The organism is Streptomyces sp. ADI95-17 (genome assembly GCF_003846175.1).
Taxonomy (GTDB): Bacteria; Actinomycetota; Actinomycetes; order Streptomycetales; family Streptomycetaceae; genus Streptomyces; species Streptomyces sanglieri.
Map to the genome: position 1 here is coordinate 301,345 of NZ_ML123047.1, position 55,318 is coordinate 356,662.

Here is a 55,318-nt window from a genome sequence, read left to right on the forward strand (position 1 = left end):
TCGCATCGTCGTCCTGGAAGACCAGCTGGAAGAGGCGCAGCGCATCAACGCCGAGTACCGCCGCGCCGCCGAATCGGCAGAGCCGCCGACCGCGGACTGAGGCGGTGCCCGCCGGACACCGGCGGGCACCGCGCACAGGTGCAGGCGATTCCTCTGGTGACGGAGCGTGCGGACACGCCCTTCGGCGTAGGCGAGGACCGGGTGGCGAAAGGTGTGGCGTGCGGGGCCGGCGGAACCGGGTAACGTCTTTGTCATGTTCTTCCAGACGCCGATTTACGAGTGAGAGCGTGACGGGCCCCTGCTGACGTCCCCGACGTCGCCGTGCCCGTCCCCCACCGGTGAATCCGTAGATCACTTCACATCATTCCGGAGGAACTCATGACCGTGAGCAAGAACATCAACAACCCCGTGGGCATGGGTGGCGGCCAGCGCAAGAGGCTGTCCCGCGCCGAACGGCAGAACAATGGTCCGCACCGCAATCTCGACCGCAAGGGTGCCGCTGACCGGAAGGCGGAGCTGGTGCGCAAGATGCGCGAGAAGGCAGACGCAGGGCAGGCGGGCGACGACACCGCACAGAGCTGACGCACCGCCGCCGCAGGGCGGCGGCACCGCACGAGGCAGGGCCTGGACCGCGACGCGCGGTCCAGGCCCTGCTGCCGTACCGGGCGCGGCCGGTCCCGCTCGGCTCTCGGTCGGCCACTCGGGGGTGGGCGTGCCACTACGTCCAGTCAGGACGGTGAACAGCGAACAGCAAAGACCCGAACGAAACCCCTCGATGCCACGAAGCAGCCACAGGCACTATCGCTGCCACCGCGCAGCCAGCGGCTTCCCGCCTCACTCCCGGCTCCCGCCGTGCCCCATCCATGCCCCCCGGAGCGGACACCAGCGGTCATGCGCGGCACCCGCCGACCTGGGTCTTCTTCTTCGTTGTCCGTTCTCCGAGCGACGCCTCAGCCGCGCTTCTGACGCAGGTGGCGGGAGGCGGCAAGGCAGGACGACAGCCACGTCGCCTCCGCGCGATCGATGATCAGGTCGCCCACGGTGACCACCCCGTCCATCACGCTGCCGACCCGTACCGAGTGGTCGCCGACGCGGAACATCTGCCAGTCGGCATCGCTGTGCCAGAGCCGGGCGGTCTTCTCTCCCCGGCTCTGGGCGAAGACGAGTTCTTCCCCGTGCTCGTTGAGGAAGTAGCCGACGTAGTCCTTGCCCGTGATCCCGCCACCGCACAGGCGGGCCAGCAGCTGTTCGATCGCAGGACGCTCGTCACCGGTCATGCCGTGGGCTCCTCGGTCCGGTCAGCAGGGTTCTGCTGCGCTGACGCGAGAGCCAGCATCCGGGCTGCTGACTCCAGCAGGGTTTCGTATGTGATCACTTCAATGCGTGACGTGTGTGCGTTGTAGGTGCGCAGTGTCTCCGCGATCTCCTGGGAGGTGATGCCCCCACTCACGTACTTCGGGTGCCCGATCACAACGGTCGCCGAGGCTCTACGGGTATCGACGCCATGATGCGCGAGGATGGCCTTGCGGTTCTCGTCCATGGTGCGGAGGTAGTTCTGCGCCTGAGACACCGCGTGGTGGGCCGCGGCACCCAACATGAGGTGGCCGCTGCGGCGAATCACCAGGTCCTTGATGTTGGCACGCTTGAGTTCCACCACGTGGAGGGACCCGTCACCGCGCAGCAGCGGGATGTCCAGAATCGTGTCCGCGGTGTACTGCCGACGTGCCAGCTCTGCCACATAAGCACCGCCGAAGATCCACTCCTGATTCTTCAGACGGGCGTGGAGGGCGTTCTCGGAGCTCGTCCCGTCCTCCACCACGACCCGGAGAGCGTCGAGACCCGCTCTCCGGGCCTTCAGCTCCAGCAACTGAGCGAGCAACCCCGCGTCGGCGTCCGCCAGGAAGTCGCCCACCATCCGGGCGGCCTCGGCCGAGGCCGGTCGCGGCAGGCTTCTCAGGACCAGCTCCATGTGCCCGTACTGCTGGAGCCGCCTCCTCTCCCGAGTGGGCAGCCGGATCCCGCCCTCACCAGTGCCGAGGCCCAAGTGGTCCACGGACAGGGCTATCCCGCGAAAGAGGTCCCGCGCGTCGGCCACCGTCGCTTCAGGGTTGTCCTTGGAGAGGACGTCCAGAACGGCCACCACTCGATCGGCGCCCATGGCCACCATCCTGCGCATGCCTTCCTCGCTGCGATGCCGCGCCTCGTCGTCGTAATAGTTCTCCAGGATTTCGAGGAACAGTTCGCCGCCGGCGTAGGCGGCGAAACGCTGGAAGCGCTGTGCGAGAGCGAAGTCCCCCAGCAGGAGCGATTCTTGGGCGACGTCCTCCAGGGCGTTCACCAACGGCCTGCCCTTGCCGTACCCCGTCCCGCCGAAGGCAGGGCCCATGATGCGCAGCACCACATCGATACGCTCCAGCACGCTCGGGTGCTCGGTGAGCTCACGTGCCCCGCCGACCATCTGCCAGAGCGTGAAGCCGGAACGGAATGTCGCCATGCGGTGACCCTAGAAGGAGGCACTGACAACGACGCCGGGCGCAGTACCTCGTTCGCGTTGAAACGCCGACGTCCGGAAGGCGGAACGGTCACGGCGGGAACAGCCGGTACAGCCGGCACCGTTGGATCAATCGCGGCGTGCTCGCCGCGTATTCGGATCTGGACGTAGTTCTGCAGGAGGACTGTTTTTCATGACTGAACGACCCTTGACGCTCATGGCAGTGCACGCCCACCCCGACGACGAGGCAACCGGAACGGGTGGGGTCCTCGCGCGGTACGCGGCGGAAGGCATCCGCACGGTTCTCGTGACGTGTACCGACGGCGGTTGCGGTGACGGACCGGGGGGCGTCAAGCCGGGTGATCCCGGCCACGATCCGGCGGCCGTCGCCATGATGCGCCGTCAGGAACTCCGGGCGAGCTGCGACGTCCTGAAGATCAGCGATCTGGAGATGCTGGACTACGCCGACTCCGGGATGGTGGGCTGGCCCAGCAACGACGCCCCCGGATCCTTCTGGCAGACCCCCGTGGAGGAAGGCGCCGCCCGGCTTGCGGAACTCATGCGGCGCTACCGGCCCGATGTGGTCGTCACCTACGACGAGAACGGCTTCTACGGCCACCCCGACCACATCCAGGCCCACCGCATCACGATGGCTGCGCTGGAAATGACCGCCCTGACGCCGAAGGTGTACTGGACGACAATGCCCCGCTCGATGATGCAGCGGTTCGGCGAGACCATGCGCGAGTTCCAGGAGGACATGCCGGAGCCGGATCCTGCCGAGGCCGCCGCGATAGCCGAGATCGGCCTCCCCGATGACGAGATCACCACGTGGGTGGACACCACCGCGTTCAGCGGTCAGAAGTTCGATGCGCTGGCCGCGCACGCCAGTCAGGGCGAGAACATCTTCTTTCTCAGGATGGGCAAGGAAAGGTTCGGCGAGTTGATGGGCATGGAGACTTTCGTACGGGTCAAGGACGCCACCGGCGCCGCCGTACCCGAGAACGATCTCTTCGCCGGACTGCGCTGATCAGCCTGTCCGGCCGGGGCAAGGAAAGCTCGTCGGAACGGCGCCGTGCCACAACGTGTCCGTAGCGTCGGTTAACAGCGGTCGCTCAGGTTCGGAGGTCATTGGCCCGCTCCTCGTTCCGTTCGTTCCGTTCGTTCCGTCCGAGCAGGCCCGCCTCGTCCCGGGGATGCACAGCACGGTCACCAGTACACCGGTGCACCGGATTGTTCTGCGACGGCCTCCAGGCGCGCCCGTGTCTGGAGGTGGCGTTCGTCGGCTTCTTCTCCACCGCCGCACGGCAGGTGCTGCCGTAGCTGCGGCGGTCGGCGTCCGCGCGGAGCGCTGCACGCAGGGGTCTGTGGCATTGATCACAACGAAAGCGCAGGCAGTGAATACAACTGCACCCTTTCGCCTTTTCTGTCGCTCGCGGTTCTGTGGTATCGGCCGGGGCAGGTGAAGAAATCGTGGTGGTGGACCGTTGGCCCGGCCATACGATCCCCTCAAGTCGCATCTGCGTGCCCCCTCCCGCTGCGACCCCTTCTTCTTTCTTTCGGACACCGAAGGGCTCTTGTGAAGATTCGCCCGATCCTTGCCACAGCTGTTGCCGCCGCAGTGACCATGCCTGCTCTCCTGCTGTCGGTCTCCCCCGCGTTCGCCGACGACAAGCCGGCAGCACAGACGCAGGACAAGACGCAGGACAAGCCGTCCATCGCGGAGTTGGAAAAGGCCGCTGCCGCCGCCAAGGCGGCGTACGACGACGCCGTAAAGGCCGAGAGTGCCGCCAAGGCGGCTCTGGAAGCCGCCCAGTCCGACACCAGTCCTCTGGCCGTCGCCGCCAAGACCGCCAAGACCGCGGCGGCGGAGGCCGCCGCCGCGAAGGGGGACGCCGACCAGGCGGTCATCGACGCCCAGGCCGCGGTCGACACACTCCCGGAGACCGCCACCGAGGAGGAGAAGGCCGCTGCCGCGACCGAGCTCACCGAAGCGAAGACTGCCGCCGAGACCGCCAAGGAGACCAAGGCCGCCGCCGATGCCGCGGCCGTGGAAGCCGTCGACGCGTGGGACGACGAGCTGGTCGCCGCGGCCCGGAAGCTGGGCCAGGCGCAGAAGGCCACCAAGGAGGCCCTCGCCGACAAGACCGCCGCCGACGAGGCGCTGGCCAAGGCGAAGGAGGAGGGTGGCGAGGACGGCGAGGACTGCGTCCCCGAGGCCAGGCTCACCACGGTCGTCACGGGTCTGCCGTCCACCGTCGTCGCCGGCACGAAGGTCGACTTCAAGCTCCGGGTGACCAACGGCACCGACAAGACGATGGACAAGGTGCTTCCGTTCGCCTACGTCCACGCGACCGACCGGAGCGGGCTCAAGAGCACCGATGACCTGGTGCACCTGCAGTGGTCCTCCGCCTCGTCCTCGAAGTGGAAGACCGTCGACAACAAGCACTACATGGACGCCATCAGCCCGCTGAAGGCCGGTGCCCACGCCGACATCAAGATGCGCCTCAAGGTCGACGCCTCGGCCCCCGCGGGCAACGGTGTCACCTTCGTCGCCGGCGACTACTTCAACGACAACGGCACCTGCGGCGGAAACCCGGACCTCGAAGGTTACGAGTTCCTGATCGCCGCCGCGGGCAGCAGGCCCGGCAAGGTCGATGACGCCAAGCCCAGCACCACCAAGCCGAACACCTCGGACGTCAAGACACAGAGCAGCGCGTCCCGTCCGGTGAGCGGCAGCCTCGCCGCCACGGGCTCGTCCTCCGCGATGCCGCAGCTTGCCCTCGCGAGCGGCGCGGCCATGGCGATCGGCGGGGGCGCGGTGTTCCTCGTACGCCGTCGCAAGGCCGGTACCCGCGCCTGATGCATGAGGTGGGGTGCCGACCGGGCACCCCACCCCACGCGGCGGCCGTCCAACGACCCGGCACCGGGTCAGATGTCACTCACCCGCTGAAGTGCCGGGTAATTCCCGGGCTCGGAGCGCAAGTTCGCGATCGGCCGGGAAGCCGGCGCGGCTTCCCGGCTGCCGTCAGGTCAGATCGTCGGCGTGTCGTCGACGATCTCCTTGTGCGGCTCGACAATGAACTTCCAGCCCTCGCTGGGCTCCAGGAACCGCACCCGGGTCGGGTAGATGTCCAGGGCCCGGCGGTCGCGGTTCTGGCTGTTCGAGTTCTTCCGCGCCCGGGCCGGCTCCTCGTACAGGTCGACCTTGACGTCCGGCACCTCGACGACTTCCTCGCTCCAGCGCTGCACGACACCCGCGCCGAACGCGTCCCGCGCGGCGGAGTAGAGCGACTCCAGGGACTCCTTGTTCCCGCTGGGCACGAAGAGGGCGAGGTTCAGGAGGACGCCGGCGCTCTGGAGAACCTCGATCTCCTCCCCCGCCTTGTCGGCGATCCAGATCCCACCCTCTTCAGCATTGTCCGGGAGGACGTGGATCTCCTCACCGAAAACCGTCCTCGCGGCGAAGGATCCCCCCTCGAAATTCTTGCCCGGCTCCGTGAGGAAAGCCAGGGCGTAGCAGTCGAGAGGAAGGTCGCCCGTCCCTGCCGAGACAAAGACGGCGTCCTGGGGACCCAAGCCTGAAATCTCCTCGGCCGTAAGACGTCGAGCCGTAACCTTCTCGGTATTCACGCCATTCCCCTTTTAATCGCGGCGTCCTGTGAATTCATTAAGACTCTACCACGAAAATGATCAACCACTTCCCATTGCGCAAGGCTTCGCATCCACGGTGACACCGGCCCGCCCTGCGAGCAATTCCCCCTGGAAGGGAAGCGGTCAACTCGCCCCGCATCTCCGGGGAAACGCAGCGCTCATAGAGAAATGCGATGGCACCTGGGAGGTGCCATCTTATTTCTTCACTGTTTATGCGAGGAACGCGCGAGGACCGTACGAGGAACGCGCGAGGAACGTGCGAGCCAGTGACGCCGCAATCGGGCTGCGCATTCGAGGCGCCCCTGTCCACACCAAGACAAAACACCGGACTGCACGCACCGAGCGACAAAGCGACAACTCGCGCCGAAGTCAAAATCAGGTGGGCTTTCCGATTTCAGCGACATATCGGCGACCGCGAATCGCCTCGCGTCGACCACGCGCCGCCCGCCCGCCGGGGAATGATCGACGGCTCTTTTCATGGTACCGCCGTACCAACACCATGGTACGGTCGTATTACGAAGAACGGATCTTCCAGGAGGTGCCACCGTGCCCGACCACCCGACCCGTGCACGCCGCGACGTCGGCCGCTACGTCAACGACACGTTGCGCGACCGGTACTTCGCCGCCTGCGACGTGCTCTACGCGATGGGCGCGCCCGCCCGCTCCGAGACGGACGTGGAGACGAGCTTCGGCACCACGCACGTCTACCGGTACGGCCCCACCGACCCGGCCGCCGAGTCCCGCACTCCGGTGGTCCTGATCCACGGCGCGGGCTACTGCTCGGCGATGTGGTACCCCAACACCCCCGATCTCAGCGCCGAACGGCCCGTCTACGCGCTCGACACCCCCGGCGACGCCGGGCGCAGCGTCCACCGCGAGCCCATGTGGCAGCCCGAGCGCGCCGCGCAGTGGATGGACGAGGCCCTCGACGCGCTCGGCCTCGACCGGGTCCACCTCGTCGGCTCGTCCTACGGCGGCTGGCTGGTGCTCAACCAGGCGCACCGACGGCCCGGACGGCTCGCCTCCGTCACCGCCCTCGACCCGGGCGGCCTGGAGAAGGTGGGCCTGCGCTTCTTCGCCTGGGTCTTCGTGAGCCTCTTCGCCAGCTTCGCTCCCAAGGCGCTGCGTCCACGCCTCGCCTCCTGGCTGGAGCAGCCGGTCATCGCCGTTCCCGAGCTGCGGAAGTGGGTCCAGATAGGCGCCCGGGCCTTCCGGATTCGCCGTCCCGCACCTCTGCCGCTGGCCGAGGACGCGCTGCGCTCCATCCGGACCCCGCTCTACCTCATCATGGGCAAGCGCAGTCTCCTGGTGCACCCGCAGCGGCAGTTGGAGCGCGTTCCGCGCCTGATTCCCGGCGCCCGCGCCGAGATCATCGCCGCCACCGGCCACGGACCGCAGATCGACCACCCCGACGTCGTCAACGCCCGGATGCTGGGCTTCATGAAGGACGTCGACTCTGCCGAGCCGGCCGCCGTCGACAGCGCGGTCGACGCGTAGGACCTGCGGCCGGAAACACTGGCCCCGGCGTGACGGCTACGCACGGGCGAACGCCGCTAAGGGGTTGGGGCGATGGGCGGCGGAGGCGGCGGGCCCGGTGGCGGGGGTGGGAACCGTGGCCGGGCCGGGGCAACTCCCGTGGCGGGCGGTGGTGGTGGCGGTGGCGCCCCCCACCGAGGACGGCTGGGCTGCCGGGGCCGGGGGCGGCGGCCCCGGTGGTGGAGGCGGCTCCACCGCCGGCAGCAGCGGCCCGCCTGCGCGCAGCCGGGCAATGGTCAGCTCGGCGCGGCGGCGGGCGGTCGGGGCATCGTCGCGTTCGTAGACGAGCCGGATGCCGAACTCGACGAGGCTCTCCGTGGCGAGCAGCTGGTAGCCGAGCGCGTGGGCGATCTCCTCGATCCGGTGCCGATTCGAGGCAGTGGCTCGGTCGGGAAGCAGCTTGACGCGGGCGCGGCCGTCGAAGCTCGCGCGTATCTCGTCGTCCTTCACCTGACTCCGTTCCCGGGAAAAGTCGGATCCGCCCTGCCGCTCCGCGCCACGATCGTCGCACGCGCCCGTCAGTCGCCCGCCTCGGCGCCGGTGGAGGAGGACAGGCTTGCGCGGGCCGCGGTCATGAAGGCGGCCTTGCGCTCCTCCAAGTGTTCGTTGACCTCGGTGTCGCCGATCTCGCGCCATACCGCTTGGTTGAGTGCGCGAGCATACGCATGGACAGAGGAGTGCAGGTCCGGATGACAGAGCAGCACGAGGTGTCGTTCGGCGACCCAGAGTTTGGTCATGGTGGCGCCGGCGGACCCATTCCAGCCGTCGTCGTCATCGCCCCATGCATCAGGGCGGTTGTAGGCCGCTCGTTCGGCCTCCTGGGCGCATGCGATGAATTCCTTGATCGCATGCAGCTGTTCGGCCCGGCGCGCCTCGCCGGTGGCCGTCCTCAGCCGTCGTTCCTCGGCCCGCTCCGCGGAGCGCTGGGTGACGCGCTGGGAGAGGGCCGTCAGCCCGCCACCGAGCGCGACACCCGTAAGCGAGAGGACCGAAGTCCACACGTCCACGGCCACGCTGTCCCCCTAAGACAAGTCCTTGCGCATCGGCATGCACATGATCTCGTACCGTCGCGGGGCACGAGCCCGAACGGCGCCCGCAATTGCGTGCCGGTCAGGGCGGTCGGCAGCAGCCGTCCGCAGGCCACTTCCCCGGCTCGGAGCGCGAGTCCGCGACTAGAATCCACGCGTGCCCGACGAACTGTCCCCCGAGACCGTCCGCCGCGCGGTCGCTCGTGGCCGTGGAGCCACATTCGATGTGCCCGAAGGTGAGGCATCTGCCACCGCGGAAAGGCTCAACGAGCAGCTCGCCGGGCGGGACATCCGGGTGTTCGTCTCCGGACCCACGACCTGCACGGCGCTGCAACTGGTCGATGCGCACGAAGCCCGACGCGCCCGCCCCGAACTGGAAACCCTCGTCGCCGACTTCCGCGGCCTGGCACACACCCTCACCCAGAGGTCCGAGCTGGGCACGCTCGACGAGAACGTCTGGTGGGCTGCTCCGCACGGCGAGCACTGCCGCTTCGAGAACCTCGAAACCGGCGTGGTCGTCGAGGCCCACACCCATGTCCCCGACTCGGTCGACCCGTACTTCCTCCTGCGCTTCGCCCAGACCACGGGACGCTACCCCGCCGTCCTCGACGCCTGCGTCCACGGTTTCCACGACATGAGCCGCCTGCTGGAGTTGGCGGGGTCCGATGAATGAACGCAGTGCGGTTCGGTAACGGGCAGTTCTGCCGGTACTTCTGATTCGTCGCCGTGGCGGGGCGTTTACCGTACGGGGAAGCCGAAGGAGTATCCCTGCTGCCTCAGCCAGGGAAGGATCTCGCGCAGGGCGGCCAAGGTCTGGGAGCGGTCTCCGCCCGCGTCGTGGAAGAGGACGGTCGGGCCGTCGGAGATCTCGCGCTTGACGGTGGCGACCATGACGTCCGCGCCGGGGCGCTCGAAGTCCTTGGTGTCGACGTTCCAGCCCAGCGGCCGCATTCCCCGGGACGCGGCGAGGTGCCGGCTGTACGGGGTGAAGGCGCCGCCCGGGGCCCGGTAGTACTGCGGGCGGACGCCGCCGGAAGCCTTGGTGATCATGCGTTCGGCGTCCAGGATCTGCTGGGACTGGTAGGCCTCGGACTTCTTGTCCATGGCGGTGTCGTGCGAGACCGTGTGGTTGCACAGCCGGTGCCCGCCCGCCACGACCGCCTTGACCAGGTCCGGGTACGCCTGGGCCTGCGTGCCCACCATGCAGAACGTGGCCTTTACGCCGTTGTCCTTCAGCAGTTGCAGCACCTGGGGCGTCCAGGTCGGGTCCGGTCCGTCGTCGATGGTGATGTTGACGCCCCGGGCGCCGCGGTCCGAGGCGTGCGCGATGTCTTCCGCCACCTTGGTCACGGCCCGGTCCTGGTGCCGGGCGTCCGGCGCCGAGACACGGGCTTCCGGCTGCCGCCCTCCGGCGGTGTCGGCCTGCGCGGTCCAGACCGAGGTGGCCGCGGCCATCGCCGTCACACCGAGCGCCGCCGCAACGAGCCGGCTGTGCCAACCCCTTCCCCTGTGCTTCGCCATGTCCGCCCGCCCCTTTGTCGTCTCCGCCGTTGCCCTGCGCCCATCTAGACATATGAACGGGCCGATGGGATCCCTCGGTTACCGATCGCGGACAAATCTGCAGGGGCTCGGCGACAAAGGCAGGGGGTCGGCGACAAACGCAGGGGTTCAGCGGCCGGTCCGGGCGGCTCGGCTCGGCTCGGCTCGGCTCGGCTGAGACCGTCTCGGCCCAGACCGTCTCGGCTCAGACCGTCTCGGGTTGTGTCTCCGGGGCTCGTGCTGGTGAGGTGGCCGACTCCCAGCGGGCGGTGGTCCTTACGTAGCCGTAGATCACCGAGGCCATCGCCAGCACGAGCAGTGGTCCGGCCACCCACGGAAGCCTGGCCATCTCCAGCGGCAGGTAGCGGTAGGACAGCAGGAGCGCGGCGAAGACGGCTGTGCCGTAGGCGACCAGCCGGAGCCCCGACCGGTCCCAGCCGCGGTCGAACGAACGCAGGGCTGCCTCGATCGTGAGGGTGAACACCACGCCCGCGAGGAGATCCGCGCCGTAGTGGTAGCCGAATCCCAGCGTTGCGGTGAGTGTGGCGATCAGCCAGAACGTTCCCGCGTACCGCAGGAACCTCGGGCCCTTGCGGGAATGGATGAAGATCGCGGTGGCCCATGCCGTGTGCAGGCTGGGCATGCAGTTCCGCGGGGTGATCCCGTCGAACGGCATGGGGTGCGGGGCATCGACCGGCGGCGGCGTCACCGGCCACAGGTCGCCAACCGACCAAGGCGCGCTGGACGACGTGTCCGACCACCACAGGGTGACGGACGACCAGTGCTCGGTGCCGGTGCCATAGGCGTAGAGCGGCCCGACCACCGGGAAGATCATGTAGATGGCCGGCCCGAGGAGGCCGATCACCAGGAAGGTGCGCACCAGGTGGTGGACCGGGAAGCGGCGCTCGACGGCCACGTTGCGCAGTTGGTACAGGGCGACGAGGACCGCGGCCACCGCGAGCTGGCCGTAGACGATGTCGAGAAAGTTGAAGCCGATCGGGCCGGTGGCCGTGACGAGCCTGCCCACCAGCCACGACGGGTTGCCCAGTGCGTGATCGGCGACCGCCACGTACTGGTCGAGCACCGTCGGGCGGGTCTTGGAGGTGATGAGCAGCCAGGTGTCACCGGTCTTGCGGCCGGCCACCAGCAGCAGGCCCAGCCCGACACCCTTCAGCAGCAGGGCGCGTTCCGGGCCGGTGCGGCGGGTGACGGCGATGACCGCGACGCCCAGGAGCACCCACAGCGCGCCGTTGCCGAAGGGGTGCCCGTCGGTCACCTCGATGCCGGCCGCCCATCGGACCACCAGGAAGGCGAGGTCGATACCGATCGCGGCGGCGACCGCGATGAACCGTTGCCGCCAGGTGAGCACCAGCATCATCAGCGCCATGCCGGAGTACAGCAGGAAGCCCGACTTGGGGGCGACCACCACCTCTTTCGCCTGGCTGGCCATCGGCCCCGGCAGGCCGTAGTGACGCGCGGCGATCTCCAGCGCGACGAGGAAGCCGAGGGTCACGACACCCGCCAAGGCCCAGAGCCACGCCCGTGGTCGGCGCCACACGGGGAGCGGAGGTCCGGAATCCATTCGCGAAAGGTCCTGCGGTATTCGATTTCTCAATTTTCGGCCGATTTTCTAGATTTTGGTCAGATGTAAAGGCTGGTTCCGCTCGCCACCTTCCGATCGGGCCGCTTTCTCCCTCACGAAGAACAGTCCGCCCGACAAGGGAAGACGAAAAGATTACAGTCCGGGTTCGGCCGCGATCCCGGCCGCCCATTCACCTGCCACCAGCGGGCGGAGTCATTCGGTGACGGTGAAGGGGGTGTCCGCGCGCTTGTCGCTGTCCAGCCCTCTGACCTCCACCGACTTCTGCTGGTCGTCGGCATAGGTCGCGGGGACCTTGATCTCCGCGACGAAGCCTCCCTCGGACGAGGCCGTGACGTCCCGGAGGTCCCAGTCCGCGCTGTAGCTGCCGTGGAAGGTGACGCGTACGCGCTCGCCCGACGCGAAGCCCGAGCCGGTGAGGGTGATCACCGAGCCGACGGCCCCGCTGTCCGGGTTCGCCTCGATCCGGGGATTCGCCGACACCTCGGGGGCCGGGTTCTGGGCGGGGAGGGACTGGACCGGCTGCGCCGCGGGCGGGGACCCGGGCTTGGACCGGGACGGCGCGGTGGCGGACGGCTGGGTGGAGGCGGCCGGGCCCGGCTGCGCGGCGGGCCTGCCGTTGTCGCCCACGGCCACGGCGGTGATGACGGCGGCCACGATGGTGGCCACCGCGGTGACCATCGCCCCGATCACGGCGCCCCTGTTCATCCCGCCGCTCGGGGTGGAGGGCGGCGGACCGGGCGCGGGCGTCGGGCCGGGCGGAGGAACGGGACCGGGCGGAGGAACGAGACCGGGCGGAGTCGTGGGAGCGGGCGGGGGCGGCACCGAAGGACGGGGCGCGTGGGCCGGGGGCGGGGGAACAGCGCCGGGCGAAGGGCCCGCACCGCCGGGTTCGGACACCGTGCAACCTCCAGAGGCAGTGGTCTGATCAAGAATGACCAGCCTATCGGAGGTGACTATTCGTCATTTGTCTTTTGTTCGGGGCTTCTTGCCAATTCCCGATCGCGGCGGCTTTCGGTTGGAGCGACTTCTTCCAGCCCCTTCCGCTCCGGCTCAGGGTGTTTCCCGCCCGGCCGGGGCGAAGGCCGCGCAGAGTGGTCCGTATGACGACACCCGCAGAGCTGCTCCGCTCCTTCGCCCGCACCCGCGCATCGCTCGACGGCGAGGAGGTCACGTACTGGTGGTCCGGGGACGTGTACTCCTGGGCGCCCGACGAGCCCTATCAGCGCGTCTTCGGCTTCGAAGGGCTCAACGTCGCCCGCCTGGTCCAGGACGTCGAAGCCGGGCCCGACGCCTACCAGTTGCTCACCCGCGAGGCCGCCTTCTACCTGGACCCGGCCACCCGCGAGATCCTGGAGACCTGGCAGGACCTGCCGGTGGTGCACGTCTGGAACGACCCGGCGAACCAGAAGTGGCGCCCCTTCCCGATCCCGACGACCGAGCTCGGCGGACAGGTCTGCTTCAGCCTGGAGATCCCGCTCGCCTACCCCTCGCCGCTGCCGGTGGCGCAGTACCCGGCCCACTCGGCGGGTGACACGTACAAGGCCCTGGAGCTCTTCCAGTTCTTCGCCGACCGGGCCGACCTGACCGGTCCGGCCCCCAGTGTCCCGGCGACCATGTCGTGGTCGCGGATGTCACCGTGGCTGCCGTGGATGGCCCGCGGGCAGCGGCCCGGTGGCCTCACCTTCCACTGCCGGGGCCGCAAGCTCGGCTCGTACGCCGAGGTCCCCGAGCGGACCCGTGCCTACATCGCCGGCCACCATCCGGAGTTCGCCCGGGCCCCGGAGAAGTGGAGCGAGCCGAACGAGACCAGCTGGACGTACTTCCGCAAGCTCAATCCGCCGGAGTAGGCGGTGGGGCGTCGGCCGGCTCCGGGTAGTCGGCCCCCGAGATAATACGGCGGTATCATGAAGGCGTCCGGTCAGGCGCGCAGGCCGGCAGGCAAGCAGGCCGGCAGACGAACAGCCGGGCAGCGCAGGCAGTGCGGGCACGACCGACGGGTGGAGACACGAGAGCATGCCGAAACGCGTGGACCACGAAGAACGGCGGGGGCAGATCGCCGAGGCGCTCGTCCGGGTCGCCGGGCGGCGCGGGCTGCACGCGGTCGGCATGCGGGACGTGGCGGCCGAGGCCGGCGTATCGCTGCGGCTGGTGCAGTACTACTTCGGGACCAAGGAGAAGCTGCTGCTCTACGGGCTCCGCCATCTGACCGACCGGTTCACCGCACGCGTGGGCGCCCGCCTGCGGGCCACCGGCGAGAACCCGGGGCCGCGCGCGACCGCCGAGGCGCTGATTCTGACCTCCCTCCCGACCGACGAGGAGAGCCGGACCTTTCACCTCCTCTACAGCTCGTACGCGATCCTCTCCGTGACCGACGAGGTGTTGGCGGCCCAGCCGTTCATCGACAGCCCGGACGCCGCCGAGGACGCCCTGGCCGGACTGTTGCGGCAGGCGCAGAAGGACGGTCTCGCCGATCCCGGCGTGGACGCGCGCACCGAGGCCATCAGCCTGCTCGCCATGGCGGCCGGCATGGGCACCAGCGTTCTGGTGGGCCAGCGGCCGGCGGAATCGGCCGCGGAGGTGCTGCGCCACCATCTGGACCGCATCTTCACGCCCCCGCAGGCGTAACCCCCCACCGACACCCGCCCACCGGGGCCTGACCACCAGGGCCTGACCACCGTCCCCCGCCCACCGGCACCCGTCGATCGGCACCCCTCGACCGGCACCCACCGGCACCCGGCCTCCGGGCGTTCCGGCGGGCTGTTCACACTGGTGGGGTTTCGGAGTGCAGTACGAGTGGACCGGGGGAACGGGTGGAGAACTGGGCGCGGCGGCACCGCGGGTTGTTGTGGGGGGTGGTCTGCGCGCTGGCCGTGCTGGTCGCGGTCGGGGCCTCGGTCCGGGCGCCGCTCAAGGACTGGTGGCTGGCGCGTGAGGCGTGCGGCGGCAAGCTGCCGGGCGGCGACCTGAAGGCCGTACGGCCGGACACGCGGCTCGGGAAGCAGGAGGAGTCCTTCGACGAGGAACTCGGCGAGTACCACTGCGTACTGACGACCGACAAGGACACGGTCGTGGTCGCCGTGGACACCTATCCGGACGGGCCCGGCCGGGACAGGAGGATGTCGTTCATCGGCAGCGCCCGGCCGCCGTACGCCGTGCTGCCGGGCGGGCTGCCCGGCTTCGAGGCCGACAACAGCATCGTCTACCTGATGCCCGAGTGCCCGCGCGGCGGCAAGGGAGCCGCCGCGGAACACCGCAGGCTGCTGGTGGGGACCTGGGCCTTCTTCGCCGAGAGCCGCGAGGAGAAGGCGGCCATGCTGCGGCTCGCGGTGCGGATGACGAACGAGGTGACCGGGAAGCTCGGTTGCGGGGGCGCTCCGCTGCCCGCGCCCGAGGACGGGGCGGTGCCGGACAAGGGTGCGTACGTGCCCCGCGCTGAGGTGAAGGGCACCGCCTGCGACGCTCTGGCCACCACCCCCGTACCGGCGGAGGGGCGCGACGGGCGGGTGCGCGTCGCCGTCGCGGACGGCGGGGTCGTCGGACGTTGCACCCTGTACGCACCGCAGCAGGGCGGCGCCGGCACACGTCCGGGCGAACCGCTGGTGGAACTCACCAGTTGGCTCGGGGACTGGGGTGCCGACCTGCGCGTGACCGGCTCGCTGAAGGGCGAGGGCGTCTTCCGGCAGCCCTCGTCCACCGATTCCCTGGCGTGGGCCGTCGCCGAATGCGATGGCGAGAACATCGGCTTCGGCGCGCAGTGGGGGGAGGACTACTCCCTCCGGAAGGCGGACGGGAAGTCCGGCCCTCCCACGGAGAAGCAACACGGCGAGCGGAGCGCGCTGTTGCGCGAGTACGTGGGCGCGTTCGCGAAGGACCAGGTGCGGCGCGGGAAGTGCACGGGGCTGCGGTTGCCGACGGCTCCGTGACCCTTTTCGAGCGGCCGGTCTCCCGGTACGCCTGCGAGCAGGGGCACGAACACGGGTGAGGCCCCGGGCGGTCAGTCGGTGCGGCTGTCGCGCTCCGGGGCCGGGGGAGCAGCCGGGCTCGGGGGAGAAGTCGGTTTCGGAGCAGCAGTCGGTTTCGGGGCTGCCGGAATGCGTACCGAGGGGATCACGAAGCAGGCCGCGACCGCCAGCGCTCCGGCCAGCATGAAGCCCCGCGCGTATCCGGCCGAGGCGATGAGGCCGCCCAGCAGTGGCGGGGTGAGCGATGCGGCGAGGTTCTGGCCGGTGTTCTGGACGCCCATGGCCCGCCCCGACCAGGCGCTTCCGGCGAGTTCGGCGGTGGCGGTGAAGGCCAGGCCGTTGGTGCTCGCGGTGATGCCGCAGGCCAGGACCATGGCGAGATCCGTCAGCGGCGAGGGCCGGAGGGCGCCCAGCGCGGTCGCGCCCATGACGAGGGCGATGCACACCGACAGCTGCCGCATCGGCCGCACCCGGCTGCCGACCCGGTCGGACCAGCGGCCCGCCAGCACCCGCGACACCGCACCCAGCACCTGGGACAGCACCAGGAGCCGGCCCGCGTGCACGGCGCTCCAGCCCCGTACGTCGATCAGGAACACCATCGCGAAGGCGTTCGTCGCGAACTGCGGTACGCACAGCAGCGCGCTGGAGGCGTGGATGCGCCACAGCGCGGAGTGACGGTAGGGATTGGCGGCCGGTTCCTGTCCCGCCGACCGCGCGGTGCGGGGCGGGTCCGTGGCCAGCGAGCCGACGAGCACGGCGACGACACCGCACAGCGCCGCGCAGAACAGGACGGTGCCCCCGACTCCGTCGTGTGCGGCGAGCGTGGGGACCGTCAGGGCGGCCACGCCCATGCCCAGCGGGGTCGACGTCTGCCGGATCCCCATGGCGAGGCCGCGTTCCCGGGCGGAGAACCATCCGATGACGAGCCGGCCGCTGGCCGCCGAGACGGATGCGCTCGCCGCCCCGGCAAGCGCCAGGAGCACGCCCAGCGGGACCAGACCGTTCACCGTGGCCGCCAGGCAGAGGAGTACGGCGGTCATGGCCAGGCCGGAGGTGATGACGGCCCGCTCGCCGAAACGGTCGGCCAGGGCTCCCCAGACTATGAGCGTCAGCAAGAGGCCGGCGGTGGGGCAGGCGACCAGCAGCCCCACCTGGCCGAGACTCAGTCCGTTGTCCCGCCTCAGTGCCTCCGAGGTGTACGGAAGCCCGTAGAGGAAGGTGCAGGCGACGGTCTGCGCCGCGGTCCCGAGAGCGAGCATCATCCAACGGCGCACGGCAGCCTCCCCGACAGATGTATGTGCAGGGTGCAACCATGACATCGCATCCACCATTCAAGACAGGTCGTCTCGAATCGCGGACATTCCTCACGAGACGGCCATGCCGGAAAGGGTCCGTACGCTCATCCGAGGGCAGTCGGACGGCCCCCGAACAGGCCGCCACCCGGCCCGCATGTGAACATTCGGCGCCAAGAGTGCAACTGGCGTGTCGGTCTTGACAATTGCCTGCCTGACCGATGTTAAGATCATCTTACTTCCAGTGGGCTGATGGCGTATGGGGGCATTCCGGGAGGAATGGATTCCTCGGCCCCACATCCGGAGGGGCCTTCCCTGGGGTGGCGCAAGCCGTGGCACGACCGGCCCGGCAACTGCGGCACATGAGGGAGCGTCAAGCCGTATCCATAGCCATGGCACTTGAAGTGAGTCTCATGACATTTGCACAGGGCCCTCTTCTGTGGGCACTGGTTGTCGTCGCGCTGATCGCCGTAGGTGCCGTTCTGCGGGCTCGCAAGACCAATATCGGGCTTCGCAGACAGAACGCCGAACTACACCAGCAACGCGACATGTTGCAACGTCAGCGGGACGAACTCCATGTCGCGCACACCGGTCTGACGCATCAGCACTCCGCCGAACTGGCCGAGGTCCGCAGGGACGCCGAGGAGGAGACCAAGGCGGTCCTCAAGGCCGCCGTGCGCACCCTCCAGGGGCTCGCGGACGAGCAGCAGGTCGTCATCGAGAACGCCCAGAAGAAGTACGGCGACGACCCCGGCATGCTCGCCGACCTGATGGCCATCGACCACGCCAACAGCCAGTTCGGCCGCCGGGCGCAGGGCATCGCGGTACTGTGCGGCGGCTGGCTCGGGCGCCGGGAGACCGTCGCCTCCGTCTTCGACGTGGCCCGCAGCGCCCAGGGACGTATCCGGCAGTTCGACCGGGTGCGGGTCAACGGGCAGGTGAACTTCTCGGTCGTCAGCAAGGCCGTGGAACCCGTCGCGGTCGTCCTCGCCGAGCTGCTGGCCAACGCCACCAACTACTCCGCCCCGGGCGCCCCGGTGGAGATCAACATCCAGGCCGTCCCGACGGGCGTCTGCCTCATCGTCGACGACGCCGGTCTCGGCATGGGCCAGGAGGAGAAGGACCGCGCGGCGGCCCTCCTCGCGCCGCAGGCCGCGATCAGCGTCTCCAGCCTGGGCATTCCCCCGCAGTTCGGTTTCGCGGTCTCCGGCGTACTGGCCGCCCGCTACGGGTTCAAGGTCTCGGTGGACTCCGTATCCCCCTATGGAGGTGTGCGCGCGGTGGTTCTCCTGCCCGACGAGCTGCTCACCGGCGACGTGCCCTCGCCGCCCCCGGTCGCCGCCGGCCACTACGACGCGGAAGTGGCGGCGCTCCCCCGGCGTCAGGCGCCCGCGCCGTCCCCGACACCGCTGTTCCCCCCGGTCGGACAGCCGGCCGTCGCTCCGCAGCCCACCGGGCCCATCGCCACCACCGCCGGTGGCCTGCCCAAGCGTCGTCGCAAGAGCCCGGTGTCTGTGGTGCCTTCGGCCGAGCCCGGGCCGGTGCGCAGCAACGAGGAGACCGCTTCCCGTCTGGGCGCGTTCCAGCGCGGAACGCGGTCCGGGCGTGACATGACGACGACGGAAGGACCCGAGTTCCAGTGAACCCCGACCTGTCCTGGGTACTCAACGATGTGCTTCAGGTACCCGGCGCACGGCACGCGATCCTCGTCTCCGCCGATGGTCTGCTGCTGGCCAGCTCCAGTCAGATCGGCCGGGACGACGCGGAGACCGTGGCGGCCGCGATGAGTTCCATGCAGTCGCTGAGCCGGGCCGTCGCGCCCTTCATCGGCGCCCAGGCCCCGGGCCGCTGGCGTCAGACGCTGCTGGAGTACGACCACGGCTGGATCTTCCTGATCGCGGCGGGCACCGGCGCCTACCTGGCGGCGGCCGCCGCGGCCGATGTGGACATGGAGGCCATGTCCTTCCGCATGCAGCAGCAGGTCGCCGCGCTGGGGAAGGCGATGACCACACCTCCCCGCCAGGACGCGGGAATCGACGTATGACGGCGCCGGGCGAGGAGCAGGCGGTCAGCAGCGGGTTCGTCCGGTCCTACGTCATCACCGGCGGGCGCGGCCTGCCGGACGCGCAGGACCTCTCCCTCGTCACCCTGGTCACCATCGCCCCCGACCGGCAGCCGCCGCCGAACCCGAGCCCGGAGGTCCGGGCCATCTGGGAGCTTTGCTCCGGCGGCTATCTGTCGGTGGCCGAGGTGGCGGGCCACCTCGGCCAGCCGGTCGGGGTGGCGCGGCTGCTGCTGAACGACTTAGCGGAACAAGGTCATCTGATGCGCCGCAAGGCGCCACCGGCGGCTCAGCTCGTTGACAGGAAGATCCTCGAAGAGGTGTTGCATGGACTCCACGTCCGGTTCGGCTGACAGCATCTATGTCCCGGACGCGGTGCGGCGCGCGGCGAAGATCCTCGTCGTCGGGCACTTCGCCGTGGGCAAGACGACGCTGATCGGCACCCTCTCCGAGATCACCCCGCTGCGCACCGAGGAGCGGATGACGCAGGCCGGCGCGCACATCGACGACCTGCGGGGCGCACCCGACAAGGTGACCACGACGGTCGCGCTGGACTTCGGCCGTCTGACGCTCAGCGACGAACTGGTGCTGTACCTGTTCGGTACGCCCGGCCAGCAGCGCTTCGTCGAGCTGTGGGAGGACATGGCGCGCGGCTCGCTCGGCGCGCTGCTCCTGGTCGACCCGGCCCGTCTCGCCGACACCTTCCCGGTGATCGACCTGGTCGAGACGTACGGGCTGGAGTACGCGGTCGCGGTCAACAGCTTCGATCCGTACTCCCGGCATGCCGAGGAGGAGTTGCGCGAGGCGCTCGATCTGCTGCCGGACACCCCGGTCGTGTACTGCGACGCCCGGGACGAGAAGTCGTCCGCGCAGGCCCTGATCACCCTGGTCCAGCATCTTCTGGCACACGTGGCCTGAGAGGCTGTCACCCGGCTGCCGTACGCCCGGTCTCCGTACGCCGGGGCTCCGTGCGTACGGCTCAAGTCGGGCCGTCGTTTCCGGGCCCCGTTCTCCGTCCGCCGTCCGGGCCCTTCGGGTCCGCGATCACATCGAGGAATCACACATGGACTCGTCACCGGGATCCACCCCGTACAGCGCCCCCACCGGGTGTCCGATGCGCGGTGAGCGGCAGACGTCGCTCTACGGGCCTGAGTTCGCGTCCGATCCGCAGCGCGTGTACGACGAATTCCGGGCGCACGGACTCGCCGCCCCGATCGAGCTGGCCCCCGGTGTGGAGGCCACCCTGGTCGTGCAGCACGAAGCCGCGCTCCGGGTACTGCAGAATCCGTCCTTCTTCGCCCGTGACGCGAGGCGCTGGGGCGCGCTGCGGGAGGGTCGGGTGCCGCTCGACAGCCCGGTGCTGCCGATGATGGCGTACCGGCCCAACTGCCTGTTCACGGACGGCACCGAGCACCTTCGGCTGCGCAAGGCGGTCACCGAGAGCCTCGGCCGGCTCAACACCACCCGGCTCAGCCGGGACGTGGAGCGGATCGCGGACTACCTCATCGACCAGTTCATCGAGCGCGGCAGCGCGGACCTGCTCGGCGACTACGCCAAGCTGCTGCCGCTGCTGCTGTTCAACCAGCTCTTCGGCTGCCCCGGCGACATCGGCGACCGGCTGACCCGCAGCATGTCCGCGATCTTCGACGGCCAGGACGTGCTCCGGGCCAACACCGAGCTGACCGAGTGCCTGATGGAGCTCGTCGCGCTCAAGCGGCGGCAGCCCGGCGAGGACATCACCTCCTGGCTCATCCAGCACCCGGCGGGCCTGCGGGACGAGGAGCTCAAGGACCAGCTCGTCATGCTGATGGGTGCGGGCGTCGAGCCGGAGCGCAACCTGATCGCCAACGCGCTGCTCCTCATGCTGTCCAGCGACACCGGGATCGCGCAGCGGCGGGGCACCGGGATGCTGGTCGAGGACGCCCTCGACGACGTGCTGTGGAACAACCCGCCGATAGCCAACTACGCGACGCACTACCCGGTCCAGGACATCGACCTGGGCGGGGTGACGCTGAAGGCGGACACCCCGGTACTGATCAGTTTCGCCGCCGCGAACAGCGATCCCGCGCTCACCGACGCCCGCCAGACCCTGAGCAAGGGCGCCCATCTGGCCTGGGGCGCGGGCCCGCACGTCTGCCCGGCGAAGTCTCCCGCGCAGCTGATCGCCCTCACCGCGATCGAGAAGATCCTCAACACGGTGCCCGACCTCACCCTCGCGGTGCACCCCTCCACGGTCGAATGGCGGCCGGGCCCCTTCCACCGGGCCCTGGTGTCGCTGCCCGTCCACTTCAGCGCCGCCCCGGCGCGCCGGACCACGCCGCCGGCGGCGCAGTCGCCCGTACCGTCCCGGAACACCGCCGCGGACGAGGCGCCCGCCGCGCACTACGACCACGCGGAGCCGCAGAAGAAGACCAAGGGCTGGTGGAGTTCCTTCCTGGACGTGTTCAGGGTGTGACGCACCGGACATGATCATGGTGGGCCGGGCGACATGTACGCATAACCCGGCCCATCACCCATGTAACTGGAGTGACACAGGAGGAAGTTGGGACGCGAGGGACTGCTGACAAGGGGCTGGAGCAGGGTTTCTCTGTGATACGGGCAACAAAGATCCACGCATGGGCGGCATATGCGGAGGGGTAGGTTCTGCCGGTAACCATGAGACCAGGTCAAGGAACTCTGCGTGAGCGCTATATGTGGCACAGACAGGCCCCCCGTAGACCGCCGTGCCCTCATTTCCCTCCTGAGACGTCTCAAATCGCCCGAGGGGCAGGCTGATCCCTACCCCTTGCTGGCCGATCTGAGAGACATGGGCGATGTCGTACGCGCTCCCTGGGACGCGTACTTCGTCACGGGTTACGACACGTGCAGCGAGGTGCTGCGCGGGCGCAACTGGCTGGCGCCCGACTTCGCCTGGCAGGAACGCCAGGCGGACACCGAGCGCTGGGAAGCCGTCGCCACGCAGGAGATGACCAAGACCCTCTCCCGGCTCAACGCCCCCGAGCACACCTGTCAGCGCCGCAGCCTCGGCAACCTCTTCGACCGGTCGACCATCGAGCGGCTGACCCCACAGGTCGAGGAGCACGTCACCCGGCTCCTGGACGAGCTGGCCGACAAGATGCGCTGGGGGGAGGCCGACTTCGTCAGTACGGTCAGCGAGCAGCTCCCGATCAGCACCATCGGCTCCTGGCTGGGGATTCCGCCCGGGGACTACGCCCACATCCTGGAGATCACCCACGACCAGGTGCACGCCCAGGAGCTGCTGCCCACCAAGAGCCAGCTCGCCGTCTCCGCCGAGGCGACCGAGCAGCTGCGCAGCTACTTCACCGAGCTGGTGAAACAGCGCCGGGCCAGCCCCGGCAACGACGTCCTGACCGGCTGGATCCACACCTGGGACGCGCGGGAACCGGACCGGGACGCGGCGGACGAGATCCTCTACCGGCTCAGCATGTTCGTCACCATCGCCTCGCTGGAGACCACCGCCACCCTGCTGTCGGCCATGGTGGACCTGCTCCTGAAGGAGCCCGGCCGGTGGGAGTGGCTCCGGGAGAACCCCGGGTACATCGACGCCGCTGTCGACGAGGTCCTGCGGTACGACCCGCCGATCCACATCAACACCCGGATCGCGGCCGACGACACCGTGCTGGCGGGCGTCCCGATCGCCAAGGACAGCATGGTCCACGTCATGTACGGCGCCGCCAACCACGACCCCCGGCGCAACGACGACCCGGACACCTTCGACGTCGGGCGCGGCGGAACGCACCTGACCTTCGGTGGCGGCGTGCACTACTGCCTCGGCGCGGCCCTCGCCCGCCTGGAGGCGCGCACCCTCCTGACACAGCTGCTGAAACGCTTCCCCACCCTGCGCGCCGTCTCCCCGGCGGGTTACGCGTCCCGGCTGGTCTTCCGGCGGATCACCTCGCTGGGTGTGACGGCATGAAGCTCTCGCTCCCGCAGTACCTGACCCCGTTCCGGCGGCCGAGCACGATACGCGCCGAGCGCGAGGGCGCCGTCCTCCGCGTGGAGCTGGACACCCCCGCCATCGGCAACGCGGTCACCGAGGCGATGCTGGACGACCTGCTGGCGGTCCTGGCGGTGCCGGACCCCGACGTCCGGGTGCTGGTGCTCAGCGGGGCCGGCGACGACTTCTGCCTGGGCGGCGACCGCAACGAGTTCGCCGACTGGCTCGACGACGACCCGACCGGGCGTGGCATCCGGATCGCCGGTGACAAGGCCCGCCGGGTCTGCGAGGCGATCTCCACCAACCCGGCCGTCACCATCGCCCGGATCCAGGGCAAGGCCATCGGCGCGGGCCTCGCGCTGGCCCTCGCCTGCGATCTGCGCGTGGGCACCGACACCGCCGGATTCCGGCTGCCGGAACTGGCACTCGGCCTCCCCACCGCCTGGGGCGGCGTACTGCCCCGGCTCATCCACGAGGTCGGCGCCGCCCGCGCCCGCGAACTCATCCTCACCGGACGCGCCTTCGACTCCATCGAGGCGCTTGAGCTGTCGGTGCTGCAACGCGTCGTGCCCGAGGTCGAGCTCGACTCGGCGGTCACCGCGTGGACCAAGCCGATCGTGCGCCGCCCCGAGGCCGCCCTGCGCGTCACCAAGGCACTCCTCAACTCCTACGCGGCCCCGACCCGGCTGGCCGACCCGTCCGTACTGGACGCGGAACTCATGGCGACCGTCGCGGCGGCCACCCGGCGGCGGTAGGACCGGATCAACGGACGTAAGCAATCCCGCGCTTCGGGTGCGGGAGCGCCCGCACCGCGCGCTGCGGCTCAGCAGATCACGGTGACGCCGGTGACGCGTGGGGAGTTCTGCGTATTGACAGGCGGCCCCGGTCAGGGCTCGTCTCCGGTCAGGGCTCGGCCGGTAGCGCCGTCGGTGTGGCGTTGAGTCTGGCGACGCGTTCGCGCCAGGGGACGGGTTCGGGGACGGCTTCGGATCGGGCGGCGGCCAGGCGGCAGGAGGGGCATTCGGATTCGCCGAGCAGGGGGCGGAAGACGTGCGGGTCGCCGGGGCCCTTGCATTCGACGGGTTCGAGGAGGGGTGTGCGTTCGTGGGGCTGTTGCCGGGCCGGGGGCTCGGGGAGTTTCTGGATCAGGCGGTAGCGCAGGAAGCCGACGGCCGATCGGACGCCGTCCTGCGGGCGTTCGGCGAGCAGGGCATGGCGTAGGTCGGATTCGCTCAGGCCGCGTTCGAGCCACTTGACGGCCTCCACGGCGAGGCCGCGGGCCTCGCGCACACCCAGGTGCAGTTCGCGGCGGGTGTGGCGCAGCGAGAGCAGGACCCGTTCCGCCCGGGCCAGTTGGGTGGGGTCTGCCGCCGCTGTGGCCTGCGGGGCCGGTTCGGGCGCGGGAGCTGCCGAGAGAGCTGTCGCGGGCTCAGGTTCGGTGGGTGGGTGGGGAGTTGTCTTATCACTGTGGTCTTCTACCGGTTCATAACCACCGGCCGTCCGGGCAGTCGGTGCACCGACCGTCGGAAACTGCTCACTCGGCGGCGGAGTCACGGGCGGGTCGGCCGCCACGACCAGGGGCTGAGCTGTCCGTAAGAGCCCGGCCTGCTCCCTCGTCAGGGGGATGTTCGTGAGGAGTTGCTCGGTCTGCCAGCGGCCGCCCTCGCCCTGGCTCCGCCACTCGTGCACGTAGCCGTGCGCGACCAGCTGCCTCTTCGCCTTCTGGTACACGCGGCCCTTGATGCCCACTTTTCCGGCGAGTTCACCCAACGGCTTGCGGGAGGCATCGTCCGGGAGGCCCTGGACGTAGAGGACCAGGAGCTTCGCGTCACTGTCCAGACGCGGATGACGTACGACATCGTTCGATGCCTTCGTGTAGCGCACAGACGGCGCGATAACATGACGCAGCATTTCCGGTGGCCTCGCAGCTCCACTGGTGGTGTAGGCCCTCGGATTGGTGTTGACGCACCGCCGAGGGCCGCCCCATGCGCACGAAGGCACACAGAGCGTGATGGTGTGGTCACCGTAGCGCACGTTCTCCATCTCCCGCCACGTGGACGGAACTTCACGTGATCACGCCATTGCCCTCGCCCGTGGCGGGGTTCGCCCCGTACGATTGAAACGTATCAATCCCGATCCCGGCGTGAGGCATCCATGCGAGTGCACGAGTACGACATCGTTGTCATAGGCGGCGGGCCCTCCGGCGTCCCGGCAGCCGTCCAGGCCGCCCGGCTCGGTGCGCGCACGCTGCTGGTGGAGAAGAACGCCGGGCTGGGCGGCACGACCACCAGCGCCAACGTCGCGTTCCCGGGGCTCTTCCACGCCTGGGGCGAGCAGGTCATCGCCGGGATCGGCTGGGAACTGGTGTGCCGGGCCGTCGAGTTGGGCGGCGACGAGCTGCCGGACTTCCGCCACGACGAGCGTCCGCACTGGCAGCGGCAGGTGCGGGTGAACGCACCGCTGTACGGGGCGCTGCTCCTGGAGGAGGTCCACAACAGCGGCGTCGAGCTGCGGCTGCACACGATGCCCGCATCGGCGCACTGGACCGGTGAGCTGTGGGAGCTCCGGCTGTGCGGCAAGGACGGGCTCGAAACGGTCACCGCCCGGCGGCTCGTCGACTGCACCGGTGACGCGGACGTGATCGGGCTCGCGGGGCTGGAGCGCCGCCGCAACGCGGCCCGTCAGCCCGGCACCATCGACATCCGGCTGTCCGGCTACGACGTCGACGCCCTTGACCACGACGAGCTCGACCGCAGGCACGCCCTGGCGGTCGAATCGGGGGAACTGCTCGCCTCGGACCTCGGCTCCCGGGGCCGGCCGCTGCTGCCGTTCCTGGCGAAGCGGGGCGAGAACGCGATCCACCTCGTCGGGATCGAGGGCGCGACCAGCCGGGGCCGTACCGCCGGGGAGCTGGCGGGCGCCGCGGCGGTCCTGCGTATCTACCGCTTCCTGCGCACCCTGCCGGGTCTTGAGGACCTCCGGCTCGACTTCCGCGCCTCGGAGGTCGGGGTCCGCGAGAGCGTCACGATCGCGGCCCGCACGACCGTGACCGGTCAGGACTACCTGGCCGGGCGGGTCTGGGCCGACTCGGTGTGCCACAGCTTCTACCCGATCGACATCCACCGCCCGGACGGCAACGGGATCGACAAGACCCATCTGCGCCACGGGGTGGTCCCCACCGTGCCCCGCGACGCGATGGTCCCGGCCGGCAACCCGTACGCCGTCGTCGCCGGGCGCTGCATCGGCTCCGACCAGGCGGCGAACTCCGCGTTGCGGGTGCAGGCCACGGCCATGGCGACGGGGCAGGCGGCCGGGGCGCTCGCGGCGATGGCCGCGGACCGGGGGACGGACGTCACCGGCGTACCGATGACCGATCTGCACCGGGTGCTCGTACGCTCCGGAGCGATCGTGCCGTCGCTGCCGGCGAGCGCCGAGGTCTGACCGCGAAATCCTGTTGGCGGACCACGGCGGCCACTGCTAGCTTTCCGGAGGCCGTGCGAGAGAACGAGGAGGTGGTACCCGTGAACGCAGTATCGACATGGGTGCTCCCCTCCGGGGTCACGGCCGGGCGATAGGTCGTCCGGGAGCGCCGTTCAAGCGCACTCCCGAAAGGCACGACCATGCGATTCACTTCCGAGCAACGCCTCGACGACGGCGTCCTCGAACGCGAATTCACCCTCGGCGAGATCCCCGGCATCCTGTGGACGCCCGAATCCGCCTCCGCATCCGCATCTCCATCCGCCTCCGCACCGGCGCCGCTGATCCTGCTCGGCCACCCTCCCCTCGGGCTGCGCAAGATGTACCCCCGGCTGGTGGCCCGGGCCCGGCAATCCGCGGCGGACGGCTTCGCCACGGCCACCATCGAACTCCCCGGAAGCGGCGACCGGCCCCGTTGGGCCGCCGTCGAGCAGGCCCGCGCCGACCTGCGCCGGGCGATGCAGGCCGGCGAGCCGGTCGGCGACGAGATCGTCGACGCCCTCATCCTCCCGCTGGTCGACAAGGCGGTTCCGGAATGGCAAGCCGCCCTGGACGCCCTCCTCTCGCTGCCCGAGGTCTGCGGCCCGGTCGGGTACTCGGGGGGAGTGATCTCCATCGGCGTCCGGCTGGCGGCGGTCGATCCGCGCATCGCGGCCGCCGTTCTGTTCGCCGGGAGTTTCGTGCCTCGCGCGGTGTTCGAGGAGGCCCGGCAGGTCACCGTTCCGCTGCACGTCCTGCTGCAGTGGGACGACGAGGGAAACGACCGGCAGGCGGCGTTGGACCTGTTCGACGCCTTCGGCTCCGAGGAGAAGACGCTGCACGCCAACATGGGCGGGCACACCGGCGTCCCGCAGTTCGCGGGGGACGCCGCGGCCCAATTCTTCACCCGTCATCTGAACGCGGCAGGCAGCACGCGGTAGGCGCTGTGCGGTAGGCGGCTTCGGCCGGGATGCCGCCATCGGGGACAGGTTCCGGCCGTCCCCGATGGCGGTGGCCGGCGCCCCGATCGCGACTCGGCCAGCCGCTTCTCGCCTCCTTCTGGGTGGCGAACGCTACGTGTTCGGACCGGTCACGACGCGGCCTTGGGCACGCGCGTGTGGATGGTACGGGTACAGCGCCTCCGCCAGTACGCGAAGCAAACTGCTGCCAGCAGCGGTCCCCACAGCAGGAGTGGGGCGTAGGTGAGGTCGAAGAAGGCAAGTTGCCAGCCGTGCATCGACTCCGAGGGGTAGTCGTCCGGGAGTTGCCTGCCTTGGATGGTGAGCCCGGACAACGAGGTGGCGAAGGCGGTGGTCCACAGAACGGTCAGGATCGTGGCGCCAAGGGCGGCGGGCAGGACGGCAGCGAGGGGCAGCACTCTGCGGCCGCCCAGCAGCGGAATCCAGTGCGGGAGGACCTCCCCCCACGCGGCGATCAGCCCTATGGCGGTGAAGGCCAGCAATTCGGAGACGATGGACAAAGCGACGATGTACACCGGACCCGGCAACCACGACGGGAGCTGGCCCGCACCGTGTGCGCCGTCGTCGCCGACATGGAAGACGACGGTCGTGATCCGCCACAGGCCGGAGGGAAGCACGGTGAAGGGGATGACGTAGGCGGCGACCCGGGCCCACCGGGGGACACCGGGCACCGGGGCGTGTGCGCTGTTCCAGGCAGCGCGCAGCCGCTCGGTTGCGGTGGGCGCGGTGGCATGGTGGACAGTCATGCGTGCTCCTCGGGCCATCAGATGTCGCTCGCTTGAGTGGCATCAACGGTCACAGCCGTCCCCGCCCGATGCGTCGCCCACCGGATTGAACCCGGATCCGCTCTGCGGGGTAGAGCGTCATCGGTCTCATAGGCCCTGAGAATGAGCATGCGGGGAGGGCGCGTTCCCTATCTGCCTTCTCCGGGATGGTGCAGCGGATACCGCGTATACGCAGGCAAGCGCGGTTCTTGCGGGAGGCGTACGCATCCCGTAGGCAATGCCCGCAAGGGTGATGTTCACGAGACAGCCGATCGCCGCTTCCATCCCCGCTGCTGCTGTCACCGTGACGCCACCAAGCGCGTGATCAAAACTCGGACCTATTCGTCACTATGACGTGAATCTGCCTGAACCTGGCCGCAGTTCAACCCGGCTCTGCAATGCTGGTAGTCGATCGAGAGGGGCCGCAGCGATGCAGTGGAAGATCCACGGGGAACGTCCGATCTACGAGAACAGCTGGGTGAACCTGTGGCTCACCGACGTCGAGACGCCGGACGGGAACCGCTGGGAGCACCATGTCGTGAAGCTCCGGCACCTGGCCGTGGCCGCCGTGATCAATGAGCGGCGCGAGGTCCTGATGATGTGGCGGCACCGCTTCATCACGGACGCCTGGGCGTGGGAGCTGCCCATGGGCCTGGTCGAGGAGGGTGAGACACCGGCCGAAGCAGCGGCCCGTGAGGTCCTGGAAGAGACCGGCTGGCGCCCCGGCCCGATCAAGCCGCTGATCTACGCCGAGCCGGCCAACGGCATCACCGACTCCCAGCACCACGTCTTCCGCGCCGACGGAGCGACGTACGAGGGACCGCCGACCGAGAAGAACGAGTCGGACCGGATCGAGTGGATCCCGCTGGCAGAAGTGCGAGGCCTGATCGACCGCCGCGAGATCGTCAGCAGCGGCTCCCTCGTCGGGCTGCTCTACGTACTCATGGACGAGACGATCCGCTGACCTGGCGGGGCAGCACTTCCCGGAGCCGGGACTCGAACGCCACCGCGACCGGTTCCCGGCGGAAGGGCTCCAACTGTTCGCAGAACTCCCGCAGGTGGCCGGCGACTCGTTGCGAGCTGACGGCCGCCGCCGGGGCCAGGGCATCCATGGCCGAGTGACAGGCTTCGTCGAGTTTGCCGCGCTGGAGCTGAGTGCGGGCGAGCCAGAAGGCGTGGAAGGCGCGGCCTCGGTGGTTCGTCTGATGCTCTCGGCGAAGAGCGTCCGCGATGAGAGGTTCGGCGAGGGCGGCTTCGCCCAGGCGGCCGTGCGCGATGCCGGTGTCCACGATCAGCTTCGGTTCGTCGAAGTAGGCGACCCAGGCCGGGTCCGGATCACCGGCACTGATCCGTCCGAACTGGGTGTGAGCTTCCGAGATCGCAGTGTGGGTCGCGCCGTGGTTACCGAGGGTGGCGTGGGCGAAGGCTTCGCGCATCGCGAGCATGGCCAGTACGCGTGATGTCGCCCCCGTCGCTGCTCGGGCCTGGTCCTGGGCGGCCGTGACGAGTGCAAGGGCGTCGCCGGGCTTGTCCTGGTAGGTGGCCTGGAGACTCATACAGGCGAGGACGTTGGCCATGAACTGACGGTCGTCGATGGCCCTGGCCAGGCCGAGGGATTCGGTGAAATAGGCGCGTGCCTGGTTGTACTGGCAGGCGTCGAAGTAGGTCCATCCGGTGAGCCGGGCCAGTTCGGCCGCGATGTTGTGCAGGCCCTCCCGCAGGGGAGCAGGCCGCTGTTCCTTGAGGAGATCGACGACGTATCGGAGCTGTCCGACGACGGCCGGCCGTAACGTCTCGCCGCCGTGCTCGTCGTCCCGGCGCCAATAGTCGGCGATCGACGAGTGCAGCGCGTCCAGCGTCGACGGGCTGAGGTCTCGCTCAGCGGCAAGGGCGAGGATGCTGTCCACATCCGCCCCAGGCAGTCCGGCAGCCAGCGGTTCGGTAGCCGAGGCCGGTACCTCGGCCGGTTCGCGGGGGGCGACCGCCAGGCTGGGGGGCGTCTCCCAGGAACGTCGGGCGAGACCGAGCATGTGTCCAGGGATGCGTAGTCCATCAGAGATCCGTTCGATCACGTCCATGTGCAGCAAGTGCCGCCGTCCGGCGATCACCTCGCCCACACGGCTCGGAGTGAGGTCGCAGCGGCGCGCGATCATCGACGGATAGATGCCTGCTCGTGCTCTGACCAGCTGGAAGATGCGGCCGAAGTCTCTGGCCTGGCATGCCTCGATCATCACTGGGTTCGTGAGCAGGCTGACCGGGAGTTCCTTCGAGCGAGGTGGCTCGGGCATCGGGCACGCTCCGGCATGAGGACTACGGATCGCTGCACTTGGTCAACCGGGGGTGATGTTACCCAAGTTGGGTAATCCGCTTGGCCTTTCTGGCCGGGCCCGCGGATCGCGATGCTCCTGGCCATGGCGAACGGACAGGATGACGTACGGATGATGCTGCGGGTCTCCCGCGACTCCGGCCAGACGTTGGAGCCTCTCACGGAGGTACGCGTGGGCGACGACTCGGTGGTCCCGGAAAACGCGGGCCGCTTCCCGCCGTGCGTCTGTACCCGGTGCGCGAAAGCAGGAGCGGACGCCGTCGCATCCTTCCGGATGGTGTCGTGATGCGGTGCGCACACTGGCGCCGGGTGCCCCTCGACCTGGCACGGGAAGCACGGGAGAAGTGGGCCGCCACGGGCATCGACAGGGCGGTGCAGTGCCAGCTGTCCGCACACGACGACGGTGAGCACTTCGGCCTCCTCGCCGATGTCGGCGAGTACGGGACCGCGCTGTGGCTCCGCTGGCGCGGGAGGAGCGGGGCGCAACCCGCCGCACTTCCGGACTGCCCGGCGGTCTCCCCGGGACCCGACGGCGAGGGCTGCTGCCTGTTCGCCGACCACGCCAAGCAGCACACCTGGGAAAACGCACTGGAGGAAGCCTCGTGCACCAGCTTGATCGCGAGCCCGCACAACGCCCGGCGCCCCGACCTGCCTCGCAACGAAAAGTGCGGAGACTGCGGTGGCAGCGGCGCCAACTCGTCCGGCAAGACCTGTGGCACCTGCAACGGCCTGGGCGAGATCCACTGCCGCGCCGACCGCCGGCCTCCCGCATGCCGTCCCGTTCCGTGATCCGGAAGGAGGGCCAAACGATGGCCCACGCTCTGATCGCATCCCCGTTCCTCGACGGACACCTTCTCCTCATGCCTGGAGCGAGGGCCGGCGCCCGAATCTCCGCCGACCACTACAAGAGCCTGCGCCAGGCAGCCACGGACGGTCAGGCACTGCCTACCTGGGCGGTGCGAACGGCCACCGATGTGTGGGGCCTCGACCTGATCGGCCGGCCCGCGCAGGGCACCGTGCTGGTGCGCGAGCCGTCCCCGTACGGCTACTGCCGGGCTTCCTGGGAGATCAACCTCGGCTGCAACTTCGGCTGCAAGCACTGCTACCTAGGCGAGCGGCCCTTCTCCGGCCTCGGCTGGGACGACAAGGTGCGGCTGCTGGACATCATGCGCGAGTCCGGCGTCCTCTGGCTCCAGATCACCGGCGGCGAGCCCACCATGGATCCCCACTTCCAGGGCGCCTACCGGTACGCCTGGCAGGCCGGGATGATGCTCACCATCTCCACCAACGGCTCGCTGCTCTGGCGGCCGGACCTCCTCGAACTCTTCCGGGACTGCCCGCCCTACCGTCTGGTCGTCAGCATGTACGGGGCGAGCGAGGAGTCCTTCGACGCGCTCACCCAGCGCCGTGGGGCGTGGAAGGCGTTCCGGCGTGGCATGGATGCCGCACGTGAGGCGGGGCTGCCGCTGCGGATCAACGTCGTGGTGACCGAGGACAACGCCTCCGAGGCCGACGAGATGGCCGCCCTCGCCGACGAGTGGAACGTCGAGAACCACGCGTACACGAACATGACGCCCACGATCTACGGCGGTGGTGAGCCGCTGCTCGCCCAGTCCGCTGCCCACCTGCGACAGCGCAAGCCGTTCGCCGGCTGCAACGCGGGACACACCTTCTTCCACGCCGACCCACACGCCAAGGTCTCGATCTGCAAGGTCGGCCGCGACGACCAGATCGACCTCATGGCCGAAGGCATCGACGGCCTCACCCGGCTCGGCACCATCGCCGACCGCCTCATGCTTCGCACCGGAGGGTGCGAGGGCTGCGCCCTGTCCGGCACCTGCCGGGTCTGCCGCCCCCTGGCCAAGCACTACCAGGAGGCGAAGGCGCCACTGCACAGCTACTGCCAGCACGGAGACAAGGAGAACGGATCATGACCCCGCCCGTACCGGTGACCATCCTCCCCGGCCCGCCGGCCTCGGCCCGCCGCGCAGCACCGCCCGTCGCGACCGCGTCGATCACCGCCGTCCAGGACCTCGACGTGATCGTGGAGAGCGCGGAGTGCTCCTGCGACGCCGGGGACGACAACCCCCACTGACCGACACGATCTGGTCAACTCCGTTCAGGCCCTGGCGTGCTCGCGTCGGGGCCTGAGCCCTGACCGGCGCACCGCTAGGGTGCCGCTCATGTTCTTCCGCTGGGACTGGCTCCGGCCCGTACTGACCGCGCCGATCGTGCCGACTCTCGGCCCCGTCCACCCCGATGCCTTGACCATCGATCTCTTCGAGGACATCCTGCGAGCGGCCGTCACCGGGGATTTCCTTCCCTACGACAAGAACCGGCGCTGGGGCGGCGAGAAGGACGAGAAGGTCCTCCGCGAGGACGTGGTGCACCAGCCCGAGCACACTCTCATCCCCACCCTGACCCGGCGCGGACGCGGCAGTGTGAAGGTCTTCGCCTACGGGCTCCGCGACAGCGTCGTGGACGAGGCCGCCGAACTGGCTGCCAAGCTCGCCGCCAGGCACGACGTGGTCAACGCCCGGGTCGTACGCCCGCTCTGCCCCAGCGCCACACACCCGCGCGGCACCCGCATCCAGTTGAAGGACTTCACCGCCGCCCCCAGCCCCGACCCGGGCGGTCCGGTCCGCCCCGTCACCGACTGGCCGACCTTCGTGCAGGAGACCTTCGCGCCTTTCGCCGAGGCGATGGCCGCCGACGGCCTGGCCTTCCTCCACGGCCAGATGCATGCGGGCCGATGCGGCCCAGTCCTCGCCGCCGCCGTTGCTGACCGCATCGTGGGCGCGATCGGCCCCATGGAAGTCGGCCCCGACCCCATCGGGCGCCCGCAGCTCATGCCCCAGTACTTCGCCGTCCTGCCCGAGACCCGAGGCCAGGGCCTGGGACGCGTCCTATGGCGGGCAGCGATGCACTGGGGCCATTCCCACGGCGCCGCCTACCAGCTCCTCCAGACCGAGGTCGGCGGCCCCTCAGATCGGCTGTGCCAGGCCGAAGGACTTACCTCCCTCGGCTTCACCCACACCACAGCGGCAATGCCGTGACCCTCCGGGTGCCCGACTTCACCCTGCCCGAGGAGGGCTGGGACCAGGTCGTCCTGCCATCCAGCTCGCCGCGCGTCGGCTCCGGCTGGACCGACTCGGCTCAGCAAGGAGAACGACGACATCTGGAAGGCCGCTCGCCGCTCCGTCCACACCGAGGCAACACGAACGGGGCGCCTCGATGGTCGAGGCCACCCCGTTCGGTATGGGATTTGACCCCGCGGTGACTCACGCCGCGATGGTTTTCGAGGCCGTCGGCGATCGGATCGCGACGCCTTCCGCCCCCTGATACGCGGGAAGGACGCGAAGCACCGCCCGGCCTGCTCATCTCTGACGGCACACCCGTGGCGTCCCTCCCAGGGGGCAGGGCGGACCGGCCGCGTACTGCATCGACAGTACGTAGGACTCCATGCAGCCGCACGACGACGATGACGTGCGCTTTCACGAAGGATCGAGGCATCCCTTCGAGAGACTGGAGCGCCTCCTCGTGGCTACTTTCCTTTACCGGCTGGGCCGCTTCTCCTTCCGGAGACGCCGGCTCGTCGCCCTGCTCTGGGTGGTGGTCCTCGCCGCCTGCGCGTTCGCCGCGGCCAAGGCGCCGGCCGCCCCCGAGGACGGGTTCTCCATGCCCGGGACGGAGTCGCAGAAGGCGTTCGACCTGCTGGACCAGCGCTTCCCGGGCAGCAACTCCAACAGCGCCGACGCCCGCATCGTCTTCGTCGCGCCGAAGGGCCAGAAGGTCACGGCGGGCGCGAACAAGGCGGCCGTCGAGAGGATCGTCGCCGATGTCGCGGGCGGCGACCAGGTCAAGGGCGCACTGGACCCGTTCAAGATGGCCGGGGCGGTGAGCAAGGACGGCACCACCGCGTACTCCACCATCTCGTACGACGTACAGAGCATCGATCTCACCGACGCCACCACCGAGGCGCTGGAGGACGCCGCGAAGGACGGACGTGACGCGGGGCTGACCGTGGAGCTCGGCGGTTCGGCCCTGGTGCCGGAGAGCGAACTGGGCGGCACGACGGAACTCATCGGCGTCGCCGCGGCCGCGGTCGTCCTGCTCATCACCTTCGGGTCGCTCGCCGCGGCGGGCCTCCCGCTGCTCACCGCGATCGTCGGTATCGGCGTCGGGGTGGCCTCGATCGTCGCCGTCGGGATGTCCACGACGACCACCACGCTCGCCCTGATGCTGGGGCTCGCGGTCGGCATCGACTACGCCCTGTTCATCGTCTCGCGCTACCGGACCGAACGCATGGAGGGCCACGACGCCGAGGAGGCCGTGGCACGGGCCGTGGGAACGGCGGGCTCCGCGGTCGTCTTCGCGGGCCTCACCGTGGTCATCGCCCTGGCGGGCCTGGCCGTGGTCGGCATCCCCGTCCTGACCAAGATGGGCTTCGCCGCGGCGAGCACCGTCGTGATCGCCGTCCTGGTCGCGATCACCCTGCTGCCCGCACTGCTCGGCTTCTTCCGAAAGGCCGTCCTGCCGCGCGCCCAGCGCAAGGGGCACGGCGGGCAGCGCGCCAAGGACGGCAGGCCCAACCTGGGCACCCGCTGGGCCGGCTTCGTGATCCGGCGCCCGCTCGCGGTCCTGGTGCTCTCCGTCCTCGGCCTCGGGCTGATCGCCGTACCGGCGCTCGATCTCCAGCTCGGCATGCCGGGCGACGAGTCGAAGCCCACCTCGACCACCCAGCGCCGCGCCTACGACGCCCTGGCCGACGGCTTCGGCCCCGGCTTCAACGGGCCGCTCACCGTCGTCGTCGACGCCAAGGGCTCGGACGACCCGAAGGCCGCGGCGGCACGGGCCGCGAAGCAGCTCACGGCCACCGACGGCATCGTCGCCACGACGCCCCCCGCCTTCAACCAGGCCGGTGACACCGCGGTGCTCACCGCCGTGCCCTCCACCGGGCCGAGCTCCGCGGACACCACGGACCTCGTCCACACCATCCGCGACGAGGCCCGTGGCCTGAAGTCCGACACCGGTGCGACGATGCTCGTCACCGGCGCGACCGCGGTGAACATCGACGTGTCGCAGAAGGTCAACGACGCGCTGCTGCCCTATCTCGCGCTCGTCGTCGGCCTGGCCTTCCTGCTCCTGATGGTCGTCTTCCGCTCGCTGCTGGTCCCGCTGAAGGCGGCGCTCGGCTTCCTGCTGTCGGTGGCGGCGGCCTTCGGCACGATCGTCGCGGTCTTCCAGTGGGGCTGGCTCGCCGACACCCTCGGCGTCGAGCAGACCGGGCCGGTGATGAGCATGATGCCGATCTTCCTGATCGGTGTGGTCTTCGGCCTGGCCATGGACTACGAGGTCTTCCTGGTGACCCGGATGCGGGAGGCGTACGTCCACGGGGAACGGCCCGGCCAGGCGATCGTCACCGGGTTCCGGCACAGTGCGCGGGTCGTCGGCGCCGCTGCCGTCATCATGATCGCGGTGTTCGCCGGGTTCATCGGGATGAACGATTCGATGATCAAGATGATGGGCGTCGGGCTCGCCGCGGCGGTCTTCTTCGACGCCTTCGTCGTCCGGATGACGGTCGTCCCGGCGGTGCTCGCCCTGCTGGGCCACCGGGCGTGGTGGCTGCCCAAGTGGCTGGACCGCATCGTGCCCCAGGTGGACGTCGAGGGCGAGAAGCTGCACAGCGCCGCACCGGCCGGGCTGCGGCCCGAGCCGGAGCCGGAGCCGGATCCCGTACGCGTATGACCGGTCCGGGCCCCGTACCCGTGGAAGGCGCGACGGGTACGGGGCGACGCGGGCGGACCAGGTGGGTCGGCGACCATGGTCGGACGGACCCGAGGAGAAGAGAGCGCATGTTCACCGACTGGCTGCTGTGGGCCCGGCGCCACCCCCGGACCGTCGATGTGGTGGTGGCGGTGCTGCTGTGGGCCTTCGCGGTCTTCTCCAGCACCCTCACCGACGCCCGGATCGTCCGCGCCCCCACGCTCGCCTTCTCGCTGGCGGCCGCGGTGCCCCCCGCCGTCCTGCTCCTCGGCCACCGCAGATATCCGCGCACGATGGTGGTGGTGACCACGGTGCTCGGCTGCGCCCTGGGTCTCATGGGCAGCAGCATCGGCTTCGACCCCAGCCCGAGCGTCGTGGGCGCCGCCCTGGTCGCCCTCTACCTCCTGGCCCTGCGCACCGACCACCGCACGACCACCCGCTACACGGCCGGGGCGGCCGTCGCCCTCCTGATCGCCTCCGCCGCCTGGGGCAAGGTGGCGCTGCTCCGGCCCGACCAGGTCGGCCTCGTCTCCTGCGTACTGCTGGCGGGGGCGGTCGGCGAGTCGGTACGGAGTCGGCGCGACCATCTGACCGCCGTGGAGGCACGGGCCGAACTGGCCGAACGCACCCGCGAGGAGGAGGCGCGGCAGCGGGTGAGCGAGGAGCGGACCCGGATCGCCCGCGAGCTCCACGACATCGTCGCGCACCACATCGCCCTCGCCCACGCCCAGGCGGCCACCGCCGCGTACCTGCTGCGCAGCAAGCCCGACCAGGCACAGAAGATGCTCGACGAACTCGCCGGCACCACCTCCTCCGCTCTGCGCGAGCTCAAGGCGACCGTGGGACTGCTGCGCCGCGAGGGCGACCCGGAGACGCCGCTGGAGCCCGCTCCCGGGCTGGCCCGGCTCCCGGAGCTGATCGCCTCGTTCGAGCACACGGGGCTGGTCGTGTCGGTGTCCGTGGAGGGCGAGACCCGGCCGCTGCCGCCGGGGGCGGACCTGACCGCGTACCGGATCGTCCAGGAGGCGCTGACCAATGTCACCAAGCACGCGGGCTCCGCGACGGCCTCGGTCCGCCTCGCCTATTCGCGCCGGCTGCTCACGCTCACCGTCTCCGACGACGGGCACGCGCCACCGGCGACGGGCACGCCGGGCTACGGCCTCATCGGCATGCGCGAACGGGCCCTGTCCGCGGGCGGCCGGCTGGCCGCCGGGCACCGCGCGGACGGAGGCTTCGAGGTGACCACGGAGCTTCCCCTGGAGGCGGCGGAACCCGAACCCCACCAGGACGACGACGAGGAGAGGACGGCGCGGTGACCATCCGGGTACTGCTGGCCGATGACCAGGCACTGCTGGCCGGGACCTTCCGGCTGCTGATCGAGTCGAACGACGACATGGAGGTGGTCGGTGTCGCGGCGGACGGCCGGGAGGCGGTGGAGAAGGCCCGCGCCACCGCGCCGGACGTGGTCGTGATGGACATCCGCATGCCGGGCATGGACGGGCTGGCGGCCACCGAGGAGATCTGCCGCGACGGGGCGCTGCGGCAGACCCGCATCCTCATCCTCACCACGTTCGAGATCGACGAGTACGTGGCCGGCGCGCTGCGCGCGGGCGCGAGCGGCTTCCTCGGCAAGGATGTCGGCCCCGAGGAGCTGCTGGACGCGATCCGGACGGTGGCCTCGGGCGACACGCTCCTGTCCCCGACCGCCACCCGGGCCCTCATCACCCGCTACCTGGCCCGCCCGGAGGGCGGTGTCGCCGCGCCGGAGTCCCTGGACGTGCTGACCGCCCGCGAGCGCGAGGTCATGGCCCAGGCCGCCGAGGGTCTGTCGAACGACGAGATCGCCGCCCGGATGCACGTCAGCCCGTTGACCGTACGCACCCACGTGGGGCGTGCGATGACGAAGCTGGGCGCCCGGCACCGGGCCCAGCTGGTCGCCATGGCCTACCAGTCGGGCCTGGTGCGGGTGGACCCGCCGCAGGGCCGGGGCGCGACGGCCGGGTAGCCCCGGGGCCCGGGTTCCCGGCGCGCGGGAAGGCGGTGGGCTGGCTAGCGTGAAAAGCCGGACCACCCACCGAGCGCTAAGGAGTCAGGGTCATGGCTGTACAACCGGAGGGCACACCGTGCTGGGCCGACGCGATGTTCGCCGACCTGGATGGCGCGAAGAGCTTCTACGGTGAGGTGCTGGGCTGGACGTTCGGAGAGTCCTCGTCCGAGTTCGGCAACTACACGCAGGCGTACGCCGACGGCAAGGCGGTCGCCGCGGTGGTACCTCCGATGCCCGGCCAGGAGGGCCACTCGGCCTGGTGCCTGTACCTGGCCTCGCCGGACGCCGAGGCAACGGCGGCGAAGATCCGCGACAACGGCGGCGAGACGCTGATGGACCCCATGCAGGTCGGTGACTTCGGCACGATGATGCTGGCCCGCGACCCCGGCGGCGTCGTCTTCGGCGTGTGGCAGGCCGGCACCCACGAGGGCTTCGAGGCGCAGGCGGTGCCCGGCGCGTTCTGCTGGGCCGAGGTCTTCACCCGGGAGCCCGAGAAGTCCGACGCCTTCTTCCCCGCGGTCTTCCCGTACTCGATGGTGAAGATGGCGGACGAGCACGTCGACTTCCGGATGTACAACCTCGGCGACAAGACCGTCATGGGGCGGATGAAGATGGGCGACGAGTTCCCGCCCGAGGTCCCGCCGTACCTGAACGTGTACTTCACCGTCGCGGACTGCGACGCGGCGGTGGCGAAGGCCACCGAGCGCGGCGGCGTCCTGCGGTTCGGCCCGATGACCATGCCGTTCGGCCGGTTCGCCGCGCTGACCGACCCGCAGGGCGCGGCGTTCTCCGTCATCGACGTCAACACGACCGAGGGCGATGTACCCAAGACGTCGCCGGTGTCCTGAGCAGTGTCCTGAGCGGAGCCGCCGAACGGTGCCACCGGGTCTGCCGCCCGAGTTGCGGGGGCGCCGTACATGGGGTTGTTTCGAAGTAGGGAAGCCGGTGGGGCGTGTACGCATGCGCCCCTGTCTCCCCTGGTTGGGGGTGAAACCACCGTGCTGTTCGCCGACCGCGAGGACGCGGGCCAGCAACTGGCCGAGGCGCTCCACCACCTCGAACGGGAGAACCCGGTCGTGCTCGGACTGCCCCGGGGCGGAGTCCCGGTGGCCTTCCAGGTGGCGCAGACGCTCGGTGCCGAACTCGATGTGATCGTCGTCCGCAAGCTCGGCGTGCCGCACCACGAGGAGGTGGCGTTCGGCGCCATCGGCGAGGGCGGGGTCCGGGTCCTCAACGACGACGTCGTCTCCCGGCTGCGGGCCGGGAAACAGGATCTCGCGGCGGTCGAACGGGTCGAGGAGGCGGAGCTCGGGCGGCGGGCGCAGGTGTACCGGGCCGGCCGGGCACGGACCCCGCTCGCCGGCCGGACGGTGATCATCGTGGACGACGGCATCGCGACCGGCGCCACGGCCGAGGCGGCCTGCCAGGTGGTACGGGCACAGCAGCCGGCGCGGGTGGTGGCGGCCGTGCCGGTGGCGCCGCCGGACGCGGTCGTGCGGCTGCGCCGCAGCGCGGACGAGGTGGTGTGCCTGTCGGTGCCGCAGCTGTTCTACGCGGTCGGCGAGTGGTACCGGGACTTCTCGCAGACCTCCGACGAGGAGGTCGTCACCCTGCTGGCGGAGGCCAGGAACAGCGGACATGTGACGCCGGGCTGCGACTGAGCGGGACGCTTGCCCAGTCGCGGCCCGGTGTCCCGATCAGTCCGCGCAGTACGCGTCCTGCTCCGGCCGGGCCCCGGTGTTCAGGAACGTCGTGACAGCGCGGTCGCCGCAGGCGTTCCCGTTGCCCAGGTACATGCCGTGTCCGCCGTGGTCGACGGCGACCATACGGGCCCGGTCCCCGAAGGCCGCCCGCATCTTCAGCGCGCCGGAGTACGGCGTCGCCGGGTCGCGCAGGCCCTGGATCATCAGGACGTTGGACGGTCCCTGGTCCGTGATCCGGGTCGGCTGCTCGGCGGGCCCGTCCTTCCAGAAGGAGCACGGGGTGATGTTCACCGGCAGCCCGGCGGTCAGCGGGTGCTCCACGCGGTCGGCGGCGACGGCGCGCCGGAAAGAGGAGACCGTGCCCTGCCAGCGCACGTCGTTGCAGACCACGCCCATCGCGACCGCCGCGTCCGCGTCCGGCACCGGCCCCCTCAGCATTCCGGGCAGGGCCGGCTTCACCGAGGTGTCCAGGGCCGCCCGGACGAGCCCCGCGAACTCGGCAAAGGCGTCGTCGTCGTACAGGGCCGTCTGGAGCGCCAGGCGCAGCCGGTTGCCGGTCAGCGGGACGCCCGCCGTGGTGGACTCCCTCGGCTCCCGGTCCAGCCGCGCCGCCAGCTCCAGCACCAGCGGCCGTACGTCCCCGGCCCGCTGCGCGAGCCGCAGCCCCGCCTCTTCCCTGGCCGGGTCGGAGGCCCATCGCGCGAAGTCGGGGAACCGGTCCTCCGCCCCCACCGCCATATTCGCCATCCAGCCCTGCCCGATGCGCGACGGGTCGGGGTCACCGCTGCTGTCCAGCACCCAACGGTCCGTGTGCTGCGGGTACTTCTGCGCGTACAGGGCGCCCACATAGGTGCCGTACGAGCTGCCCCAGGCCGACAGCTTCTCCTCGCCGAGCACCTGCCGGAAGCGGTCGATGTCCCGCGCCTCGTTGGCCGAGGTGAGGCTCCGCAGCACTGCTCCGCCGTTGCGCGCGCAGGCCTCGGCGATGCGCCGGGAGCGCGACACGTTCTCGGTGATCGAGCCGTCGGCGGCGGGCCAGGACCGCATGTTCACCAGCTCCCGGTCCTCCGGGTCGAGCCCGCAGCTCGCCTTCGTGCTGCCGCCGACGCCGCGCGGGTCGAGGCCCACGATGTCGTACTGCCCGCCCGTCTCCTGCCGCAGCCGTTCTCCCTTCTCCGCCACCCGCTGCACTCCGGACGAACCGGGCCCGCCGGGAATCACGATCAGCGTCCCGCGCCGGGCGGCGGGCCGGTCGCTGCGGACCCGGGTCACCGCGAGCGAGAGCTGCGGGCCGCCCGGATCGCGGTAGTCCACCGGTACGGGCAACTCGGCGCACTCCTGCCCGGCGGGCCCGCCGGCCGTGGCGCAGGGCCGCCAGTCGAGGGCGGGTGCGGGGTTGGCCGACGCGACGGCCTGCGGGGTCGTGGCCCCGGTGAGAACGGTGGCGACAGCAGTGACGGACAGGGCGACGAACGCGGCGGATTTTCCGTAAGTCCTCATGCCACAAGGCTGGTTGAGCGCGAGCCCTCAACCCATCCGGGAGGCATGACGGTATGCGGTGGGGTTAGCCCCCGGCGAACTCTCCGGCCTTCACGCCCTCGATGAAGGAGGCGAACGAGGCGGCGGAGGCGGTCAGCACCGGGCCGCCGGGGTTCTTGGAGTCACGGACGGGGACGACGCCGCGCGAGGCTACGAGGTTGGCGGCGACCTCGACGCAGGCGCCGCCGTTCTCGCTGTGCGAGGACTTGAACCAGCGGGGGGACTCGGTTGTGATCGTCACGGGGTGCCCTTCCTCATCTCTGGGACACCGCTTCATCCTGGGCCCGAAGTTGATGGCCGTCAACGGGGCGATGCGGCGCCGACAGCGAGAAGCCCCACCATGCGGTGCACGGCGGGGCGATCGCGGATCGCACGCTGGGCCTGCTGATCAGACGGCGCCGAACTCTCCGGCCTTGACGCCCTCGACGAAGGAGGCGAACGAGGCAGGGGACGTGTTCAACACCGGGCCGCCGGGGATCTTGGAGTCACGGACGGGGACCACGCCGCGCGAGGCGACGAGGTTGGCGGCGACCTCGATGCAGTTGCCGCCGTTGTTGCTGTACGAAGACTTGAACCAGCGGGGGGACTCGGTCGTGGTCGTCACGGGATGCCCTTTCGTACCTCGTTGATCATGGCCACCGATGCCGCCTGGGACAGCGCTTCGGCCTGTAGCTGATGGTAGGCCGTCAACAGCGGGAGCACGGAGGTTGTATCGCGCTCCAGATGCCCCCGCATCTGTGATTCCGCGTACGCGATCACGGACATGTCCGACAGCGTCAGCAGGTTCATCGGGAGGTCGAATGTGCGGCGCTCCCCCATTTCGTACGGAGCGATCTGGAGCACTGTGTTCGGCAGCGCGGCGAACTCCGCCAGCCGGTCGAGCTGGGCGGCCATGACCTCGTCCCCGCCGACCCGCCTGCGGATGCAGCTCTCGTCCATCACCACCAGCATCGTGGGCGGGCGCGGGCGCACCAGAGCCGTCTGCCGCTCCGCCAGGAACGAGACCCGCTCGGCTGCCTGTTCAGGGACGATCGTCCCTCGTCGCAGGGCGCTGTCCGCCAGCACCCGCGCGTACTCCGGTGTCTGCAACAGCCCGGGGATGATGCCGATTTCGTACAGCCGGATCTCCACCGCACGCCCCTCGTGCCCCACGTACTGCGGGAAGCCCTCCAGCAGCGAACCGTGCCGGATCTCGCGGTACTGGCGTTCGAACGTGTCGGCTGTTTCTCCGGTGCCGAAAATCTGATCCGCACTGCGCGAGAACCGAAGAGTCGGCATCTTGCGACCAGTTTCGACGGCGGAGATATGCGTACCGGAATAGCCCATCCGTTCGGCTAACTCCTCCTGTTTCCACCCGCGTTCTTCTCGCAGTCTGCGGATGCGTGCGCCGAAGGCTGCTTCCGGGCTGCTCTCGGGGTCCAACTCCTTGCGGTTCAACGGCTGTCACCTGACTTTTCGCTCGCACCCAACAAGTTGAAGCACTCCGAACTGTAGGCCAATCTGAGCCCGCTTAGTAGTGGAATGACTACGGAGAGGAGTGACCCGTGTCCGCAAAGACCGGTCCCCCGGCCGGGCAGGAGCCCTGTCCCGGGTGTCAGAGACTCCGCCTGGCCGAAGCCCTCGCCAACGATCGGCACGACTACAGCAGGGCGACGGACTGCCGGGTGCTGCTGCGGCGCCACCGGAGCACCGCGGAGTGCACCGAGTGGGGGCCGGCATGAGGGACCAAGAGCCCGCGCCCGAGCCGGAGTTCCCCGGATCCGACCCGCATCGCTGGCCGCCCTGCGAGTGCGCGCGGTGCCACTCCCCCGAGGACGAAGGGGACGGGGACTCCGCGTCGATACGGCAGCTCCGGGCCAGGGTCACCGAGGAGAACGGGCTGCGCGGCTCGTTCCGGCGGACGCGGTGAGGGCTCCGGCCGCCGCTCTCGTCACACTTCCGCTCCGCCGTCCGTCAGTGCAATGAGGGCGCGGCGAGAACGCCGCCGCGGCCGTGACGGACAGCGAAGGAGAGACATCATGCAGGCACGTATCGAGAACCCGGCCGAGATCCTTCCCGAGGCCCTGCCGCCCGTGCTGGGCCTGGTCAAGGCCATCGGCAGGGCGGGGCTGCCGGAGACGACGCTCGAACTGGTCGGTCTGCGGGTGAGCCAGATCAACGGGTGCACCTTCTGCGTCGACGGGCACGTACGCAACGCCAGGAAGGCCGGGGAGAGCGACGAGCGGCTGTTCGCCGTGTCGGCCTGGCACGACGCGCCGTACTTCACCGACGCCGAGCGGGCCGCGCTGGCGCTCGCGGAGCACTCGACGCGGCTCAGCGACCGCTTCGACCCGGTGCCGGACGCCATCTGGGACGAGGCCGCCCGCCACTTCAGCGAGAAGGAGCTCGCCGGCCTGGTCCTCGCGATCGGTCTGACGAACCTGTTCAACCGCATCAATGTCACCACCAAGCAGCCCCCGGGCAAGACCTGGTAGGCCGCGCGCCGGTCACACCCCCGGGCGATAGCCTGGGGGTGCGGCAGGCAGGAGAAAAAGCGCCATGGGATCCCCGAACCCCCAAGGTTCCGTCATCGCGGCGGTCGCGCTCGGCGGTGCGATCGGAGCCACCGCCCGCTACGGGGCCGCGCAGCTCTGGCCCACCGCCCCGGGCGGTTTCCCATGGACGACGCTGGCCGTGAATGCCGTCGGATGTGCGGTGATCGGCGTCTTCATGGTGGTGATCAGCGAGGCGTGGACGGCACACCGGCTGGTGCGGCCGTTCTTCGGTACGGGGGTGCTCGGCGGCTTCACCACGTTCTCGACGTACGCGGTGGACATCCAGCACCTGCTCGACGGCGGCCGGGTCCGTGCCGGGCTGGTGTACCTGGGACTGACGCTGTTCGCGGCTCTCGCGGCGGTGTGGAGTGCGGTGTGGGCGACCCGCCGCGTGCTGGCCTGGAGGCAGTCATGACGCCGCCGGACACGGAACGGGGCCTGCGCCTGACGGTTCTCGTCGGCGAGTCCGACGGGTGGCACCACCGGCCGGTCTTCACGGAGATCGTGCACCGGGCACACCTGGCCGGGCTGTCCGGTGCCAGCGTGTTCCGGGGCATCGAGGGCTTCGGCACCTCGTCGATGATCCACACCCAGCGGCTGCTCTCGCTGAGCGAGGACCTTCCGGTGGCGGTCGTGATCGTGGACACCGAGGAGCGGATCCGGGCGTTCCTGCCGCTGATCGGGGAACTGGTCGCGGACGGCGGAGTGGCCTTCCTGGACGAGTGCGAGATCGTGCGCTTCGGCGACGAGCGGGAGCGGGGCCGGTGAACTGGCTGCTGGTGATCGTCGGCGCGGCGGTCGGGGCGCCGCTGCGCTATCTGACCGACCGGGCGGTGCAGTCCCGCCACGACAGCGTCTTCCCGTGGGGGACCTTCACGGTCAATGTGTCGGGTTCGCTGGTCCTGGGCCTGCTGACCGGTGCGGTGGCGGCCGGTGCCGCCTCCTCGCACCTGCAGCTGCTGATCGGCACGGGGCTGTGCGGGGCGCTCACCACGTACTCGACGTTCGGCTACGAGACGCTTCGGCTGGCCGAGGACGGCGCGAAGTCCTACGCGGTGGCCAATGTCGTGGGGAGCGTGGCGGCGGGGCTGGGCGCGGCGTTCGCCGGGGTCGCGCTGGCGCGGGCGCTCTGGGCGTAGGACGCGGGGATCGCGGACGTGGAACGGTCGGCGTCCCCTGCCACCGCAATGCGAGGCGGAGGCAGGGGAACGCCGTTGAGGAGGAGCCGTCGCCGAGCGCCGGGCGATTCAACCCGTTCCGCGCCGACAGCGGTCCGTCAGGCGCCGACGCTAGGCAACCGCCCGCGCGCCTCGCCGGGCACCACGCCGGTCCGCGGCCCGGCACCACTCCAACAGCAGGCGCCCGGGCCGTGGTGCCCGTCACCCGGCCGGCGGCCTTGATCCACCGGCACCCGCGGTGATTCGCTGCGTGAACCGCGTAAGCCGCGTGAACCGCGCGATCCGTACGCTCCGCGAGCGAAACGAAGCGAAACGAGAGGTCTCCAGTGCCGGACAGCAGCACCACCCCGCAGCCGCGCCCCGTCACCGTCGTCACCGGTGGCAGCCGGGGAATCGGCGCCGCGACCTGTATCCGTCTGGCGGCGGACGGGCACGACCTCGCCCTGGGCTTCGTGAGCAACGCCGAGGCCGCCGAACGCACCGCCGCGGCGGTACGCGCCGCCGGGGCGCGCTGCGTCACGGTGCGGGCGGACACCGCCGAGGAGGCCGATGTGGAGCGGCTCTTCGACACCGCGGCCGAGCAACTGGGCCCGGTGACCGGGCTGGTCAACAACGCGGGCGTGACCGGCCCGCTCGGACGGCTCGCCGACACCTCCGCCGAGACGCTGCGCCGCGTCGTGGACGTGAACCTCCTCGGCTACCTGCTCTGCTGCCGCCGGGCCGCGAAGGACATGGCGGCCGGCGGGGCGGGCGCGATCGTCAATCTGTCCTCGGTCGCGGCCACACTGGGCAGCCCCGGGGACTTCGTGCACTACGCCGCCACGAAGGCGGCGACCGACGCACTGACGATCGGGCTCTCCAAGGAGCTGGGGCCCGACGGCATCCGGGTCAACGCGGTCGCCCCCGGCATGGTCGACACCGACATGCACGCCACGGCGGGCGACCCCGGCCGCGCGGACGCGGCCGTCCCCGGGATCCCGCTCGGCCGCGTCGGATCCGCCCCGGAGATCGCGGCCGCCATCGCCTGGCTGCTGTCGGGCGAGGCGTCCTACGTGACCGGGACGGTCCTGCGGGTCTCGGGCGGCCGGTAGCGGGGCACGGCGGGGCCGGGGCTCGCTCACCCGACCCCGCCCTCGCCGTCCCGCCACCGCCGTCCCGCCACCGCCGTCCTGCCACCGCCGTCCCGCGCGCCCGGCACTGTGCGAATTCATGGAGCCTTCGCCCAACTGTGGCCCTTACGGACCGGTTTCTCCCCCACTCCGCGGCTAGCTTGCAGACGATCACCCCTACACGTTCGTCCCTACGCTCGCCCCCGCGGAGACATCCATGTGCAGCCCCCTCCACCAGCCCGACGGACCGCTTCTGCCCGGCGCGAGCCGTCGTACGTTCCTGCGGGCGACCGCGCTCACCGGTGCCGCCACCGCGGCCACGGGGCTGGCGTCCGCCGCGCCCGCCGCGGCCCGTGCCCAGCAGAGCACCGGCGCCGTCGCGGCCGGTTGGCGGCCCGACCCCGAGAACCCCCGGTTCACGCTCGTCGTCATGCCGGACACCCAGTACCTCTTCGATGGGGCGAGCATCGACAAGGCGCCGGTCGAGGCGTCGTTGCGTTACGTACTCGACCACGGGCGCGACGAGAACATCGTCTTCCTGTCCCATCTGGGCGACCTCACCGAGAGCGGCCAGGCAGGCGAATTCGCGGCGATCGGCGAGGCGTTCGAGCTGCTCGACCGGCGGCGGGTCGGCTACAGCGTCGTCGCGGGCAACCACGACATCAAGTCCTCCACCGACGACCAGCGCGGCCGCACCCCGTACCTGGACACCTTCGGTCCGAAGCGCATGCGGCGCCTGCCGACGTTCGGCGGGGCGACCCCGGACGGCTACAACACGTACCACCTGTTCCGCGCCGCCGGGCGCGAGTGGCTGGTGCTGGCGCTCGACTGGCGGCCCTCGGCGGCCGGGCTCGCCTGGGCGAAGGACGTCATCGCCCAGCACCCCCGGACACCCGTCATCCTCACCACCCACGAGCTGGTGTACGCGAACGCGGACGGCGACGAGGCCGAACTCTCCGACCACGGACAGCATCTGTGGGACGAGCTGATCGCCGGGAACGACCAGATCTTCCTCACCCTCAACGGCCACTACTGGCCCGCCGGGCGCACCACCCGCAAGAACACCGCGGGCAACGACGTCCATCTGCACATCACCAACTACCAGAACCGCTACTACGGCGGCAGCGCCATGATCCGCCTCTACCGCTTCGACCTGGCCAGGAACACCATCGACGTGGAGACGATCTCCCCGTGGGTCCTCGGCCGTGCGGGCGAGCGGCTCAACGACCTGGAGCGCGGCGAGATCGAACTGACCGGTCCGCAGGACTGTTTCGCCGTCCCCATCGACTTCGAGAAGCGCTTCGCGGGCTTCGCGCCCGTGCCCGTGCGGGGCCCCCGCCCGGCGGAGCGGATGCTGATACCGGGCACCGTCGCGTACTGGCGCTTCGACTCCCCCTCGCACCGGGACGGTTCCGCCGCCGACGCCGGCCTGCGCGTCCCCGACCTGTCCGGGCACCGCAACGACCTGGTGCGCGAGGCCGTCCCCGGCAGTGCGTCCGACGCGCTGCGCTGGTCCGCCTCCCACCACCCCGACCAGCCCGGCCACGGCAGCCTCTACTTCGACGGCTCGAAGCCGCCGCTGCGCGGCGCGTATCTGCGCACGGAGAACAACGCACCGCTCAACACCAAGACCTTCAGGTCCGGTTACACCATCGAGGCCTTCCTCCGCCTCCCCGCCGACTGGGACGCCGGACGCAACGCCTGGGGCGCCGTACTCGGCCGCCGCGGCACCCTCGGCGCGGCCGGGAAGACCTCCGGCGACCCGGAGGAGCCCGTCGCCACGCTCTCCGTGTCGGACGGTCCCGGGCTCCAGTGGGCGGCGGCGCCCCTGAACCAGCCGGGGGCCGTCACCAACTGGAGCCACGAACTGCTGCGTGAACGGTGGTGGCACGTGGCGGTCGTCAACGACGGGAAGCACACGACGATGTACATCGACGGCTGCGTGGTCGCCCGCAACCCCGCCACCCGCACCACCGGTCTCGCCACCCTGGGCCTGCCCTGGCTGCTCGGCGCCTACGAGTACGGAGGCAGCCTCGACCAGCTGATGCACGGCTGGCTCGGCGACATCAGGATCGTCGAACGCGCCCTGCGGGTGAAGGACTTCATGATCGCCTGAGACCGGCCGTCGCCCGGGGACCGCGGCTCCCTCAGGGGGCGGGCGCGGCCCCCGGGGTCACCCCGTCCGGTTGGTGCGGCGCTGCTTCGCGGCGGCACGCGCCGCCGCGTCGGGCAGGTCGGAGCGGCGTGACGACCGGCCCGCCTTCGTGGGGACGGTGCCCCGGCCCCGGAAGGGCACGCTCCGGGGGCGCTCCGTCGTCGGCGCGCTGCCGTCGACGGGCACGCCGGAGGGCTTCCGCGCGCCGGTGATCCTGCTCAGTTCGGCCTCGCCGGAGCGGACCTGGGCAATCTTCGGGGTGATCCCGGCGTCGGCCATCAGCCGGGTCATCTCCCGGCGCTGCCCCGGCAGCACCAGGGTGACGACGCTGCCTGACTCACCGGCGCGGGCGGTGCGGCCGCCCCGGTGCAGGTAGTCCTTGTGGTCGCTCGGCGGATCGACGTTGACGACCAGGTCCAGGTTGTCGATGTGGATGCCGCGCGCCGCGACGTTCGTCGCGACCAGCACCGTGACCTGCCCGTTCTTGAACCGGTCCAGGGTGCGGGTGCGCTGCGGCTGGGACTTGCCGCCGTGCAGCGCGGCGGCCCGCACCCCGCTGCCGAGCAGGTGGCCGGTGAGCTTGTCCACGGCGTGCTTGGTGTCCAGGAACATGAGCACCCGGCCCTCGCGGGCCGCGATCTCGGTCGTGGTGGCGTACTTGTCCGCGCCCTGCACGTAGAGCACGTGGTGCTCCATCGTGGTCACCGCACCGGCCGCCGGGTCGACCGAGTGGACCACCGGGTCGTGCAGGTAATTCCGCACCAGCAGGTCGACGTTGCGGTCCAGGGTCGCCGAGAACAGCATCCGCTGGCCCTGCGGCAGCACCTGGTCGAGCAGCTCGGTGACCTGCGGCATGAATCCCATGTCGGCCATCTGGTCGGCCTCGTCGAGGACGGTGACGGAGACCCGGTCCAGCCGGCAGTCGCGGCGGTCGATGAGGTCCTTGAGCCGGCCGGGCGTGGCGACGACGACCTCGGCGCCGGAGCGCAGCGCGGAGGACTGCCGGCCGATCGACATGCCGCCGACGACAGTGGCCATCCGCAGCCGGAGCGCGCGGGCGTACGGGGCGAGCGCGTCGGTGACCTGCTGGGCCAGTTCCCGGGTGGGGACGAGGACCAGGGCCAGCGGGCGGCGGGCGTCGGCCCGGTTGCCCGCGATCCGGGCCAGCAGGGCCAGACCGAAGGCGAGGGTCTTGCCGGAACCGGTCCGGCCGCGCCCCAGAACGTCGCGCCCCGCAAGGGAGTTCGGCAGGGTGGCCGCCTGGATCGGGAACGGCGTGGTAACGCCCTCGGCGGTGAGCGCCGAGAGCAGCGGCTCGGGCAGGTCAAGTTCCGCGAAGGCGGAAATGGCGGGCAGCGCCGGAGTGATGGTCTTCGGCAGTGCGAACTCGCCCTGTACGGAGGCGGGCCTGCGGCCGCCGGAGCGGGGGCGGGAATAGCGGTCGTTCGAACGTGCTGTGCGATCGCGGTCCATGCGGGACCCTTCCTCGACGGGGCGCGTATCGAGGAATTCGCTGCGGCGGCGGGCGGCGCAGGAATCGCAAGAACGGGCCGTTGACAAGCCTGGACGAAGCCCGGCTGCGAAAAATGAGCCGTGCCCAAGTGGCTCGGGCGGGCACCGGACCGCACGGACAACAGCGAACCGGGGCCCGCACCCGGAGGTGCGGGCCCCGATCGTGCAAGTCGTCTCAGCGCGTCGGCGCCGGAGCGGCCGGATCAGGCCGGGGTGATGTTCTCCGCCTGCGGACCCTTCTGACCCTGCGTGACGTCGAAGTTCACCCGCTGGCCCTCCTGGAGCTCACGGAAGCCGGTGGCCGCGATGTTCGAGTAGTGGGCGAAGACGTCGGGGCCGCCGCCGTCCTGCTCGATGAAACCGAAGCCCTTTTCCGCGTTGAACCACTTGACGGTGCCAGTAGCCATGTTCTGTCTCCTTCATGGGGGGCAGTTCCCGGGGATCCGCACGGTGCGGATCCCACGTCGCCGCGATGATTACCCCATCCGGAAAAAGCACCGGAAAACACAGAAGCGCAGCCCCCGGCGCATTGAGCCGGGGAGCACACTTGGAGTCTTCGGGAACCACAACTGCAACTGCTTCCAGAATAGCACGGCGGAAGCGACCGGACAGGGAAATGAATTAAGGCCCGCCGGATCCGAATTGAACTCGGATTCGAATCCCGATCCGACCGGAATGCAAATCGGTCCGGGAATCGCGTGAAATTCTTTTCGGCCGGAAATCGATATTCGCGCGACCGATCCGGACCCCCGCGGCGGCCCCCGCCCCCGGACACGCCGGACCGAGGCCAGTTGATGACGGCCTGACCAGCAGTCATAATGTACGCGTAGCCCTTCACGCATCCCCCGTCGTGAAGGGCTACGCCTATGTCCGCACGACATGTATGTGCGCCATGCACCTTTTGTCCGTGGTGAATTCACACGAAATCCGTGGATACCACAGGCAGGGGACTCCCCTCGTGGTCCCCTGCCCGTGTTTTTTCGAGTTAACAGTGACGTAGCGTGTTTACGCAAGCCCGTTTCCGTACCACCTATCGCCAACCGCAATGAGAGCGTCACGCCGGGGTTGGTTACAGTACGAGCCCGTCGACCGAATCGACGACCGTGAACGCCGATCGCACGGGAGCGGATACGTGGGGGACCGGATGGACAGCGCCGAGGAACGCACACCGGAGCTGCGGACGTTGCAGCAGAAGGTCGAGTACATGGTGGAGGAGACCTTCCCCGGCCAGAAGGTCTCGGGGCGTTTCTTCGCCGATCTGGTCAGGGAACGCGGCGGATCCCTCTCGCACAGCTACTTCTCCAACATCCTGGCCGGGAAGGTCACCCAGCCCTCCGAGGACATCCTCAAGGCGCTCGGTCTGGGCTTCGGCGTGGACTGGCGGTTCTTCAAGGAGGAGTCCGAGGTCGTCGACGACGTGGTCGCCGGGCTCCAGTTCCTCGCGATGCGGCGTACGGGGGAGATCAGCGGAGTCGCCGGGCGCGGCCTCGACGAGGACGGTCTCCCGCCGGAGCTGCTGCAGTTCGCGCTCTCGCTGCTGGAGGACGCCAAGGGCCGGCAGGGCGCGGCCGACGGCGGCGGCGTCCATGGCGAGCCGGGGCAGTAGACCGTCATGTCGCTGCGCGAACTGCGGAAGGAGTGCGAGGCGGGGCTCGCCGACCTGCCCATCCCCGCGCCCTTCTCCGTCGACGCACTGGTGGCGAACATGGAGGCGGCCCGCGGCCGCACCATCGTGCTGCACGAGATGCCCGACCGGCTGGCCCGCGTCAACGCCGCCTGCGGACTGCGGCTGAAGACCGGCGGGACCAGCTTCGTGCTCTACCGCCGCAGGCCGACCGCGTACCAGACCCAGCACGTCATCCTGCACGAGCTGTGCCACGAGTGGTTCGACCACGGCACCTCCCTCGATCCGGAACAACTGCGGCGGCTGCTGCCGGTCTTCGACACCTCGCTGATCACCCGGGTCCTCGGAACCGGATCCCCGCCGTCGCCACCGTCCCCGCCGTCGCAGTCCCCGCCGTCACCTCCCGCGCCGTCGCCGGTCGTGGCCACGATCGCCGACGCGCTCCGGTCCGGGGACGGCACCGTGCAGGCCCGTGCGCAGTACGACACCCACGACGAGCGCATGGCCGAGTTCGGGGCCTCGCTCATCCCCCGCATGGCCATGGAGGTGACGAGCGACGACATGGTGGGACGGCTGGCCAACTCCCTGTCCCGCCCGGTCGCCAACCGCCGCCGGGGCCTGTTCCGCCGCTCCTGACACCGCACCTCTCCCCCGTCTCCCCCACCCCGAGGAATCCGCCGTGACCCCGCTCGACCTCGCCGGCTATCTCATAGCCGCCCTGATGACGGCCGTCGCCCTGTGGCGCATGCCGGCCGCCCTGTGGGGCGACGAAGAAGACAAGCGCCGCCGGGCCCTGTGGGGCTGCTACGCGGGCTTCGCCGCCGCCCTGTGGACCAAGACCCGGGCCGTGCGCATCGCGCTCAACGACAGCGCCGTCACCGACCTCGCCGTACTGATCAAGCACTACACGGCGACGATCGCGATCCTGGCGATCCTCAGCTACATCGTCGCGATCTACGGCCAGTACCCCGACGGCGGAGCCGTCCCGCGGCACGTACGGTTCGCCCGCACCATCCAGCAGGTGGCGGCCAAGGCGTCGATCGCCACGCTGGTCCTGCTGACGGTGCTGTTCTTCACCGTCGTCGACCGCTCCGTCCCCTCGGACCGCTTCGTCGCCGACCACGCGGGACAGTGGGGGGCCACGCTGTACATGAGCGTGTTCTACCTCTACCTGGGCGCCGCGTCCGCCGTCTGCGCCTACCAGTGGGCGCTGGCCACCGCCGGTGCCGGGCTGCGCCATCTGCGGATCGGCCTCGGGATGATGACGTTCGCCATGTTCATCGGGGTCGGCTACACCGTCAGCCGGACCCTGTTCCTGTGGGTCAGCGCCATCGACACCCCGAGCGAGTCCTTCGCGCTCCGCTTCGACGAGATCACCGAGGCCGCCCAGGTGGTGCTGTTCGCCTTCTTCGCCGTGGGCGCCTCCATCCCCGCTCTCAGCAAGGGGCGGCGGCGCGCGAAGCTCTGGCGGGCCCAGGCCGGACTGCACGGCCTGTGGCGCGAGTTGATGACCGCGTTCCCCGAGCAGCCCTTCGACCCCCCGGCCTCGCTGGCCCGCGAGCTCACCCGCTTCGGCACCCCCGCCGACCTGCGGATCGACCGCTGGGCCGCCGACATCGCCGACGCGGTGGAGAAGCTGCGCCACTACGTCCCCGACACCCTGCTCCCGGCCGCGAAGAACGCCGCCTCGGAGGGCTCCGCGGACTCGGAGAAGGCGGGACCGCTCACCGAGGCGTACTGGATCAAGGCCGCGCTCACCGCGAAGAACAGCGGGACGCCCGCCTCCACCGCCGCCGCGGTCGAGGCCCAGCACGCCACCGACCAGGACGGCGAGGTGGCCTGGCTGGTCCGGGTCGCCACCGCCTACCGGACCGTCCCGCAGGACCGGGCGGCACAGGTACTGGCAGCGGCCCTGTCCGCCGCCCCCGGCCCGTCCACCGCGACCGCAGCGCCCCGCACGGCCTCCACCGAGGAGACAGCATGACCTCCCCCGACACCACCGACACCCCTGGCACCGACACCGCCCCCGCGTCGCCGGACAACGCCACCGCGCGCACCGTCACCGACGTCTTCCAGCCCCGCAACGTCCTGCTGATCGGCATGCTCGGCATCGGCCTGGCCGCCGCCGGTCACTGGACCGGCCTGCTCTGGGGATTCCTCGGCGCCCTGTGCGCGGGCCTCGTCCCCGCCGGGTACATCGAATGGGAGCGCGGACGCGGCACCTGGGGCGACCGCCATGTCGTCGACCGCACCAAGCGGGCGCCGATCTTCTTCGTGATCCTCGGCTCCATCGGCACCGGTTCGGTGGTGATGGTGCTGGGCAATGCCCCCACCGGCATCCTCGTGGCGATGCTCGCCCTGTGGGCGATGACCGTGGTCCTGCTGGCCGTCAACACGGTCTGGAAGATCTCGGTGGACGCCGCGGTCGCCTCGGCCGTCGTCGCCCTGCTCGCCGCGGCCCACTCGCCGTGGTGGCTGCTCGGCTACGCGATGACGCTCGCCGTGTGCTGGTCGCGGGTCGCGCTCGGGTACCACTCGGTGGCCCAGACGGTCGCCGGAGCGTCGCTGGGCGCCGCGACGGCGGGCGCGTTCCTGCTGATCTGACCCGTACCGGCGCGTACCGGGTGGTGACGGGAAACATCCGTTGAAGCGGCCACCCGGGCGGGTACAGGTTGCCCCGTGCCGAACTTCGAGATCACCACCGCGAGCGCCGACGACCTCACCATGCTGGCCGAATGGGCCCACGAGGAGAGCTGGAACCCCGGACTGACCGACCGTCACGCCTTCTTCGCCGCCGACCCGCGCGGCTTCCTGATCGGCCGCCTCGACGGCGAACCGGTCTCCTGCGTCTCGGTGGTCCGTTACGGCACCGGCTTCGGCTTCCTCGGCTTCTACCTCACCCGGCCCCGACTGCGCGGCCAGGGATACGGAATCCAGCTCTGGCGGGCCGGTATGGCACGACTGGACGGGCGCAACGTCGGCCTGGACGGGGTGGTGGCCCAGCAGCCCAACTACCGTAAGTCCGGATTCCGTTCGGTGTGGACGAACATGCGCTACGAGGGCCTGCCGCCCGCCGGTCTGCCCGCCCCGGCCGGCACCGAGCTGGTCGACGGGCGCTCCGTGTCCTTCGACCGGCTCGCCGCCTACGACCGCCGCTTCTTCCCGGCCGACCGCGACAGCTTCCTCGCACCGTGGATCGCCCACCCCACCCGCACCTCGCTCGCCGCCGTCCGCGACGGCGAGCTGTGCGGCCTGGCCGTGCTGCGCCCCTGCCGTACGTCGTCCCGGATCGGCCCCGTGTACGCGGAGTCGCCCGAGGTGGCAGGCGCCCTGGTCAGCGCGGTGGCGGCGGCCGACCCCGGCGTCCCGGTCGCGATCGACGTGCCGGACGTCAACCCGGCGGCCGTACGCCTCGCCGAACAGCTGGGCCTCACCCCGTCGTTCGAGACCGCCCGGATGTACACGGGCCCGTCGCCCGACATCGACCACACCGGCCTGTTCGG

Annotated in this window: 57 protein-coding genes and 2 pseudogenes (1 of these 59 cut by a window edge); 41 read left to right on the top strand and 18 right to left on the bottom strand. The window is 70.3% G+C overall.

Annotated elements, in window-relative coordinates; translation table 11 throughout:
- Positions 1-100 (top strand): annotated as a pseudogene (locus EES42_RS46255) (MerR family DNA-binding transcriptional regulator); the annotation flags it as partial.
- Positions 101-378: 278 nt separating this feature from the next.
- Positions 379-582: a DUF6243 family protein gene (locus EES42_RS20300; RefSeq protein ID WP_124719669.1), complete on the top strand. Its 204-nt coding sequence runs from the start codon at positions 379-381 to the stop codon at positions 580-582.
- 368 nt (positions 583-950) lie between these two features.
- Here the strand turns inward: EES42_RS20300 and EES42_RS20305 are convergent, their stop codons facing one another.
- Positions 951-1,277 (bottom strand): hypothetical protein, encoded by a 327-nt coding sequence (locus tag EES42_RS20305; RefSeq protein ID WP_124719670.1) that lies wholly within the window; start codon positions 1,275-1,277, stop codon positions 951-953.
- Positions 1,274-2,494, bottom strand: coding sequence for a Shedu anti-phage system protein SduA domain-containing protein (locus EES42_RS20310; protein ID WP_124719671.1), 1,221 nt, complete (start codon positions 2,492-2,494; stop codon positions 1,274-1,276). The genes EES42_RS20305 and EES42_RS20310 overlap by 4 nt, the downstream gene beginning before the upstream one ends.
- Before the next feature lie 190 nt (positions 2,495-2,684).
- Here EES42_RS20310 and EES42_RS20315 point away from each other — a divergent pair, with 190 nt between their 5' ends.
- Together EES42_RS20315 and EES42_RS20320 are read left to right on the top strand one after the other, a co-directional pair.
- Positions 2,685-3,518: a PIG-L family deacetylase gene (locus tag EES42_RS20315; protein ID WP_124719672.1), complete on the top strand. Its 834-nt coding sequence runs from the start codon at positions 2,685-2,687 to the stop codon at positions 3,516-3,518.
- Between the two features lie 549 nt (positions 3,519-4,067).
- Positions 4,068-5,351 carry an LAETG motif-containing sortase-dependent surface protein gene (locus EES42_RS20320; RefSeq protein WP_124719673.1) on the top strand — a complete coding sequence of 428 codons (1,284 nt, stop codon included), beginning with the start codon at positions 4,068-4,070 and terminating at the stop codon, positions 5,349-5,351.
- Between the two features lie 170 nt (positions 5,352-5,521).
- Here the strand turns inward: EES42_RS20320 and EES42_RS20325 are convergent, their stop codons facing one another.
- A complete protein-coding gene (locus tag EES42_RS20325; protein ID WP_124719674.1) occupies positions 5,522-6,121 on the bottom strand; it encodes a hypothetical protein in 600 nt (199 codons plus the stop codon).
- Between the two features lie 567 nt (positions 6,122-6,688).
- Between EES42_RS20325 and EES42_RS20330 the strand changes: the two genes are divergently transcribed.
- Positions 6,689-7,639, top strand: a complete 951-nt coding sequence (locus tag EES42_RS20330; RefSeq protein WP_124719675.1) for an alpha/beta fold hydrolase — start codon at positions 6,689-6,691, stop codon at positions 7,637-7,639.
- Positions 7,640-7,675: 36 nt separating this feature from the next.
- On the opposite strand, the gene EES42_RS45620 is transcribed toward EES42_RS20330, so the two are convergent.
- Together EES42_RS45620 and EES42_RS20340 are read right to left on the bottom strand one after the other, a co-directional pair.
- Positions 7,676-8,128, bottom strand: a complete 453-nt coding sequence (locus tag EES42_RS45620) for a hypothetical protein (RefSeq protein WP_241196483.1) — start codon at positions 8,126-8,128, stop codon at positions 7,676-7,678.
- A 68-nt stretch (positions 8,129-8,196) separates the two neighbouring features.
- Positions 8,197-8,691 (bottom strand): hypothetical protein, encoded by a 495-nt coding sequence (locus EES42_RS20340; RefSeq protein ID WP_124719676.1) that lies wholly within the window; start codon positions 8,689-8,691, stop codon positions 8,197-8,199.
- Between the two features lie 172 nt (positions 8,692-8,863).
- Between EES42_RS20340 and EES42_RS20345 the strand changes: the two genes are divergently transcribed.
- On the top strand, positions 8,864-9,379 hold the full coding sequence (locus tag EES42_RS20345; protein WP_124719677.1) for a hypothetical protein: 516 nt from the start codon (positions 8,864-8,866) through the stop codon (positions 9,377-9,379).
- A 65-nt stretch (positions 9,380-9,444) separates the two neighbouring features.
- Here EES42_RS20345 and EES42_RS20350 read toward each other — a convergent pair whose 3' ends face one another.
- The 3 genes from EES42_RS20350 to EES42_RS20360 form a co-directional block, all read right to left on the bottom strand.
- Positions 9,445-10,227: a polysaccharide deacetylase family protein gene (locus EES42_RS20350; RefSeq protein WP_124719678.1), complete on the bottom strand. Its 783-nt coding sequence runs from the start codon at positions 10,225-10,227 to the stop codon at positions 9,445-9,447.
- Positions 10,228-10,450: 223 nt separating this feature from the next.
- Entirely contained in the window at positions 10,451-11,827 is a 1,377-nt protein-coding gene (locus tag EES42_RS20355) for a phosphatase PAP2 family protein (RefSeq protein WP_124719679.1), read from the bottom strand.
- Between the two features lie 213 nt (positions 11,828-12,040).
- The gene (locus EES42_RS20360; protein ID WP_124719680.1) at positions 12,041-12,553 is read right to left on the bottom strand and encodes an IPT/TIG domain-containing protein; all 513 of its coding nucleotides are present in this window, start codon (positions 12,551-12,553) and stop codon (positions 12,041-12,043) included.
- Positions 12,554-12,948: 395 nt separating this feature from the next.
- Between EES42_RS20360 and EES42_RS20365 the strand changes: the two genes are divergently transcribed.
- The 3 genes from EES42_RS20365 to EES42_RS20375 all read left to right on the top strand — a co-directional run bounded on the left by EES42_RS20365 (position 12,949) and on the right by EES42_RS20375 (position 15,771).
- Complete coding sequence (locus EES42_RS20365) at positions 12,949-13,695, top strand: DUF1838 family protein (RefSeq protein ID WP_124719681.1); 747 nt, start codon at positions 12,949-12,951, stop codon at positions 13,693-13,695.
- Between the two features lie 166 nt (positions 13,696-13,861).
- Positions 13,862-14,473, top strand: a complete 612-nt coding sequence (locus EES42_RS20370) for a TetR/AcrR family transcriptional regulator (RefSeq protein ID WP_124719682.1) — start codon at positions 13,862-13,864, stop codon at positions 14,471-14,473.
- A 185-nt stretch (positions 14,474-14,658) separates the two neighbouring features.
- The gene (locus tag EES42_RS20375) at positions 14,659-15,771 is read left to right on the top strand and encodes a hypothetical protein (RefSeq protein WP_124719683.1); all 1,113 of its coding nucleotides are present in this window, start codon (positions 14,659-14,661) and stop codon (positions 15,769-15,771) included.
- A gap of 71 nt (positions 15,772-15,842) precedes the next feature.
- On the opposite strand, the gene EES42_RS20380 is transcribed toward EES42_RS20375, so the two are convergent.
- The gene (locus EES42_RS20380; protein ID WP_241196484.1) at positions 15,843-17,084 is read right to left on the bottom strand and encodes an MFS transporter; all 1,242 of its coding nucleotides are present in this window, start codon (positions 17,082-17,084) and stop codon (positions 15,843-15,845) included.
- 431 nt (positions 17,085-17,515) lie between these two features.
- Here EES42_RS20380 and EES42_RS20385 point away from each other — a divergent pair, with 431 nt between their 5' ends.
- From EES42_RS20385 to EES42_RS20415, 7 genes are all read left to right on the top strand, one after another.
- On the top strand, positions 17,516-18,745 hold the full coding sequence (locus EES42_RS20385) for a histidine kinase (RefSeq protein ID WP_124719685.1): 1,230 nt from the start codon (positions 17,516-17,518) through the stop codon (positions 18,743-18,745).
- Entirely contained in the window at positions 18,742-19,146 is a 405-nt protein-coding gene (locus EES42_RS20390) for a roadblock/LC7 domain-containing protein (protein ID WP_124719686.1), read from the top strand. The genes EES42_RS20385 and EES42_RS20390 overlap by 4 nt, the downstream gene beginning before the upstream one ends.
- On the top strand, positions 19,143-19,517 hold the full coding sequence (locus EES42_RS20395) for a DUF742 domain-containing protein (protein ID WP_124719687.1): 375 nt from the start codon (positions 19,143-19,145) through the stop codon (positions 19,515-19,517). The genes EES42_RS20390 and EES42_RS20395 overlap by 4 nt, the downstream gene beginning before the upstream one ends.
- The gene (locus EES42_RS20400) at positions 19,492-20,082 is read left to right on the top strand and encodes a GTP-binding protein (protein ID WP_072487819.1); all 591 of its coding nucleotides are present in this window, start codon (positions 19,492-19,494) and stop codon (positions 20,080-20,082) included. Before EES42_RS20395 ends, EES42_RS20400 begins: the two co-directional genes overlap by 26 nt.
- Before the next feature lie 145 nt (positions 20,083-20,227).
- On the top strand, positions 20,228-21,619 hold the full coding sequence (locus EES42_RS20405; protein ID WP_124719688.1) for a cytochrome P450 family protein: 1,392 nt from the start codon (positions 20,228-20,230) through the stop codon (positions 21,617-21,619).
- Between the two features lie 351 nt (positions 21,620-21,970).
- A complete protein-coding gene (locus EES42_RS20410; protein ID WP_124719689.1) occupies positions 21,971-23,101 on the top strand; it encodes a cytochrome P450 in 1,131 nt (376 codons plus the stop codon).
- The gene (locus EES42_RS20415; protein WP_124719690.1) at positions 23,098-23,877 is read left to right on the top strand and encodes an enoyl-CoA hydratase/isomerase family protein; all 780 of its coding nucleotides are present in this window, start codon (positions 23,098-23,100) and stop codon (positions 23,875-23,877) included. Before EES42_RS20410 ends, EES42_RS20415 begins: the two co-directional genes overlap by 4 nt.
- Before the next feature lie 148 nt (positions 23,878-24,025).
- Here the strand turns inward: EES42_RS20415 and EES42_RS20420 are convergent, their stop codons facing one another.
- On the bottom strand, positions 24,026-25,006 hold the full coding sequence (locus EES42_RS20420) for a hypothetical protein (protein WP_241196485.1): 981 nt from the start codon (positions 25,004-25,006) through the stop codon (positions 24,026-24,028).
- A 270-nt stretch (positions 25,007-25,276) separates the two neighbouring features.
- On the opposite strand from EES42_RS20420, the gene EES42_RS20425 reads away from it, so the two are divergent.
- Together EES42_RS20425 and EES42_RS20430 are read left to right on the top strand one after the other, a co-directional pair.
- Positions 25,277-26,563 carry an FAD-dependent oxidoreductase gene (locus EES42_RS20425; RefSeq protein ID WP_124719692.1) on the top strand — a complete coding sequence of 429 codons (1,287 nt, stop codon included), beginning with the start codon at positions 25,277-25,279 and terminating at the stop codon, positions 26,561-26,563.
- A 179-nt stretch (positions 26,564-26,742) separates the two neighbouring features.
- On the top strand, positions 26,743-27,519 hold the full coding sequence (locus EES42_RS20430; protein ID WP_124719693.1) for a dienelactone hydrolase family protein: 777 nt from the start codon (positions 26,743-26,745) through the stop codon (positions 27,517-27,519).
- A gap of 149 nt (positions 27,520-27,668) precedes the next feature.
- On the opposite strand, the gene EES42_RS20435 is transcribed toward EES42_RS20430, so the two are convergent.
- Complete coding sequence (locus EES42_RS20435) at positions 27,669-28,304, bottom strand: hypothetical protein (protein WP_124719694.1); 636 nt, start codon at positions 28,302-28,304, stop codon at positions 27,669-27,671.
- 448 nt (positions 28,305-28,752) lie between these two features.
- Between EES42_RS20435 and EES42_RS20440 the strand changes: the two genes are divergently transcribed.
- Entirely contained in the window at positions 28,753-29,286 is a 534-nt protein-coding gene (locus EES42_RS20440; protein WP_124719695.1) for an NUDIX hydrolase, read from the top strand.
- Here the strand turns inward: EES42_RS20440 and EES42_RS20445 are convergent.
- Positions 29,264-30,610 (bottom strand): hypothetical protein, encoded by a 1,347-nt coding sequence (locus tag EES42_RS20445; protein ID WP_124719696.1) that lies wholly within the window; start codon positions 30,608-30,610, stop codon positions 29,264-29,266. The genes EES42_RS20440 and EES42_RS20445 overlap by 23 nt on opposite strands.
- A 123-nt stretch (positions 30,611-30,733) precedes the next feature.
- Between EES42_RS20445 and EES42_RS20450 the strand changes: the two genes are divergently transcribed.
- From EES42_RS20450 to EES42_RS20495, 10 genes and pseudogenes are all read left to right on the top strand, one after another.
- Positions 30,734-30,934: a hypothetical protein gene (locus EES42_RS20450; protein WP_241196486.1), complete on the top strand. Its 201-nt coding sequence runs from the start codon at positions 30,734-30,736 to the stop codon at positions 30,932-30,934.
- Complete coding sequence (locus EES42_RS47615; RefSeq protein WP_326741953.1) at positions 30,934-31,437, top strand: hypothetical protein; 504 nt, start codon at positions 30,934-30,936, stop codon at positions 31,435-31,437. The genes EES42_RS20450 and EES42_RS47615 overlap by 1 nt, the downstream gene beginning before the upstream one ends.
- 20 nt (positions 31,438-31,457) lie before the next feature.
- Positions 31,458-32,582, top strand: a complete 1,125-nt coding sequence (locus tag EES42_RS20465) for a radical SAM protein (protein WP_124720149.1) — start codon at positions 31,458-31,460, stop codon at positions 32,580-32,582.
- Positions 32,579-32,743, top strand: coding sequence for a hypothetical protein (locus EES42_RS44780; protein WP_162952559.1), 165 nt, complete (start codon positions 32,579-32,581; stop codon positions 32,741-32,743). Before EES42_RS20465 ends, EES42_RS44780 begins: the two co-directional genes overlap by 4 nt.
- Before the next feature lie 88 nt (positions 32,744-32,831).
- Positions 32,832-33,704 carry a GNAT family N-acetyltransferase gene (locus tag EES42_RS20470; protein WP_124719698.1) on the top strand — a complete coding sequence of 291 codons (873 nt, stop codon included), beginning with the start codon at positions 32,832-32,834 and terminating at the stop codon, positions 33,702-33,704.
- A gap of 484 nt (positions 33,705-34,188) precedes the next feature.
- Positions 34,189-36,396 carry an MMPL family transporter gene (locus EES42_RS20475; RefSeq protein ID WP_124719699.1) on the top strand — a complete coding sequence of 736 codons (2,208 nt, stop codon included), beginning with the start codon at positions 34,189-34,191 and terminating at the stop codon, positions 36,394-36,396.
- A 107-nt stretch (positions 36,397-36,503) separates the two neighbouring features.
- The gene (locus EES42_RS20480; RefSeq protein WP_124719700.1) at positions 36,504-37,730 is read left to right on the top strand and encodes a sensor histidine kinase; all 1,227 of its coding nucleotides are present in this window, start codon (positions 36,504-36,506) and stop codon (positions 37,728-37,730) included.
- Entirely contained in the window at positions 37,727-38,419 is a 693-nt protein-coding gene (locus EES42_RS20485; protein ID WP_124719701.1) for a response regulator transcription factor, read from the top strand. The genes EES42_RS20480 and EES42_RS20485 overlap by 4 nt, the downstream gene beginning before the upstream one ends.
- A gap of 92 nt (positions 38,420-38,511) precedes the next feature.
- Complete coding sequence (locus tag EES42_RS20490; protein ID WP_124719702.1) at positions 38,512-39,309, top strand: VOC family protein; 798 nt, start codon at positions 38,512-38,514, stop codon at positions 39,307-39,309.
- A 150-nt stretch (positions 39,310-39,459) separates the two neighbouring features.
- Positions 39,460-40,086: pseudogene (locus tag EES42_RS20495) on the top strand (phosphoribosyltransferase); the annotation flags it as partial.
- A gap of 72 nt (positions 40,087-40,158) precedes the next feature.
- Here EES42_RS20495 and EES42_RS20500 read toward each other — a convergent pair.
- From EES42_RS20500 to EES42_RS20515, 4 genes are all read right to left on the bottom strand, one after another.
- A complete protein-coding gene (locus EES42_RS20500; protein WP_124719704.1) occupies positions 40,159-41,664 on the bottom strand; it encodes an alpha/beta hydrolase in 1,506 nt (501 codons plus the stop codon).
- Positions 41,665-41,728: 64 nt separating this feature from the next.
- The gene (locus EES42_RS20505) at positions 41,729-41,938 is read right to left on the bottom strand and encodes a DUF397 domain-containing protein (RefSeq protein WP_124720150.1); all 210 of its coding nucleotides are present in this window, start codon (positions 41,936-41,938) and stop codon (positions 41,729-41,731) included.
- 153 nt (positions 41,939-42,091) lie between these two features.
- Entirely contained in the window at positions 42,092-42,307 is a 216-nt protein-coding gene (locus EES42_RS20510) for a DUF397 domain-containing protein (protein ID WP_124719705.1), read from the bottom strand.
- Positions 42,304-43,140 (bottom strand): helix-turn-helix domain-containing protein, encoded by an 837-nt coding sequence (locus EES42_RS20515; protein ID WP_124719706.1) that lies wholly within the window; start codon positions 43,138-43,140, stop codon positions 42,304-42,306. The genes EES42_RS20510 and EES42_RS20515 overlap by 4 nt, the downstream gene beginning before the upstream one ends.
- Before the next feature lie 280 nt (positions 43,141-43,420).
- Between EES42_RS20515 and EES42_RS20520 the strand changes: the two genes are divergently transcribed.
- From EES42_RS20520 to EES42_RS20550, 7 genes are all read left to right on the top strand, one after another.
- Positions 43,421-43,612, top strand: a complete 192-nt coding sequence (locus EES42_RS20520) for a hypothetical protein (protein ID WP_124719707.1) — start codon at positions 43,421-43,423, stop codon at positions 43,610-43,612.
- 109 nt (positions 43,613-43,721) lie between these two features.
- Positions 43,722-44,177: a carboxymuconolactone decarboxylase family protein gene (locus EES42_RS20525; protein WP_124719708.1), complete on the top strand. Its 456-nt coding sequence runs from the start codon at positions 43,722-43,724 to the stop codon at positions 44,175-44,177.
- Between the two features lie 64 nt (positions 44,178-44,241).
- A complete protein-coding gene (gene crcB, locus EES42_RS20530) occupies positions 44,242-44,652 on the top strand; it encodes a fluoride efflux transporter CrcB (RefSeq protein WP_124719709.1) in 411 nt (136 codons plus the stop codon).
- The gene (locus EES42_RS20535; protein ID WP_124719710.1) at positions 44,649-45,005 is read left to right on the top strand and encodes a DUF190 domain-containing protein; all 357 of its coding nucleotides are present in this window, start codon (positions 44,649-44,651) and stop codon (positions 45,003-45,005) included. The genes crcB (EES42_RS20530) and EES42_RS20535 overlap by 4 nt, the downstream gene beginning before the upstream one ends.
- On the top strand, positions 45,002-45,376 hold the full coding sequence (gene crcB / locus EES42_RS20540) for a fluoride efflux transporter CrcB (RefSeq protein ID WP_124719711.1): 375 nt from the start codon (positions 45,002-45,004) through the stop codon (positions 45,374-45,376). Before EES42_RS20535 ends, crcB (EES42_RS20540) begins: the two co-directional genes overlap by 4 nt.
- A gap of 365 nt (positions 45,377-45,741) precedes the next feature.
- A complete protein-coding gene (locus tag EES42_RS20545) occupies positions 45,742-46,506 on the top strand; it encodes an SDR family oxidoreductase (protein ID WP_124719712.1) in 765 nt (254 codons plus the stop codon).
- Between the two features lie 235 nt (positions 46,507-46,741).
- A complete protein-coding gene (locus EES42_RS20550; protein WP_124719713.1) occupies positions 46,742-48,640 on the top strand; it encodes a LamG-like jellyroll fold domain-containing protein in 1,899 nt (632 codons plus the stop codon).
- 57 nt (positions 48,641-48,697) lie between these two features.
- Here the strand turns inward: EES42_RS20550 and EES42_RS20555 are convergent, their stop codons facing one another.
- Both EES42_RS20555 and EES42_RS20560 read right to left on the bottom strand, forming a co-directional pair.
- Complete coding sequence (locus tag EES42_RS20555; protein ID WP_124719714.1) at positions 48,698-50,152, bottom strand: DEAD/DEAH box helicase; 1,455 nt, start codon at positions 50,150-50,152, stop codon at positions 48,698-48,700.
- Between the two features lie 242 nt (positions 50,153-50,394).
- A complete protein-coding gene (locus EES42_RS20560; protein WP_093547863.1) occupies positions 50,395-50,598 on the bottom strand; it encodes a cold-shock protein in 204 nt (67 codons plus the stop codon).
- 737 nt (positions 50,599-51,335) lie between these two features.
- Here EES42_RS20560 and EES42_RS20570 point away from each other — a divergent pair.
- From EES42_RS20570 to EES42_RS20590, 5 genes are all read left to right on the top strand, one after another.
- Positions 51,336-51,797: a hypothetical protein gene (locus tag EES42_RS20570; protein WP_124720151.1), complete on the top strand. Its 462-nt coding sequence runs from the start codon at positions 51,336-51,338 to the stop codon at positions 51,795-51,797.
- 6 nt (positions 51,798-51,803) lie between these two features.
- On the top strand, positions 51,804-52,451 hold the full coding sequence (locus EES42_RS20575) for a toxin (protein WP_124719716.1): 648 nt from the start codon (positions 51,804-51,806) through the stop codon (positions 52,449-52,451).
- 43 nt (positions 52,452-52,494) lie between these two features.
- Positions 52,495-53,799 (top strand): MAB_1171c family putative transporter, encoded by a 1,305-nt coding sequence (locus tag EES42_RS20580; RefSeq protein ID WP_124719717.1) that lies wholly within the window; start codon positions 52,495-52,497, stop codon positions 53,797-53,799.
- A complete protein-coding gene (locus EES42_RS20585) occupies positions 53,796-54,419 on the top strand; it encodes a phosphatase PAP2 family protein (protein ID WP_124719718.1) in 624 nt (207 codons plus the stop codon). Before EES42_RS20580 ends, EES42_RS20585 begins: the two co-directional genes overlap by 4 nt.
- Before the next feature lie 75 nt (positions 54,420-54,494).
- Positions 54,495-55,318 carry the 5' portion of a GNAT family N-acetyltransferase gene (locus tag EES42_RS20590; RefSeq protein WP_124719719.1) on the top strand. It continues 25 nt past the right edge of the window, so only the first 824 of its 849 coding nucleotides appear in the window; its start codon is at positions 54,495-54,497; its stop codon lies beyond the right edge, outside the window.

What these genes read in the sequence shown, in the direction of transcription:
- EES42_RS20385 (WP_124719685.1), top strand. Translation starts at nt 17,516, where the DNA reads ATGACATTTGCACAGGGCCCTCTTCTGTGGGCACTGGTTGTCGTCGCG.
- EES42_RS20535 (WP_124719710.1), top strand. Translation starts at nt 44,649, where the DNA reads ATGACGCCGCCGGACACGGAACGGGGCCTGCGCCTGACGGTTCTCGTC.
- EES42_RS20550 (WP_124719713.1), top strand. Translation starts at nt 46,742, where the DNA reads ATGTGCAGCCCCCTCCACCAGCCCGACGGACCGCTTCTGCCCGGCGCG.
- EES42_RS20470 (WP_124719698.1), top strand. Translation starts at nt 32,832, where the DNA reads ATGTTCTTCCGCTGGGACTGGCTCCGGCCCGTACTGACCGCGCCGATC.
- EES42_RS47615 (WP_326741953.1), top strand. Translation starts at nt 30,934, where the DNA reads ATGCGGTGCGCACACTGGCGCCGGGTGCCCCTCGACCTGGCACGGGAA.
- EES42_RS20415 (WP_124719690.1), top strand. Translation starts at nt 23,098, where the DNA reads ATGAAGCTCTCGCTCCCGCAGTACCTGACCCCGTTCCGGCGGCCGAGC.
- EES42_RS20350 (WP_124719678.1), bottom strand. Translation starts at nt 10,227, where the DNA reads ATGGCGAAGCACAGGGGAAGGGGTTGGCACAGCCGGCTCGTTGCGGCG.
- EES42_RS20555 (WP_124719714.1), bottom strand. Translation starts at nt 50,152, where the DNA reads ATGGACCGCGATCGCACAGCACGTTCGAACGACCGCTATTCCCGCCCC.
- EES42_RS20315 (WP_124719672.1), top strand. Translation starts at nt 2,685, where the DNA reads ATGACTGAACGACCCTTGACGCTCATGGCAGTGCACGCCCACCCCGAC.
- EES42_RS20560 (WP_093547863.1), bottom strand. Translation starts at nt 50,598, where the DNA reads ATGGCTACTGGCACCGTCAAGTGGTTCAACGCGGAAAAGGGCTTCGGT.
- EES42_RS20305 (WP_124719670.1), bottom strand. Translation starts at nt 1,277, where the DNA reads ATGACCGGTGACGAGCGTCCTGCGATCGAACAGCTGCTGGCCCGCCTG.
- EES42_RS20490 (WP_124719702.1), top strand. Translation starts at nt 38,512, where the DNA reads ATGGCTGTACAACCGGAGGGCACACCGTGCTGGGCCGACGCGATGTTC.
- EES42_RS20575 (WP_124719716.1), top strand. Translation starts at nt 51,804, where the DNA reads ATGTCGCTGCGCGAACTGCGGAAGGAGTGCGAGGCGGGGCTCGCCGAC.
- EES42_RS20410 (WP_124719689.1), top strand. Translation starts at nt 21,971, where the DNA reads ATGGGCGATGTCGTACGCGCTCCCTGGGACGCGTACTTCGTCACGGGT.
- EES42_RS20300 (WP_124719669.1), top strand. Translation starts at nt 379, where the DNA reads ATGACCGTGAGCAAGAACATCAACAACCCCGTGGGCATGGGTGGCGGC.
- EES42_RS20585 (WP_124719718.1), top strand. Translation starts at nt 53,796, where the DNA reads ATGACCTCCCCCGACACCACCGACACCCCTGGCACCGACACCGCCCCC.
- EES42_RS20520 (WP_124719707.1), top strand. Translation starts at nt 43,421, where the DNA reads ATGAGGGACCAAGAGCCCGCGCCCGAGCCGGAGTTCCCCGGATCCGAC.
- EES42_RS44780 (WP_162952559.1), top strand. Translation starts at nt 32,579, where the DNA reads ATGACCCCGCCCGTACCGGTGACCATCCTCCCCGGCCCGCCGGCCTCG.
- EES42_RS20370 (WP_124719682.1), top strand. Translation starts at nt 13,862, where the DNA reads ATGCCGAAACGCGTGGACCACGAAGAACGGCGGGGGCAGATCGCCGAG.
- EES42_RS20500 (WP_124719704.1), bottom strand. Translation starts at nt 41,664, where the DNA reads ATGAGGACTTACGGAAAATCCGCCGCGTTCGTCGCCCTGTCCGTCACT.
- EES42_RS20450 (WP_241196486.1), top strand. Translation starts at nt 30,734, where the DNA reads ATGGCGAACGGACAGGATGACGTACGGATGATGCTGCGGGTCTCCCGC.
- EES42_RS20425 (WP_124719692.1), top strand. Translation starts at nt 25,277, where the DNA reads ATGCGAGTGCACGAGTACGACATCGTTGTCATAGGCGGCGGGCCCTCC.
- EES42_RS20355 (WP_124719679.1), bottom strand. Translation starts at nt 11,827, where the DNA reads ATGGATTCCGGACCTCCGCTCCCCGTGTGGCGCCGACCACGGGCGTGG.
- EES42_RS20310 (WP_124719671.1), bottom strand. Translation starts at nt 2,494, where the DNA reads ATGGCGACATTCCGTTCCGGCTTCACGCTCTGGCAGATGGTCGGCGGG.
- EES42_RS20360 (WP_124719680.1), bottom strand. Translation starts at nt 12,553, where the DNA reads ATGAACAGGGGCGCCGTGATCGGGGCGATGGTCACCGCGGTGGCCACC.
- EES42_RS20365 (WP_124719681.1), top strand. Translation starts at nt 12,949, where the DNA reads ATGACGACACCCGCAGAGCTGCTCCGCTCCTTCGCCCGCACCCGCGCA.
- EES42_RS20570 (WP_124720151.1), top strand. Translation starts at nt 51,336, where the DNA reads ATGGACAGCGCCGAGGAACGCACACCGGAGCTGCGGACGTTGCAGCAG.
- EES42_RS20445 (WP_124719696.1), bottom strand. Translation starts at nt 30,610, where the DNA reads ATGCCCGAGCCACCTCGCTCGAAGGAACTCCCGGTCAGCCTGCTCACG.
- EES42_RS20440 (WP_124719695.1), top strand. Translation starts at nt 28,753, where the DNA reads ATGCAGTGGAAGATCCACGGGGAACGTCCGATCTACGAGAACAGCTGG.
- EES42_RS20465 (WP_124720149.1), top strand. Translation starts at nt 31,458, where the DNA reads ATGGCCCACGCTCTGATCGCATCCCCGTTCCTCGACGGACACCTTCTC.
- EES42_RS20430 (WP_124719693.1), top strand. Translation starts at nt 26,743, where the DNA reads ATGCGATTCACTTCCGAGCAACGCCTCGACGACGGCGTCCTCGAACGC.
- EES42_RS20525 (WP_124719708.1), top strand. Translation starts at nt 43,722, where the DNA reads ATGCAGGCACGTATCGAGAACCCGGCCGAGATCCTTCCCGAGGCCCTG.
- EES42_RS20480 (WP_124719700.1), top strand. Translation starts at nt 36,504, where the DNA reads ATGTTCACCGACTGGCTGCTGTGGGCCCGGCGCCACCCCCGGACCGTC.
- EES42_RS20400 (WP_072487819.1), top strand. Translation starts at nt 19,492, where the DNA reads ATGGACTCCACGTCCGGTTCGGCTGACAGCATCTATGTCCCGGACGCG.
- crcB (WP_124719709.1), top strand. Translation starts at nt 44,242, where the DNA reads ATGGGATCCCCGAACCCCCAAGGTTCCGTCATCGCGGCGGTCGCGCTC.
- EES42_RS20435 (WP_124719694.1), bottom strand. Translation starts at nt 28,304, where the DNA reads ATGACTGTCCACCATGCCACCGCGCCCACCGCAACCGAGCGGCTGCGC.
- EES42_RS20395 (WP_124719687.1), top strand. Translation starts at nt 19,143, where the DNA reads ATGACGGCGCCGGGCGAGGAGCAGGCGGTCAGCAGCGGGTTCGTCCGG.
- EES42_RS20405 (WP_124719688.1), top strand. Translation starts at nt 20,228, where the DNA reads ATGGACTCGTCACCGGGATCCACCCCGTACAGCGCCCCCACCGGGTGT.